The sequence below is a fragment of the Rathayibacter sp. AY1C7 genome, assembly GCF_002931865.1.
Taxonomy (GTDB): Bacteria; Actinomycetota; Actinomycetes; order Actinomycetales; family Microbacteriaceae; genus Rathayibacter.
The window spans coordinates 1-54,379 of record NZ_PSWB01000002.1 but is presented as its reverse complement, the minus strand read 5'-3'; the positions used below and the strand labels follow the sequence as shown (position 1 = coordinate 54,379).

The window sequence follows — 54,379 nt, the reverse complement described above, 5'->3', positions numbered from 1 at the left end:
GGATCTTCTCGCACGGGAACGCCGAGTCGTTCGCGGCGGATCCGCAGATCCTGCAGGTGGTGGGGCAGGTATCGGCCGCCGCCTATGCGGGAGCGGCGATCGTGGAGCGCGCGGCGGTCGCGCTGCAGCGGGCGCACGACGCGGCCCTCGACGGCGACCCGCTCGAGGACGAGCGGCAGAACGACCTCGCCGAGCTCGAGACGGCGCAGGCCCAGATCGTCCTGACGCAACTGGCCACCCGGGCGACCTCCGACCTCTTCGACGCGCTGGGCGCCTCCGGGGTGAGCACCCGCAAGAACCTTGACCGGCACTGGCGCAATGCGCGCACGGCCGCGAGCCACAATCCGTGGGTGTTCAAGGCGCGGATCGTCGGCGACCACGCGGTCAACGGCACCGTGCCGCCGCGGGTCTGGGCGATCGGCGCTGGGCCGAAGCGGTAGTCGCCTCGGCGCCGGCCGGGGGCGGTGGACAGCCGGCGAGGGCGGAGGAGAGGATCGAGGGGGCGGCGATGCGGCCGCCGCGGACGAGGGGGCTCGCGATGATCCGGACGACGACCGCGAGGGGCGCCGGTGCGCTGCTCGCCTGCGGGGCGGGGCTGCTCGCGCTGAGCGGCTGCACGGGAAGCGCCGACGAGGGGACGGCCCCGACGACCGCTTCACCGCTGATCTCGAGCGCTCCGACGCCGAGCAGTGCCGTGCCGACCGCGAGCGCCGGCAGCGCGACTCCGCTGCCCACCGCGACCCCGGCCACCGCCCTGCTCCCCTGCGAGGACCTGCTCACCGCCGAGGAGGAGGCGTCGCTCGCCGAGGACGGTCTCGCCCTCTCGCCCGAGACGACGGTCTACGACGTCGACTACCCCGTCGTGCAGGAGATCGCCGAGGACGGGGTGCTCTGCCGGTGGAGCGGCCAGGGCGACGTGTCGGTCGTGGTCGGGCAGCTGGCGGTCCCGGACGCGGAGTGGCCGGATCGGAGCGCCGCGCTCCTCGCGGACGGGTTCACCGCCGACGACACCGCGGCTCCGGGCTTCCTCGACGGGCCCGACGGACCGGACGAGAGCTACCCCGGCCGCGGCGTCCTCCACCGCGACGGCGTCCTCTACTACGTGAGCTACTCCGGGATCGTCGGCTCGATCGTGCCGCTCTCCGGCTGAGGCGGCGGATCGACGACCCAGGGCGGGCGCCCGTGGTCGGCGCTGCTCCCCGTCGTCAGCTGCTCGCCGTGGTGGTCGAACGACAGCGGGACTCCCGCCTCGGCGCACTCACGGCCGATCAGGTCCATGGCGTTCCAGAAGTACTCGCTCGCTCGTCGATCCCCGGAGATCGCGGAGAGCAGATTGCTCGTGGCGAGACGAGCAGCGTCGGACGCGATCGAGTTCGAGGAGCTCTCGTCGAAGCCCTCGAGGGCTTCGCGAAACGGTGGACGCAGAACGGGATCGAGTTCCGGCGCGTAGTCGTTCCACGTGCGCTCGAGCGGGACGCAGGGAGCGGCCTCCTGATCGCCTCCCGGCTCGGTGCAGCCCACAAGGAGCAGCACGGATACGAGTACCGCCGATGAGGCGGTCGTGCGGTCCACCATCGATCATCGCTCGATGTGCATCGTCCCCGTCGTGACCCAGACCGCGCAGGCCTTCTTGCGATGTTCCGGGGCACTGGTCTCGACGATGTGATCGCAGGTCGAGACGCCGGTGTACCACGTCACGCACCCCCCTTGAAACTCGTACTCGCAGTTCTTGTTCGGCTGAATCGGAGCGGCCGAGGCCACCTACGCCCCGAGAACCGACGTCAGCGCCAGCGCGACGACAGCGAGACCGGACCCGAACCACAGAGAACTCTTCATGACGTCTCCTCATTCGCCTGCAGATCCGCCGGGTCCTGGGACCGTATCCATCGCGGAGAGGGTGTCGGACGGTCGGCGCGAACTCGACACATCGAGGCGCGGGCCGGGCGCTCGAGAAGGGGTAGCGTCGACAGGTGCGATTCCCGTGGCGTTCCCGAGACAGCGAGCGACTGCCGCGGGACGTGCTCGTGCTGGGGGTCGTCGCCTTCTTCGTGATGCTGGGGTTCGGCGTCGTCGTGCCGGTGCTGCCGACCTACGTGCGCAGCTTCGGCGTCGACTACACGGCGGTCGGCGCGGTCGTCTCGGCGTTCGCGCTGATGCGGCTGGTCGCGAATCCGTTCGTGGGGCCGCTCGTCGACCGGTTCGGCGAGCGGGTCGTGCTCGCCGTCGGCATCGGCATCGTCGCGCTCTCCTCGGCGCTGGTCGGCTTCGCCTCCGACTACCCGCACCTCCTCCTGCTGCGCGGAGTCGGCGGCATCGGCTCCGCGATGTTCTCCGTCGCGGCGATGACGCTCCTCCTGCGCACCGCGAGCCCGGAGCGGCGCGGCCGCTCGATCGGCTTCTACCAGGGCGGTTTCCTGCTCGGCGGCATGGCGGGCCCCGCGGTGGGCGGCGTGCTCACGGCGATCTCGCTCACCGCCCCCTTCTTCTTCTACGCCGGCACGCTCGCGATCGCGGGGCTCGTCGGGCTGATCCTGCTGCAGCGGCCGGAGCGCGACGCGGCACCGTCCGCCGCGGCGAGGACGAAGCCGCTGCGCGAGGTGGCTCGCGACCGCCGGTACCAGAGCGCGGTGCTGGCGAACTTCGCCCTCGGCTGGTCGGCGATGGGCGTCCGCGCGACGCTCGTCCCCGTGCTCGTCGTCGAGGGGCTCGGCGGGCAGCCCGCCTGGACCGGCATCGCCTTCGCGATCGCCGCGGTGGTGCAGACGATCGCGCTAGCGCCCGCCGGCCGCTTCGTCGACACGGTCGGCCGGCGCCCGGCGCTGATCGGCGGATTCTCCGTCGCGGCGGTGGCGATGCTGGCGATGCCGTTCGTCTCGGAGCTGTGGCTGCTCGTCGTGCTGCTCTGCGTCTACGGAGCGGCGGCTGCCTTCATGGGAACGGCCCCGGGTGCGCTGGTCGGTGACGCCGCGGGCGAGCGCGGCGGCAAGCCGGTCTCGGTGTTCCAGGCCGCGTCCGACCTGGGCGGCGTGATCGGGCCGCTGCTCGCGGGCGCTCTCGCCGACGCCGCATCGCCGACCGCGGCCTTCGCCTCCGCCTTCGTGCTGCTGGCGGCGAGCGCGCTGCTCGGCCTGCGGATGCCGCGCTCGCGGATCGCCTAGCTGTTCCGCCCGCGGGCGTCGACGGGCCAGACGGAGCCGCCGCCGTCGCGGAGGAGGACGCGGTACTCGTCGGCCAGGTTCACCGCGACGCAGACGTGGTTCGGCGCGATCCGCACGCGTGTCCCCACCGGGAGGTCGACTCCGGTGATCGTCGCATGGTGCTCCGAGAGCACCGGGATGCGCGCCTCCGGGTGCTCCGGGAGGCGGCCGAAGCCGCTCGAGGCCGCGCCGCGGTCGGAGGAGAGCACCTTGCTGCCCGCGTCGGCGATCAGGTGGTCGCCGCGGCGGGACACGATCGTGGCGAGGACGGTGACGGCGATGTCCTCGGGCGTCATCGTGCCGATCTCCCACTGCTGGGCGTCGCCGAGGGCCGAGACCCCGGGGCGAAGCTCCGTGAGCACCGAGGAGTCGGCGAACGCGGCCGAGGGGGTCGAGCCTCCGCTGACCACGCGGGCCTCGACTCCGGACGCCGCGAGCGACGCGACCGACTCGGCGAGCGCGCGCGCCTCGTCGCGGGCGGCCGCCGCTCCGTTGCCGGCCGCGTAGCTGTGGCCGGGGAAGGTGAAGACGCCGGCGACGTCGAGCCCGGCCGAGACGGCGGCCGCGGCGATCGCGCCGGCTTCGGCGGGGAGCACGCCGCTGCGGTGGTGGCCGGAGTCGATCTCGACGACGACCTCGAGCCCCTCGCGCTCGGGCAGGGCCGCGGCCAGGCGCTCGGCCGACTCCGCCGAGTCGACGCCGACCCGCACGCGGGCGCTCGCGAGGACGTGGCGGAGCCGCCCGGCGCGCTCGGCGTCGAGCCAGAGCGGGTAGGCGATGAAGAGGTCGCGGATCCCTCCCGCGGCGAAGACCTCGGCCTCCGAGACGGTCGCGACGGTGAGGCCGACGGCCCCCGCGGCGAGCTGGCGCCGGGCGATCTCGAGCGACTTGTGCGTCTTCGCGTGGGGGCGGAGCGCCAGGCCCCGCTCGCGGGCAGCCGCGGCGACGGCGGCGATGTCGCGGTCGAGCACCGCCTCGTCGAGCACCAGCGCCGGAGTGGCGAGAGCGTCGAGCACGGCGGAGCGGGCGGAGGAGTCGGCGGCGGCGGTATCGACGGTCACGCGCCGAGCCTAGGCCGCACCACCGGCCCGCGTCCGGCCGTCACGGCGGCCTCGCGCCGGTCCGCCGCCGGTCATCGCGCCCCGAGGAAGGCCCCGCGGAGGGATCCCGTCGAGCACGACACCTCGTCGACCTCGGAGGCGGCCGCGCCGCTCCGACACCGTCTTCCGGATCGCCCACCTCTCCGCCGGGACGCTCGCGACGACGCTCCTGGGCTTCGGCGTCGTCGGGCAGAGCCCTCTCGTCCACTGACCGTTCATCCTCCGCGGGATGCGGGGAGGACCCCGGCGCTGCCAGGCTGAGCGGATGACTCCGCAGTCCTCCCGCCTCCGGCCCTTCGGCCCGTCCGGCGTTACCGTCACCCGGCTGACCCTCGGCACCTCCTGGCGCCCCGAGCGCGTCGCCGACCTCGACCGGGTGCCGGCCCTCGAGCGCGTCCTCGACTCCGACGCCGCCACCCGCGCCGTCTCCGTCGTCGACACGTCCAACGAGTACGCCGGCGGCCACAGCGAGCGCCTGATCGGCGAGGCCCTGCAGGCCCGCGGCGGCGTCCCCGAGGGGATCACCGTGGTCACCAAGCTCGACCGCGACCCGAGCACCGGCAGCTACTCGGCCGAGCGGATGCGCCGCAGCCTCGACGAGAGCCGCGAGCGCCTCGGTATGGACGTCCTCCCCCTGCTCTACCTGCACGACCCGGAGCGCATCTCGTACGACGAGGCCTTCGCCGAGGACGGCCCGGTCCGCGCGCTCGTCGCGATGAAGGAGGCGGGCGTCGCCCTCTCGATCGGGATCTCGGGCGGACCCGCGCCGATGCTGCGCCACTACGTCGACACCGGCCTGTTCGACGCCGTGATCACCCACAACCGCTTCACGCTCGTCGACCGCTCCTCCGAGGAGCTGATCGACGCGTCCGTCGACCGCGGCGTGATCGTGGTCAACGCGGCGGTCTACGGCGGAGGCGCCCTCGTGCGCTGGCCTGAGCCGGTCGCCTCCTACGCCTACCGGCCGGCGCCGCGCGAGATCGTCGACGCCGTCGCGGCGATGGGAGCGGCCTGCGAGCGGGCGGGCGTGCCGCTCGCCGCCGCCGCGCTGCAGTTCTCGACGCGCGACCCCCGCGTGACGACGACGGTCGTCGGCGCCACGTCCGCCGAGCACTACGACTCCTTCGTGGCCGACGACGCGCTCGAGATCCCCGACGCGCTGTTCGAGGAGCTGGAGTCGCTCGCTCCGCCGAGCACCGTCTGGCAGGACGCGCCCGGGTCGACCTGGCCGCGCTGATCCGGGCATAGCCGGGCTCTCCTCCCGGTTGGAGCACGTGACCCCCTCCGCGAGATGCCGCTGGCGTGCGCCCTCACCGGCGTATCGCGTACCGAAGCGGCGTTCCGCGGAGAAGCACGACAGGAGAGACATGACCGACACCGCCTTGTTCCAGCCGCTGACGCTCCGCTCGAGGACCGCCCGCAACCGCCTCTGGGCGGCACCGATGTGCCAGTACTCGGTGGAGGCGCAGGACGGCGTGCCCACCTCGTGGCACCTCGTGCACCTCGGCGGGCTCGCGCGCGGCGGATCGGGCGTCGTCATCGCGGAGGCCACCGCCGTCGTCCCCGAGGGGCGGATCAGCCCCTGGGACACCGGGCTGTGGAACGACGAGCAGCGCGACGCCTGGGCTCCGATCGTCGAGTTCGTGCACGGGCAGGGCGCGCTCGCCGGCGTGCAGCTCGCCCACGCGGGCCGGAAGGCGTCGACCTACCGCGAGTGGAGCGGACGCGGATCCGTGCCGCTGGAGGACGGCGGCTGGCCGACCGTCGCTCCCTCGGCCGTCGCGTTCGAGGGCTACGCGGAGCCGCGCGAGCTGGCCGCGGAGGAGCTGCCCGGCCTCGTCGAGGCGTTCCGCGCCTCCGCCCGCCGCGCCGCGGACGCCGGCTTCGACGTGATCGAGCTGCACGCCGCGCACGGGTACCTGCTCCACCAGTTCCTGTCGCCGCTCTCGAACACGCGCGAGGACTCCTACGGCGGCTCGCTCGAGAACCGGGCGCGCCTGCTGCTCGAGGTCGTCCGCGCGGTCCGCGCCGAGATCGGGGAGCTCGTGCTGCTGGTCCGCTTCTCCGCGACCGACTGGGCCGAGGGCGGCTGGACGCTGGAGGAGACGATCACCGTCTCGGAGTGGGCGCGCGCTGAGGGCGTGGACCTCTTCGACGTGTCGACCGGCGGACTCGTGCACGCCAGCATCCCGGTGGCGCCGCTCTACCAGGTGCCGTTCGCGCGCGACCTGCGGAAGGCGACCGGTGCACTGGTCGGCGCCGTGGGACTCATCACCACGGCGGAGCAGGCGGAGGGCGTGGTCGCGAACGGCGACGCCGACGTCGTGCTGCTCGCCCGCGAGCTGCTGCGCGACCCGAACGCTCCGGTGCGGATGGCGCACGAGCTCGGCGCGGACCTGCCGGTGCCCCCGCAGTACACCCGGGCCTGGCGCTGAGCCTTCAACCGCGAGATGCCACCTGTGCGCACGCCTCGTGGCGTGTCATGTGCACAAGTGGCATCTCGCGGAGGAGAGCGGTCGGGCTCCCCGGAGGAGAACGTCAGCTCTCGGAGGGCTCCTCGGGAGCGTCCTCCTCGGGGTTGAAGTGCGAGTCTCCGGAGACCCCCACCGCCAGCCCGTCCTCGGAGTGCGGGATGGTCTCGTCGTCGCCGAGACCGTTCGCCTTCTTCTCGCCCTCGGACGAGGTGGCTGCGTCGGTCACGGCTCAGGCCTCGACGTCGCCGCGCCAAGCACCGTCGGGGGTGCCCTGCTTCTCGATGTACTCCTTGAAGTTGTTCAGGTCCTTCTTCACGGCGTGGCTGCCGGCGCCGACGAGCGAGCCGAGCGTCTCGAGGAAGCCCTTGGGCTCCCAGTCGAGCTGCACGGTGACGCGGGTCTCGGTGTCGGAGAGCTTGTGGAAGGTGACGACGCCGGCGTGGTCGGTCTCGCCGCCGGTGCTGTTCCACGCGACGCGCTCGTCGGGGTGCTGCTCGGTGATGTTCGCCTCGAACTCGCGCTCGACGGGGCCGACCTTCACCTTCCAGACGGTGAGGGTGTCGGTGACCTGCTGGATCGACTCGACCTCGTCGAGGAAGCGCGGGAACTCCTCGAACTGGGTCCACTGGTTGTAGGCGACGGACACGGGGACGTTGACGTCGACGGTCTCGATGATCTGCGGCACGGTGGTGCTCCTTGCTGTCTCACTCGGTGTGCGGCGTTCCGCTGCTGCGGTCGTCACGCTCGACGTTAGGCGGGAGCCGCCTGGGAGCGCACCGGGTTGCGGACTGACCCGAACGTGGTAAGCGGAGGCGGTGCTGCGGTGCGCGCGCCGGGACGGCTCCGTCGGGTGCCGAGACGCCGCCGTGCGCGCCGGGACGTCCGCGGGAGGGCGGCGTCCGGACGGCACGGCGGCGTCTCGGGAGCGGCAGGCCGGAGCAGGCCGTGGTCAGCGGTCCTGCGGGTCCCCGCCGAGCTGGCCGATGGCGGGGAGGGGGCCGCCGTCGTCGGCGCCGGTGCGGCGCCAGCGGGCGATGGCGTTGCCCAGGTGGTAGATCACGAGGGCGGCGCCGGCGCCGAGGACGATGCCGCCGAGCTCGAAGCCGCCGGAGGAGAACGAGAAGCCGGCGATCGCGATCACGAGGGAGACCGCGGCGGTGTACTGGTTGACCGGGCGCGAGAAGTCGACGCGGTTGTCGATCCAGATCTTGATGCCGATCACGCCGATCAGGCCGTAGAGCGCGGTGGTGGCGCCGCCCAGGACTCCGGCCGGGATCGAGTTGAAGACGGCGCCGACCTTGGGCGAGAGGCTGAGCAGGATCGCGGTGACGCCGGCGACCCAGTAGGCGGCCGTCGAGTACACGTGGGTGGCCGCCATCACTCCGATGTTCTCGCCGTAGGTCGTGGTGCCGGAGCCGCCGAAGGCGCCGGAGAGGGTGGTCGCCACACCGTCCGCGATCAGGGCCCGGCCGGTGCTGGCGTTGGCGGAGGCGTCGGTCATCGTCGCGACGCCGCGGACGTGGCCGACGTTCTCGGCGATGAGGACGAGCACGACCGGCAGGAACATCGCGATGCCCGACCACGTGGATCCGGAGGCGAAGTCGGGGAAGGTGAACGGCGGCAGCCCGAACCAGTCGGCCGCACCGACCGCGGAGTAGTCGATCTCGTTCCGCAGCAGGGCGACGACGTAGCCGATGACCACGCCGAGGAAGATCGAGACGCGGCCGAGGAAGCCGCGGAGGAACACGCTCGACAGGATGATCGCGGCGAGCGTGATCGTCCCGGTGATCGGTGCCTGCTTGAAGCTGAGGTACGCGGTCGGAGCCAGGTTGAACCCGATCAGGGCCACGATCGCGCCGGCGACGACCGGCGGCATCAGCCTGTCGATCCAGCCGAGGCCGACGACCTGCACGAGGACGCCGACGGCGGCCAGGAGGAGGCCCACGGCGACGACTCCGGCGAGCGCCGACCCCGTCCCTCCGACGGCGGTCGCGGCCGTGACGGGCGCGATGAACGCGAAGCTCGAGCCGAGGTAGCTGGGGAGCCGGTTGCGCGTGATCAGGAGGAACAGCAGCGTCCCGACTCCGGAGAAGAGCAGGGTCGTGGCGACCGGGAACCCGGTGAGCACGGGCACGAGGAACGTCGCTCCGAACATGGCGACGACGTGCTGGATGCCGATGGCGATCGTGGCAGGCCAGGCGAGCCGCTCGCCGGGGGCGACGACGGCGCCGGGCTCGACGGTCCGGCCGTCTCCGTGCAGGGTCCAGATGGGCATGGGGCTCCTCGGCGGGGAAGGGAGGCGGGGGTCGACGTTCACAGTAGCGAGGGGTCTGGCCGTGCCGCGGCACCCGACCTACGATCGGGCCATGGACGGAGCGCGGCGTCTCGGCGAGGAGGAGTTCTCCGCGCACCTCGCCGAGCGGGTCGCGCGGATCCGCGGGTCGTTCGGCGACCTCCCGCTCTGGGCGGTCTCGGGCTGGAGCGGTCCGCGGCTGCTGGCGGAGTGGACGCTGACGGGCGGCCCCCGGGGGCTCTCGTTCCTCGCCGACGAGGCGGTCCCGGGCGGGCCGGGGCCCTCCGTCGAGATCCGCACGACCCTCGGCGATCCGCGGCACGACGTCGCGCTGCTCTGCTGCCGGGAGGAGGCGCCCGTCTCGTTCGTGCAGCCGGAGGCGCTGCCCGCCCCCACGCGGATCGCGGAGATCCCGGTCGACGGGGCTCCGGAGCCCTTCGAGGTCTGGGAGGGAGCCGGGGCCGTGCGCGCGGCCGCCTGGGTGCGCGGGCACGTCCTCACGCTGGAGTGCCGCGGAGTCGATCTGGACGCTCTCGCGCTGGACGAGGTGGACGACATCGAGCCGTTCGTGGCCGGCTGGCTGGAGTTCGTCGGCGCCTCGCGGCGTTGAGCGCCGACCCGCGCTCCCGCGCTGCTGGGAGAGCGCGGAGTCCCGCCCGGCGCGCCGGTGAAAGATGTGCGCCGATCCCGGACAGGAGGGAGCATGAGGCACATGCCAGCTCCCCTCGCGGGTCCCGACCGGTTCGCCGCGGTCGCCGCCGCGGTCGCCGATTCCGTCCGCCGCTACCTCTGGCGGCGCACCGACTCCGCCACCGCCGACGACGTGCTCGCCGCGACGCTCTCGGTGCTCTGGCGCCGCAGCGCCGACGTGCCCGAGGACGACCCGGTGCCGTGGGCGATCGGCGTCGCCCGGCTCCAGCTGCATAACGCCCGGCGGATGCAGCGCCGCCAGGTCATGCTCGCCCAGCGGATCGCGGTCGTCGATCCGCCCCAGGTGCAGATCGACGAGGGCGAGGCGTCGGGCGCGGAGGAGACCGTGCGCCTCGTGCTCGCCCGGATGCGCGAGCAGGACGCCGAGCTGCTGCGCCTCTGGGCGTGGGAGGAGCTCGACGTCCGCGGGATCGCCGCGGTCCTCGGAGTCACGGCGAACGCCGTCTCGATCCGCCTCCATCGCGCGCGGCGCCGCTTCGCCGAGCTCTACGACTCCACCGACCCGCACGCGCCCGAAGGGGGACTCCGATGACCGGAACCGACGACGAGGACGTCCGCCGCCTCCTCCGCACGGTCGACCCCGCGCGGAGCCTCCCCGCGCTCGACCGCGACGAGCTCGCCGAGCAGATCGCCGCCGCCACCGGCGAGGGTACGCGGACGGTGCACTCCCGCCGCCGCTCCCCCTGGCTGATCGTGGGAGTCGGCGCGCTGAGCGCCGGGGCCGCCGCCTCCCTCCTGCTGCCCTTCGCGCTCGGCGTGGGCGGGGGCAGCACCTCGACGCTGATCCTGCCGAGCACGGGCGGGCCGATGGCCGCGTGCTCGCCGGTGACGGTCGCCGCGCTGGCCCCTGCTCAGCTCGCGTTCCGGGCCGAGGTCCGCTCGATCGACGGGAGCACCGTCACCCTGCACGTGCTCGAGCGCTACGCGGGCGAGGTCGGCGACGGCGTCACAGTCACCCAGGGCAGGGAGACGGCGGTGGACGGGGCCCCCATCGTCTTCGAGACCGGGGTCGACTACCTGGTCGCGGCCGACGGCGACACGATCTTGACCTGCGGCCTCAGCGGCGAGAGCTCCCCCGAGCTCGCGGCGCTGTACCAGGAGGCGTTCTCGCGGCAGTAGGCGGAGGCGGGTAGCGGCCCGGGCGGGCGGTGGCAAGGGCCTCCCCGATCGGGGGGAGCGGCGCGCAGGCTGAGGCACGGGCTTCTCGGCCCTCCCCCTCCGGTCGCCCGGCGGCGCCCGCGGGCCCTCGGCGACACCGCCCCGCCCGCCCCGCAGGAGGCCCGCATGCCGGTGTTCCGGCTCCTCGAACCGCTCCACGCCGCCGGTGTCGCGCTCGCCGACCTCGCGAGCGATCGGCTCCGCCTCCACGGCGACGGCTCCGACGTCCGCATCACCGCGGTGACCGTCGCGCACACCGAAGCGGGCCCCGGCGCCCTCTTCGCCGCGCTCCCCGGGAGGAGGAGCCACGGGGCCCGGTTCGCGGCCGACGCGGCGGCGGCAGGAGCGGTCGCCGTGCTCACCGACGCGGGCGGGCTCGACGAGGCGCGCGCCTCCGGACTGCCCGTCCTCCTCAGCGACGACCCCCGCACCGCCCTCGGCCCGGTCGCCGCGCAGGTGTACGGCACGAGGAGCGGACCGGTGCTCCTCGGCGTGACCGGCACCAACGGCAAGACCAGCACCGTGCACCTCCTCGACGCGGTGCTCCGGCAGCTGGGCGTCGTCTCGGGGCTGAGCTCCACCGCCGAGCGCCGCAGCGCCGACCACGTGGTCGCCAGCCGCCTCACCACGCCCGAGGCCTCCGAGCTGCACGCGCTCCTGGCCCGGATGGCGGAGGACGGCGTCGAGGCGGCGGCCATCGAGGTCAGCGCCCAGGCGCTCGTGCGCTCCCGGATGGAGGGGATCGTGCTCGACGTCGCCGGGTTCACCAACCTCAGCCACGACCACCTCGACGACTTCGGCGACCTGGACGAGTACCTCCGCGCCAAGCAGCGCCTGTTCACGCCCGAGCGGAGCCGCCGCGGCGTCGTGGTCGTCGACACCGAGGCGGGGCGCCGGGTCGCCCGCGAGGCCTCCGTCCCGGTCGTGACGCTCTCCGCCGGAGACGGAGCCGACTGGCGGATCGACGTGCTCGAGACCGCGGTCGACCGCACCCGCTTCCGGCTCACCGCTCGCGACGGCTGGTCGACGACCACCTCCGTCCCGCTCCTCGGACGCCACATGGCCTCGAACGCGGCGCTCGCGCTGGTGATGCTGATCGAGGCGGGCCACGCGCGCGACCGGGTGGCCGCGGCGGTCGACTCCGGGATCGACGTCACCGTGCCCGGGCGGACGCTGCTCGTGTCCGGCGCCGACGGGCCGCGGGTCTTCCTCGACTTCTCGCACACCCCCGACTCGGTCGCGCGCACCGTCGACGCCCTCCGCGAGGTGACGCCCGGCCGCGTGCTCGTCCTCCTCGGCGCCGACGGCGACCGCGACCCGAGCAAGCGCGCGCCGATGGGCCGGGCCGCTGCCGAGCGCGCCGACCTGGTGATCGTCACCGACCACCACCCGCGCTTCGAGGACCCCGCGCGGATCCGCCGCGCCCTGGTCGACGGCGCCCGCCGCGTCGAGCGCTGCGAGGTGCTCGAGATCGCGGAGCCGGCCGACGCCGTCCGCGCCGCGCTGCACCGGGCCGGCCCGTCCGACTCCGTCCTCTGGGTCGGCCCCGGCGACACCGACTACCGCGTGGTCGGCGCCGACGACCTCCCCTACTCCCCCCGCGCCGACACGGCCCGCGCGCTGGCCGAGGCCGGCTGGAGCGTCGACCTGCTTGACTGACCGGGTGTTCTCGACCCTCCCGGTGCGCCGCGTGCAGGCCCGACCCGAGTACCCCGCCGACCTCGCGCGCTGGCCCGCGACGCTCGCGCCCGTGCGGCAGGTGCTGGCCGAGGGCTGGGATCTCGGCCAGGTGACGGTGATCACCGGCGAGAACGGCTCGGGCAAGTCGACGCTGCTCGAGGCGGTCGCCCTCGCCTACGGGCTGAACGCGGAGGGCGGATCCACGGGTGCGATGCACTCCTCCCGCGCCTCGGAGTCGGACCTGGCCGAGCACCTCCAGCTGGTCCGCGGGGCCGGGGCGTCCAAGCGCGGCTTCTTCCTCCGCGCCGAGACGATGCACGGCTTCTTCAGCTACCTGGAGGAGGTGGGGATCGACGGCGGGTACCACGAGCGGAGCCACGGCGAGTCGTTCCTCGACATCGTGGCGAACCGCTCCCGGATCAGCGGGCTGTGGCTCCTCGACGAGCCGGAGTCGGCCCTCTCGGTGTCGGGCTGCCTCGCCCTGATCGGGCAGCTGCGCGATCTGGTCGCCGGCGGCTCGCAGGTCGTCCTGTCCACGCACTCGCCGATCCTCGCGGCCCTCCCCGGAGCCGACCTCTACGAGCTCGACGAGACGGGCCTGCGCCCCTGCCGCTACGACGACCTCGACCTGGTGCGGACCTGGCGCGGCTTCCTCGACCAGCCGGCCCGCTTCCTGCGGCGGCTGGAGTAGGTCGGAGGGCGCTCGGCCGCGCCGGAACGGGCCGTTCGTGTTCACCACGAAGGGAAGTACGTCGGCAGGCAGTCCCGTTCTCGCGGATCCCGAGCCGCCAGGGCGAAAGTCTCCGCCGGCACGAGCACTGTCAGGCCGCGGAGGCCGCCGCCGGCCGGGCGACCCGGGGCGCCCAGCCCACCGCGATCGCGGCGCCGGCGAGCGCGAGCTGTCCGAGCGGCGGCAGGATCGCCGAGACCAGGGAGCCGTCGCCGCCGGAGGTGACGAAGGTGTCGGCGACCGACATCCCGAAGCCGAACCCGGCGAAGAAGCGGAAGACGACGGCGCCGGCGACCAGGGCGAGCATGAGCACCGCGATCCGCCGCGGAGTCAGCGGCGACCTCCGGCCGAGCAGGGCGCCGATCGTCACGACGATCGCGGCGGCCGTCCAGAACGCGGCCCACCCGGTGACCCAGATCGCGTGGGAGCCGAACTCGAAGCCGTCGCGCTCGGACATGGTCGCGTAGATCTCCGCCAGGGCCACGCCGGGGACCTTCGCCTGCGGATTCCAGACCAGCAGATCCACCGCGCCCACCACCGTGACGCCCGCCACGAGCGCGAGGCCCGCGAGGGCGACGGGGAGGCGCTGAGCGCGGGTCGCCGTCCGCGGTGCGAGGGCGATGGTCCGCGAGCCGCCGAGGACGATCGCCCCGCAGACGAGTCCGGCGAGGGAGACGGGCAGGCCGACGAGGGCGAGGGGTCCGGGGAGGAGGAGGCCGGCCGCGGTGAGCACCGGGCCGACGACGGCCGCGACCAGGGAGATCCGCGCGAGCACCGTGCGGGCCGACGCCGCGGCGCCGAGGAGGTGGACCGCGCCGAGGACCGCGACCGCGACGGCGGCGACGAGCACCGCGGTCTGCACGGCGCCGACGGCGGCCAGGGCGGTGTCGGAGGCGGCACCCGGCTCGGGGACGATCCCGCCGCCGGTCAGCGCGATGCCGCTGAGCATCAGCGCGGCCGCGGCGAAGAGCGCGAGTCCGCGGCGGGCGAGGCGGCGCGGGAGCGTGCCCCGCGCTTCGCCGGTGTGCGCGGGCAGGTCGCGGTCGACGCTCGCCAGCAGGGCGAGCGCTCCGAGGACGACGCCGCGCCGGGGCAGTCCCAGCTCGGCGGCGCCGGCCAGGTCGGCCCGCCACTCCTCGAGGTAGCGCTCCCGGGCGAGCGGGGGCAGGAGCAGCGACAGGAGCCGCAGGAGCGCGCTCATGCGGTCGCCTCCGCCGCTCGCGGCGCCGTCCGCGCGGTCGACCGCATCCGCTCGACGGCGGCCCGGGCTGCCGGGGCGCCCTCCGCGGTCAGCTCGTAGAGCCGGCGACGCGGGCCGCTCCGCTCGCTCGCGGCCTCCCACTCCGAGACCACCCAGCCCGCTCCCTCGAGCCGCTCCAGGATCGGATAGACGCTGCCCGCCGGTCGCCCGGTGGCCTTGATCACGACCATGCCCCAGGTCGGGCCGTCGGCATCGAGGAGGGTCCGGAGGACGTCCGCCGTGGCGGACGTGAGGCGAGGGAGTGGCTGCACACGGATGACGCTACCTATGTAGAGATAGCGGGGTCAACACAGGCGGGACGGCATCTCTAAGCAATACCGCTCTCTGGATTCTCAGCTGCCTGTCAGCCTCTGACATACTCCGCAGATGACCGAGTTCAACCCCGCCGTATTCCCCGGCTCCGCCCCCTCCGCTCCGAAGAAGACCGGCAACGGGCTGGGCCTCGCCTCCCTCATCATCGGAATCCTCGCGCTCATCGGCGCCCTTATCCCGATCGTCAACTACGCCTCGGGCTTCCTCGCCTTCATCGGACTCGTCCTCGGCATCATCGGCCTCTTCCTCAAGGGCCGCTCTCGCGGCACGGCCATCGCCGGCACCGTCCTCAACGTGATCGCGCTTGTCCTCTCGATCATTCTCGCCATCGTCTACACGGCCGGATTCGCGAGCGGCGTCTCGAACGCGATCGCCACCGCGCAGGCCGAGAGCTCCGAGGCCGCTGCCGTGCCGCGGACGCTCGTCTATGAGGTCACCGGCTCGGCTACCGCGGCCTCCATCACTTGGTCGACCTACGACGGAGGAACCTCCGGCTCCGAGCAGGCCACCGGTCAGGCGCTCCCCTTCACGAAGGAGCTGCAAGTCCAGACCGGAGGCGACTTCACCTTCCAGAGCTTCACGCTGACCGCCTCGAACGGCATCGATGACGAAGGCGAGATCAGCTGCCGAATTACCCTCGACGGCGAGGTCATCGCCGAGCAGACCAGCACCGGGGCCTTCGCGTCGGCGCTCTGCTCGGCGACCCCGGAGTAGCCGCCGTGCGTCAAGCCCTTTTCCCTGCAGCTCTCAGTGCGGCAATGCTCCTCCTGACTGCCTGCACGGCTTCCGCGCCCGCAGCAGCTCCGGCCGAGTCGACGACCCCTGCACCTGCGGCGCCCGCGACACCTGCGTTCGTCGAGCTCGACACCGCACAAGCGGCGTCCCGTTATCTCGATCTCGTCTGCCCCAACAACATCGCGATCAAGAATCTGAGCGACGCCTTCTCATCCGGCGAGGACGAGCTTCTGAACGGTGGCGACCCGGACCCTTCCGGCGTGCACGCCGCTGCGTCTGCTCGGCTCGATCTGACAAGACGGACACTCACGCTCCTGGACGACTCGTACTACCACTGGCCGAGCGATGTCTCCGAGCAGATCGCGACGATCCGCGGCTCCTACATCGCCGAGATGTCCACTCTCAACACGATGGCCAACTCGGCCGATTTCAGTGACGCCTACTACTCGACGTTCCCTGAGGCCACGACTGAACAGCAGAGCGCCGGACAAGAGGTCCGCTACGCGCTGGGCATCGATCCGGACACGGTCGCCAGCTGTGTCGGGCACGAGAACGGGATCGACGCTCTGACGTCCGAGAAGGAGCAGCGGGATGCCGGAGCGTAGCGCCTGATCGAGAGGCAGCGATCGGTGGGCGCGTGTTCCCGGAGACGGTCGAAAAGGGGACCGAGGGCTCCGACGCCGACCAGGCGACGTGTTCGCAAGCGGGAGCCCTCGTACTGACCGTCCGCCGCCGGCCCTCGCGCCGCTAGCCGGACCCCGCACGCAGAACGTCGGCCGAGAGCAGCCGCCCTCCACCCTCGGGGGACGGCGGGCACTCTCGGCCGACGTTCTGCGCGCGAGCGCGGGGACTACTTGCGGAACATCCGCGCCGTGGTCTCGAAGAGGCCCTTCACGGGGCGCTGCTGCTCGCCCTGCTGGGCGCCGAGGACGATGATGACGGCGGTCAGCACGGGGATGGCCCACTGGGTAACCTTCTGCACGCGGAGGGCCGTGGTCAGCTCCTGCGAGTTGTGCTCCGACGCCTCGGTCACGCCGGGGGCGCCCTCGTCGGCGTGCTTGGCCTGCGTCGCTCCGGCGACCGCGGCGATCACCGAGGCGGCACCGGCGAGCCCGGTCACGACGGTCTTGACGACGGTGTTCGTGCGGCTCTCCTGCTGGTTGGCCAGGCGGGTCTTGTTGGCGAGGACGAGACCGATGCCGCCGACGCCGTGGGCGGCGATCGCGGCGAGCTGCACAGGGGTCCAGCGGGCCCAGCCGTTCGAGGAGAGGCGGAGGCGCTCCGCCGGGTCGGACGAGGTGGACGCGGCGCCGTTCAGGCCGACGGCGCCCATGAGCGAGCCGCCGAACCAGGCGGCGGCTCCGAGGTCGTGGAGACTGCGGACGAGGGTGTTGCGGGAGGGCATGTGGGCCTCTTCTCTGCCGGCGGCGGACGCCGGCGGTGGTCGGCTGGTGCGGACTCCTCCGACGCTACGCGCGCCCTGGAACCGCGCACGGGGCTTGACCTCTCCCCCTCCGACACGCTCCGCTGGAGGTCACCGACCGACCCGGACCGACCGACCCGAGGAGCCCCGCGATGCCCACCGACGACGAGAAGCGGACGACCCGCGACGAGTTCCACGACGCCGTGAACATGACCGCGAAGGAGCTCGAGGAGTGGCTCGGCACCGACGAGTCGAAGGAGGTCGGCCAGAAGCCGGAGGGCGGCGGCGAGTCCGTCGGCCACGAGAGCGGGCGCCGCATCGTCGACCTGCTCGGCACGAAGCAGGCCGACCTGAGCGACGACGACTACGCCCACATGACGAAGGTCGTCGGCTACGTGCACCGGCACGCGAAGCAGCGTCCCTCGGGCGATGTCACCGAGACGAAGTGGCGCTACTCCCTGATGAACTGGGGCAACGACCCGCTGAAGGGCTGACCCGGTCCGAGAGCTGCGCTCAGCACATCCCGAAGAGGTTGCAGAGGGCGCCGCGGTCCTGGATCGACTCCATGCCGCCCGGCTTCTGCACCTTCGGCAGCTCGTAGGAGGCGGCGACCGTCTGCACGCCGGCGGACGAGGCGGCCTGCACGGGAGCGGCGGCAGGAGCAGCGGCGGGAGCGAGGACGGCTCCGAGGGCGAGTGCGGCGGCGGCGAGGATCGGGGCCATGGTCGTTCTCCTGTGATCGAGGGGTGCGATCGGCTCGACCGCTCCACCAGCATGGCGACGCCCCGTCGCACCGCTCCTGTACGAAAGACCAGTCCGCCCTTGTACGGAAGGCCGACGGGGCTCGGAGAAGGCTTCGGTACCCTGGTCCCGTGGTGGGGACGACGCGGTGGACGAACGACGTGCGGACGCTGCCCGGCGGCTGGATCACCCGGTCCCTCCTCCTCGGCTCCTTCACGCTCCTCGTCGTCATCGACCTGATGGGCGGCAGCGTCGACCTCACGTCGGTCCGCGGCTGGATCGAGCTGGCGCTCCCCTACCTGCCGCTCCTGGCGCTGCTCGCCGGCGCGATCCCCGCGGCGGTCTCGCTCTACCTCGTCTACGCCGTCGTCCTGATGCTCGGCGCCCCGCCGCTGCTGCTCGCGGCGCTGATCTTCCCGACCATCGTGGTGGTCGGCTTCGTCACCTTCCTCCTCCCCTGGCGCGCGGGGCTCGTCTTCGTGCTCGGCACCCTCGTCCTCCTGCCCGCGGTGCTGCTCGTCGACCGCGCCATGGGCACGGCCGTCTACGTCCTGGGCGCGTTCGTCCTCTTCGGCGGCACCGCCGGGCTGGGCCTGAACGCCTTCCGGGGCCGCAGCGAGCGGAGCGAGCGCCGGGCCGACCGCATCCAGGAGGAGCAGGCGCGGATCCGCAACGAGGAGCGGACCCGGCTCGCGCACGAGCTGCACGACATCGTCGCGCACGAGGTCACCATCATCGCCATGCAGGCCCGCCGCGCGACCTCGGTCGAGGACCCGGCCAAGACCGAGCGCATCCTCGAGAGCATCGGCGACGCGGCGCAGCAGGCGCTGCAGGATCTGCGGAGCCTCGTGACGCTCCTCCAGGACGAGGACGAGGCAGGCGCTCCCGCCCGCGGCGACTCCGACCTGCTCGGGACCCCGGAGGTCTCGGGCGCCACGACCACCGCTGTCGGCTTCGTCCACGACGTGCGGAACGTCGCCGACGCGATCGAGCGCGCGGGCTTCCGGGTCCGCCTCGACGTGGCGGGCTCCGTGGCGCAGGTGCCCGCGAGCCTCCGCCAGGTGCTGCGGCGCACGGTCCGGGAGCTGGGCACGAACGTGCTCAAGCACGGCGACACCGCCGGTGAGGTCCAGCTCCGGCTCGAGGTGTCGGGGGGCGAGGTGCAGCTGAGCTCCTCCAACGCGATCGCCTCCGCGGCTCCGATCGTCTCCTCGCACCTCGGGATCGAGGCGATGTCGGCCCGCTGCGCCGTCTTCGGCGGGCGGCTGGACGCGGGAGCCCGCGGCGGCCGCTGGACCACGACCATGACCATCCCCCTCGAGGGCCGGGCGTCCGGTGCGCTCGTCGCGGGGGCGACCGACGAAGGACGAGAGCGATGACCCGCGTGCTGCTGGTGGACGACGAATCGATGACCCGCGAGATCCTCCGCGACTACCTCTCGCAGGACCCGGCGATCGAGGTGGTGGGCGAGGCCTCCGACGGGAGGATCGCGGTGCAGCAGGCGGCGACGCTCCAGCCCGACCTGATCCTGATGGACATGCAGATGCCGGTCATGAACGGCGTCGCCGCGACCGAGCGGATCCACGCCGAGCACCCGGGCATCGCGATCCTCGGGCTCAGCACGTTCACCACGGACCGCTACGTCGTCGACCTGCTCCGCGCGGGCGCCTCCGGCTACCTGGTCAAGGACACGAAGCCGCGGGAGATCATCGCGGCGGTGCACGCGGTGCTCGCGGGCGAGTCCGTGCTCTCCGCCGAGGTCACGCGCCACGTGGTGAAGGGGCTCGAGGAGTCGGTGCCGGCGGAGACGGTGCCGGACCCCGATCTGCTCGAGGCGCTCACCGAGAAGGAGCTCGAGGTGATCCGCCTGCTCGCCCGCGGGATGAGCAACCGCGAGATGGCGCAGGAGCTGTTCGTCACCGAGTCGACCGTGAAGGCGCGGTTCGTGAAGGTGATGGAGAAGCTGGGCGTGCGCGACCGGGTGCAGATCCTGGTCTCGGCGATCGAGCACGGGCTCGTCGACCTGGGGACGCGTCCCGGCCGGAGCTGATCGAGCCCGCCGGATTCAGCCCCAGCCGACCACGTCGGCGACGGGCCGCACGAGCCCCGCGACCGCCCGCTCGAGCGCACTCTCGTCGACCGCGGCGAGCGCCGGCTCCGGATCGAGCACCAGGGCGCCGCCCCAGCCCATCACCTCGTACTCCACCAGGGTGCGCGCGAGCGTCTCGGGCGACCGCCAGGCGCGGAGGAGGTTCGCCCGCGCGAACGCGTGCGCGGCGCGTGCTCCCTCCCCGTGCGCGGCGCGGCCGTCGAGGACGGTGCGCAGCACGGTCTCGAGGGTCGGGATGCCCTGGCCGGCCGGGGAGACGACCTGCCAGGTGAGGGAGGGGCGGCTCGAGCGCAGGCCCCGCGCGACCTGGGCGACCGCATCGCCGCCGGCGGAGCGCAGTGCGGCGGGGACGAGCGGTTCGGCCCCCGCGGTGAGGCGGCACAGCGCCAGGAATGTCGCGGCGTGGCCGACCTCGCCGGACGGGTCCGCGCCGGTGACGATCGTGCTCTCGTAGCCCTGCTCGCGGGACTGGTGCAGAGCGCTCGGCAGCGGAGCCGCGGCGGGCACGGAGACGGGCCGGGACGTCTCGCAGACGGCGCGTTCGGGCCCGACCACGGCGAGCACCGGATCCCCGGCTCCCTGGGCGCGCTCGAGCGTCAGGGCGGTCCAGGCCGCGGCGCCCTCCGGAGGGAGCACCGCGGTGAGGCTCTGCGCCCCGGCCGTCGCCGTCCACGCGAGCGAGACCGCTCCGGGGGGAACGGCCGATCGGAGGCGGGCAGCGCGGTCGGGCCCGTCGTCTCCGGCCGGGTCGCGCCAGCCGAGGGCGACGACGGCGAAGCGGGAGCGCTCGTCGACGACGGCGAGCGGGGGTGCGGCGGTCATGGGCTCCTCCTTCCGGGACGGGTGGAGGCGGCGGGAACGCCCAGTGCGGCGAAGGGCTGCTCGGCGAGGCGGGTCGCGGCGTCCGCGAGCAGCGGGCGCGGCGGCCGCGCGGCGAGGGAGTCGACGAGCTCGCCCGCGAAGCCGGGCGCACCGCGCAGCAGGGCATCCCGGGCGACGGTGCGGGCCAGACGCTCGTCGTCGTGCACCAGCCGCTCCGCACGCAGCACCGCGCGGTGCCGGGCGTGCTCGAGGGCGGAGTCGTCGCTCACCGCGAGGGCGCGGAGGCGGTGCCACGGATCGACGGGCACGGCGGTGTCGTCGACCAGCACGAAGAGGTCGTCGGCGACGGTGTCGCCCGGGCCGAAGAGTCCGGCGCTCGCGTCGAGTCCGGCCTGCGCAGCGAGCGCCTCGGCGGCGATCAGGTCGCCGAGCAGCTCGTCGGAGACGCGGGTCGACGGCGCGGCGGCGGTCGCGGCGAGCCGGCGGGCGGCGGGCTCGGCGCGGTACTCGGGGCGGGCCGTCCCAGGTGGGACGGCGACCGGTCCTGCCGCGCGATCGGGCGTCTCCGCGAGGGCCGCGACCAGGCGGTCCAGGAGCCGGGCGGGGTCGTCGGCCGTGACGCCGACCAGCACGGAGCCGGCCGGGCGGTAGTGGCGCCTGTGCAGCGCGCGCAGGACGGGCTCGGTCGCGCGGCCCTCGAGGTCGAGGTCGCCGCTGCCGTCGTGCGCGTTCGGGGCGTCGGCCCAGTAGCGGGCGGTCAGGTGCGGCCACGGCAGCACGCCGCCCGGAGCGGGGGCGAGGCGCGCGGCCCGCTCAGAGGCGACCGCGCGGATCTGCTCCGCGATCTGCTCCGGCCGGAAGGCGGGGCGGAAGACCTGCTCGACGAGCCGCTCCGCGATCACGGCGGCCGACCCGGGAGAACCCGTCTCGAAGAACTCGGAGTAGTCGAGGTGCGTGTGACCGCCGAGGACGCCGCCGCTCTCGGCGACGCGGGTCTGCCGGACGAGACCGGCGACCCCCTCACTGTCCTGGTAGACGAGGTGCTCGATCAGGTGCAGCATCCCCTCCTCGCCGTCGCGCTCGTGGCGCATGCCGGCGGGCACGGCGAGGGCGACCGAGTCGTTGCGGACCTCCGGCCGGTGCACGACGAGCGCGCGGGCGCCGGAGGGCAGGGCGGCGGACAGGGTCGGGACGTCGCGGGCGCTCATTCCGCCCGCTCCCCCAGCTGTGCGGCGGACAGGCGCAGCAGCAGCCGCGCCTGATCGCTGCTGGCGCCCCCGGAGCGGTGCCAGTCGACGGCGTGCTGGGCCAGCCGGAACGCGGTGCCGACGCGCAGCAGCTCGGCGTCGTGGTCCTCCTCGAGCGAGAGTCCGCGGCGGAGCACGTCGAGGGCCGGGCGGAGCGCGGGGTGGAAGGCGTGCAGCTCTGCGAGCTCCCCGAGCACCCAGGCGGCGTCCCAGACCGGGTCGGCGAGCCCGACGTCCTCGCCCGTGAGCAGAGCGACGCGGGTCCCGTCGACGACGAGGTGGGCGAGGCCGGGGTGGCCGTGGACCACGACCGCGGCCGGCGAGGCGACGACCGCCTCCGCCCAGTCGGCGAGCTCGAGGAGACCGCCGGCGCCGAGCTCCTCGGCGGCGGGCGCCCAGCCACCGGCGAGCCAGCCGCGGGCGCGCTGCAGCGGACGCGGAGGGAGCGGCTCCCCGGCGGGCCGGGCGCCGTGGAGCGCGTCCAGCGCGCCCTTCCACTCGCGGCCGACGGAGACGAGCGCCTCCTCCGACAGCTCGTGGAGGAGCGCGGGCAGCAGGGCGCGGGCGGTGGTGCGGTAGCGGCGGATCGACGGGTCGGCGCCTCCCGGCACGATCCGGGGATCGGGCGCTGCGAGGCGGACGGGCACCGGCGAGAACGGCAGCGGCGCCTGCTCTCCGAGGCGGCGGGTCCAGACGGTGGTCCCGTCGGGTCCTTCCGAGAGCTCGGTGACGAGCAGCCCGGTGACGAGGGCCCGCGGAGGGGCGGTGGTGCTCACGCCGACCTCGCCTCCTCCGCCGCCGCCGGTGCCCTGCGCAGCGACTCCAGGTGGCGCAGCACCGCGGGGAACGCGGGCGGCACCCAGGCGAGCGCCGTGTCGCTGGACTCGCTCGGCCCGGGCACGGGGTCGATGACGGTGAAGTTGGCCGGCTCGCGCAGCAGCGCGAGGGTGGACTCGACGACCGGGTTGCCGAGCGCCCGCGGCGGCAGCGACGGAGCGATGCACACCGGCGCCTCCGTCGTGAGGGCCGCGAGCAGCGACGGGGAGTCGGTGATGCCGTGCGCGAGGCGCGAGGCGTAGTCGAGGGTGGCCGGGTAGATCAGGATGAGGTCGGCCCACTCGGCGAGGTCGACGTGGGCGACGACGATCTCGTCGTCCCAGCGGTCGTCCTGGATCCGGCCGCGCAGTCGCGACTCCAGGTTGTGCCGGGTGGTGAAGCGGTAGGCCGAGTCGCGGACGAGCACGCGGAACTCGGTCGCCGGAGCGGCGGCGCGCGCCCACTGGATCCAGTAGGGCATGACCTGGGTCATGGCGGAGCCGGTCAGGACGAGGGCCACCCGGGAGTAGCCGAAGCGGCCGAGCGAGAGGTCGGAGAGTGCGGCGCTCTGCGCACCGGGCGGGGTGGTCATGGCGGTCTCCTCAGAGGGCGGCGGGCGGGAACGGGCGGACGGCGCGAGCGGACGGCACGCGCCCGGGAGGGGCCGGGGCGACGCGGTCGAGGACCGGTCGCCCCGTGCCCGTCAGCACCCTGCGGTGAGGGTGACGCCGATGATGACGCCGGCGCAGAACGGGGTGGTGGCGGGCGCCTCGGAGGCGGCGTCGGTGCCGATCTCGTCGGCGGCGGTGAAGGTGTCGTGGGCGGTGGCGAGCTCGGCGAGGTCGGCGGACTGGACGGTCTGGGCGGTGATGGTCGACATGGTGTTCTCCTTGGATGAGTGGTGGCGGCGGATCCGCCGGGTCGTGCGGGGAGTGGTGCGGGTGGTCCGGCCGGAGGGCCGGGGAGCGGGTGCTGCGGGAGCACCCGGGCGGGAGGAGGGCCGGGTCAGCAGCCCGCGCCGAGGGTGGCGCCGACGATGATGCCGACGCACAGGGGCGTGGTGGCGGGCGCCTCGGTCGCGGCGTCCGAGCCGAGCTCGTCGACGGTGGCGAAGGTGTCGTGCGCTCCCGCGAGGGCGGTGAGGTCGGCGGACTGGGCGTCGGTGGAGATGGTGGTCATGATGTGTCCCTTTCGTGGAGTACCTCGGGCTGAGGTGGTGGTCCCCTCGGGATCGAGGGGAGGTTCGTGGGGCCCTAGCGGGCGGTGAGTCCCGGGCGGTCCGGGTCGATGCGCGCGGCGCGGGCGGCGTCGGCCCAGGCGTCGGCGGCGGGGATCGTCTCGGCCGAGGAGCGCAGGAGCGCTTCGGCGAGGACGCGGGAGCGGTGCTGGCCGAAGCTCAGTCCGCGGTAGGAGGAGCGCTCGTCGGCCGGGTCCTCGGCGTAGGCGAGGCCGTCGGCGAGCCTCTCGGCGAAGGCCGAGACGGCGGTGCGGGGCGAGGGCCGGGCATCGAGCAGCGGAGTGATCCTCCGGGCGACGTCGTCGGCGGAGTCGGCGGGCAGGTAGACGACGAGGGCGTCGGAGCGGGGGAAGGCCCGCGGGTCCGAGAGCGCCTTGGCCTGGTGGCGGGCTCCGGAGGCGGCGAGCGCCTCCAGGAGCGGGCCCCACAGGGCGAGCGCGTCCTCCGCCGAGTCGGCGACGAGCGAGAGGCGCACGACCCGGTCGGCGGGATCGAGTCCCATCGGGCCGAGGGCGAGGAGGTAGCCGGGAGTGGTGCGGGTGCGCCAGCTCGGCAGCCGGACGCCGGCGACGGCCCCGTCGGCGGAGCGGACGAGATCGACCTCGGGCACGAGGACCCGGACGCGGCCCAGCTCGACGACCCGGCGCTCCTCCCCCTGCACAGTGGCGGAGCCGAGCACCCCGGAGGGAGCGGGCTGCAGGACCGTGCGGTGCGGGATCGCGTCGATCAGCCGGGGGGCGAGGTCCTGGCCGTCGCCTCCGGCGGTCTCGCCGAGCAGCGGGTTCCGGAGGTGCAGGTGGGTGTAGAGGGTGGCGGCGAGTCGGGCCCGCAGCTCGATCGGCCCGGTGGCCTCGATCACGGTCCCGTCGACCTCGGCCCGCAGCCGGGCGGCGTCGACGCTGATCACGGCCTCGTCGAGGACGGAGCGGGTGGTGAGGGCGGTCATCGCGGGCTCCTGTCGAATCCGAGGGCGGTGGAGTAGGCGGAGGGGGCGAGCAGGACGCGGCGGCCGATGCCGGCGGCGGCCCGCTCGATCCCGGGGAGGCGGGAGACCATCGAGGCCCGGGCGAGGGTGCGGTCGACGAGGTGCCAGCCCAGGTGGGCGGTGGCGCGGACGGCGAGGGCGTCGTCCGCGCCGGCGGTCTCGGCGGCGTAGGCGAGCCACATCCGCCGGATCCTCGGGACCAGTGCCGCCATCCGCTCCGCGATGCGGGCGTCCGCGGCCGCGGTGTCGAAGGCGAGGGGAGGAGCGGAGGCGCCCTCCCGGGTGGTCACGGTGTCGAGCACCGCGCGGTGGATCCACTCCCCCGCCAGCGTGCCGAGGTCGCGGGCCGGATCCCCGATCCCGAACTCCTCCCAGTCGAGCAGCTGGAGGCGCCCGTCGCGGAGGTGGAACTGGTCGAGGCGGAGGTCGCCGTGGATCGGAGCCGTGCGGTTGCCGCTCTCCCACTCGCGGAGATCCTCCGTGGCCGAGACGAGCTGCTCGTCGTGCTGCAGGTCGCCCCAGAAGGCGAGCTCGGCGAGGGTGAGGTCGACGTAGCGGGTGTGCGGGATGCCGACGCGCAGCATCTCGACGGGAGGGCTGGGGTGCGAGGTCGCGGTGAGGCCCGCCACCGGGCCGGCGTGCAGCCGGGCCAGGAGCCGGCCGGCCTGTTCGGGGAAGTCCGCGGGGACGCGCTCCTCCACGAGCAGGAGGGCCAGGCTGGTGCCGGGGCAGTGCTCGAACACCAGCAGGGAGTCGTCCTCGTCGGCCGCCAGCAGGCGGGGTCCGGCCGGGGCGTGCTCGGGGCTCCGGGCGGCGAAGCCGGCGAAGTCCCTGGAGCGGCGGAAGGCCGCGGGGCCCGCCGTCCGGGGCGAGACGTGCTTGACGAAGACGCGGGCGCCGTCGTCGAGGGTCATCGTCCACGACGCGTTCCGGCCGGCGAAGGCGGGGCGGTCGATCGCGGCGACGCGGTGGCGTCCGCCGCCGAGCAGCCGCTCGGTCGAGGCCGCCGCCCGGAGGGCCGCCGGATCCGCGGGGCGGTGCCCGGGGGTCGCGGGGCGGAGCCCGGGAGTCGCGAGGAGAGTCACGATCGTGTCCTTCGGTCGGTCGAGCGGATCAGAAGAGGTAGGTGACGACGAGGTAGGCGCCGCCCGCTCCCCCGACGAGGAGGGCGGTGTTGACGAGCAGCTTCTTGAGGGGCGAGGGGCGGGTCGAGGCGGTGCGCGAGGTGGTCATGGTGGTGTCCTTCCGAGGGGTGGTGGTGGTGGATATCGGGAGCCGGGCCTAGGAGGCGTCGGCGGCCTTGAGGGAGGCGCGGAGCGAGACGCGGGAGCCGGTGCGGAGCGCGTTGTTGCGGTAGACGCGGACGACCAGGCGGAACAGCAGCGGCACCGTGATCGCGGCGACGACGGCGGCGATCACCATCTCGGGGGTGCCGACCGAGTCGAGGCCGAAGCGCATCGGCATCAGGTAGGAGGAGAAGAGGGGGACGAAGGAGAGCGCGTGCACCCAGGCCTCGTCGAGGTTCGCCGGCACCACGTAGAGCGCGATGATCAGCAGCGCCATCTGCACGACGGAGAGCGGCATGGCGGCGGTGCCCAGGTCCTCCTGCCTCGACACGGTCGAGGCGAGCAGGGTGCTGAGGAGCGCGAAGAGCACGTAGCCCTGCAGGAACCAGACGAGGAACCAGACCAGGCTCGGGCCGAGCTCGATCTCGAGGACCGACCACCCGCCGACCACGCTGAACCCGCCGACGACGGCGCCGCCGATCACGAGCAGCTGGGCCAGGGTCACCAGGCCGACGCCGATCATCTTCCCGGCGAGCAGCGGGGCGACGCCGATCTTCGTCAGCAGGATCTCGACGATCCGGGACGACTTCTCCTCGACCACCCCCGAGGCCAGACTCGACGAGGAGTAGACCATCGCGGCGAGCAGGGCGCTGATCATCGCGGTCGCGAACAGGATCCGGGTGTCGAGGATCACGGTCCCCGCCTCCCTCGTCGCGTCGACCAGGAACCAGCCGCCGATCCCGGCGCCGAGGCCGGCGATCGCGGCCAGCGCGAGGGTCGCGGTGAGGATCGTGCGGTTCCCGGTGCGGGTCAGGATCTCGCGGCGGACGATCGTCGCGGCTCCCCGGGCCGGCGTCGGAGGAGCGGAGCTCTCGGCGGTCCGCGCGTGGGCGGCGCGGGGGTGCGTGGTGGTCATCGTCCTGCTCCTTGGATCTCGAGGCGGCGCTCGGCCGCAGGGGTGGAGGCGGCGGTGAGCCGCTCGGACAGCAGCTCGGTCAGCGAGCGCTGCGCGGTGCGGATGCTCCGGAGGCCGCCGTGGCGGGTGAGGGTCGCGAGCACCTGCTCGGGGACGTCCCGGCCGCTGCCCTCGATCGAGACGAGCAGCGACTCCGGCTCACCGGGGACCGGCTCGGCCGACAGTCCCGGTGTGACGCCGAGCTCGGCGACGAGCCGGTCGTCCAGGGGGCGGGAGAACTGCAGCTGCCAGCGGCTGCGGCCGTCGTCCTGCAGCTCGGCCACCGCTCCGCTCGCGGTCACACGGCCGGAGTCGAGCACGCAGACGGTGTCGCAGAGGCGCTCGACCAGGTCGAGCTGGTGGGAGGAGAAGAGCACGCCGACGCCGCGGGCGGACTGCTGCCGGATCAGGCCGGCCATCGTCTCCACGGCGACCGGGTCGAGCCCCGAGAAGGGCTCGTCCAGCACCAGGAGCGACGGATCGCCCACCAGGGACACGGCCAGCTGCACGCGCTGCTGGTTGCCGAGCGAGAGGTCCTGCACCAGCGTGTCGGCCCGCTCGGCCAGGCCCAGCGCGTCGATCACCTCCTCGGCGGTCTCACGGGCTCCCCGGGCGTCGTGCCCCTCGAGCAGAGCGAAGTGGATCACCTGCTCGCGGACCCGCATCTGCGGGTAGAGGCCGCGCTCCTCCGGCATGTAGCCGATCGAGCGGCGGTCCTCGGCGGTGATCGGCGCGCCGTCCCAGGTGATGGTCCCCGTGTCGGGGGTGAGCAGGCCCAGGATCAGCCGCATCGTCGTGGTCTTGCCGGCGCCGTTGCCGCCGATGAAGCCGACGATCTCGCCGCGGCCCACGGACAGGTCCACGTCGTGCAGGACCCGGTGGCCGCCGAATGCACGGCTCACGCCGCTGAGCTGAAGCCCTCGCATGTCATCTCCTCGAAGTCGTTTCTCTTGACTCCTCAGACGCTACGGACGCTCTCGCGACGGGCTCCTGTACTTCGGTACAGCGCCGAGGTGGCCGAAAGTGCAGGTCCCGCATCACCGGACGTGCAGGTCCCGAGGCGGCCGCGCGTGCAGGTCCGGGGGCGGCCCGGGTGCGGGCCGCCTGCGTCCCGAGCACGACGGACGCCCCCGTGCTCGTCCGGTCGGCGACCGGAGCGCACAGGGGCGTCCGTGGAGGAGGAGGGGCGGGGTCAGGCCGTCGCGCAGCTCCCGTCGACCTCGCCGATGACGCCGTCCGTCACCGACACGACCGCGCAGTTCGGGTAGCCCCGCTGCGGCCGGTGCGCGGGGTCGAGCGCACGGAGGATGCTCCCGAGCACCGCTCCGTGCGTCACGACCAGCACGTCCCCGTGCTCCGCCGCCGGCGCGAACCGCGCGATCGCGGCCTCCACGCGGGCGCGCACGGTGGCACCGCTGTCGGCCCGGCCGGAGGGGTCGTGGCGGTGGATCGCGTCGAGCACCGAGTCGAGACCGGCGTCGGTCATCCGCGGCCAGTCGGCGGAGGAGGGCACGTAGGAGTAGCCGTGATCGGCGAACACCGGCTCCCAGAGCGAGGCGTTCGGCTGCCCCTCGAAGGCGCCGAAGTGCCACTCGCGGAGCTCGACCATCGGCTCGGCCTCGAGCGACGGGTGCCCGGCGAGCGCCGCCGCCGCCGTGGTGCGGGTGCGGGTGAGGTCGCTCGTGAACGCCGCGACGAGCGGCACCTCGCGCATCCGCTCGCCGAGGGCCGCCGCCTGGCGCTCGCCGCGCTCGGTCAGGGGCGAGTCGCACCAGCCCTGCAGCTGGCCGGCGACGTTGAAGAGGGTCTCGGCGTGGCGGACGAGGTGGATCGTGCCGCTCACGGGCGCTCGCTCGCGGGCGTCGTCGGGCGGGCGGGGGTGGCGCGGTGCATGCGGTTCTCCGGGGTCAGCGCGCTACTCCGGAGCGGCGCGCGCGATGTGGAGGGCCAGGAAGGCGACCTCCTCGTTGGGCAGGGCGGCCTGGTACTCGGCCGCCACGAAGGAGCGGACCCGCTCGGCGGAGGCGATCGCGCGCGGGTAGCGGGCGCTGAGGCTGGTGAAGAGGAAGTCGTCCTCGCTCTCGAGCAGGCCGCCCGAGAAGAAGCGCTCGGCGAAGTACTGCAGGTGCGCCACGAAGCGGGCGGAGCGGAGGTCGTCGCGGTCGAGCGCGGCTCCGCTGGAGTGCTGGATGATCGCGGTCACCGAGCGGATGAGCTGCACGATCCGGAGCGAGTCGATCCCGACCTTGCCGAGCTCCGCGTTGGCGAGGTGGAACGCGACGTTCGCGGCCTCGTCGGCGGGCAGCTCCACGTCCAGGCGCTCGCGCATCCGCTCGACCGCCCGCTCCCCCACCGCGTACTGCACGGGGTAGACCGTCCGCATCTCCCAGGCCAGCCGGTTGGCGACCGAGAGCCCGCGCCGCTGCCGCTCCACCGCGAAGTGCAGGTGGTCGGTGAGCGCGAGGTACACGTGGGGGTCGAGCTTCAGCCCCTGCTCCTCCGCGTCGGCGACGACCGCGCGGGTGAGCTCGACGAACTCCGGCGGGATCTGCGCCAGGAGCTCGACGAGGTTGCGCTGATCCGAGTCGTCCAGCGCCACGAACACCTGGTCGACGCTCGAGGACTCGATCGCCTCGCCGGCCTTCGCTCCGAAGCCGATCCCCCTGCCCAGGAGCACGCGCTCGACGCCGCGCTCGTCGACGACGAGGACGACGCTCGAGTTGAGCACCTTCTTGATGGTCTGCATGCGTGTCTCCGTCGACGGCCGCGTCAGGGCTGGGGTGGGGGTGGCGGGGCCTCTGCCCGGAGAGCCGGACGGCGCCTCCGGGCAGAGGAGGATCATCCCAGATCCGCGCCGTTGGAGGCGATGACCTTCTGGTACCAGAAGAACGAGTCCTTCCGGTAGCGCTCGGTGCTGCCGTGGCCGAGGTCGTCCATGTCGACGTAGACGAACCCGTAGCGCTTCGAGATCTGCGAGCTGGAGGCGCTGATCAGGTCGATCGGCGCCCAGCTCACGTAGCCGAGCAGCTCCACGCCCTCGTCCACCGCCTGGATCATCTGCTCGAAGTGCGCGCGGAAGTAGTCGATCCGGTACGGGTCGTGGACCCGGCCGTCCTCGGTCAGCTCGTCGCGCATCCCGAGCCCGTTCTCGACGATGAACAGCGGCTTGCCGTAGCGGTCGTAGAGGTCGATCAGCGAGATCCGCAGGCCGACGGGGTCGATCTGCCAGCCCCACTCGCTCGACTCGAGGAACGGGTTCTTGACGCCGAGGACCGTGTTGCCGGGTGTGCGCTCGGCGTCGGGGCGGACCGACTCCGTCATCGACATGTAGTAGCTGAACGAGATGAAGTCGACCGGGTGCTCGCGCAGCAGCTCGACGTCGCCCGACTCGAACGGGATCTCGACCCCGCGGCTCTCGAGTGCCCGCAGCGCCAGGCGCGGGTAGGCGCCGCCCGCCTGGACGTCGGTGCAGAGGTAGAGCATCCGCTCCTTGGCCTGCGTCGCCGCGACGTCGTCGGGGTGGCAGGTGTTGGGGTAGGTGGTCAGCATCGTGAGCATGCAGCCCATCCGCGACTCGGGCCACAGCTCCTTCAGCGTCCTCGTGACCGAGGCGGAGGCGACGAACTGGTGGTGCAGGGCCGTGTAGCAGGCCTGCTCCACGCTGCCCTCGACGGTCTCCTCGATGATCCCGCCCGAGGTGAACGGGTGGCGGATGATGCCGTCGATCTCGTTGAAGGTCAGCCACATGTCGACGAGGTGGCCGAAGCGCTCGAAGCAGGTGCGGGCGAAGCGCTCGAACAGCCCGATCGTGCGGCGGTCGACCCAGCCGTTGTGCTTCAGCGCGAGCGCGAGCGGCGGGTCGTAGTGCGAGAGCGTGACCAGCGGCTCGATCCCGAGGCGCCGCATCTCGGTGAAGAGGGCGAGGTAGTAGGCGATGCCCTCCTCGAGCGGCTCCGCCTCCTCCCCCGTCGGGTAGAGGCGGGTCCAGGCGATCGAGACGCGGAGGGTGGTGAAGCCCATCTCGGCGAACAGCGCGAGGTCGCCGGGGTAGCGATGGTAGAAGTCGATGCCGCGGCGCTTGGGGTAGTACTCGGTGTCGTCGTCGGACATCGCCGCCGTGATGCTCTCCACCGTGTTGCGGTGGTGGATCGCGTACTCCTTCGGGTCCGCCTTCGGCTTGTAGGAGGCGACGTCGCTGACCGCCGGGCCGCGCCCGCCCTCGCGCCACGCGCCCTCGACCTGGTTGGCGGCGAGGGCGCCGCCCCATCGGAATCCGTCAGGAAGCGCCATCGGCGAGCTCCTTCTCTCTCTGCGTCACGGTCATGATCCGGTCGCCGGAGGTGATCCGCTCGGCGGCCTCGACGAGCACGGTGTACTCGGCGGAGTTGGTCACGAGCACCGGGGTCGTGGTGTCGTAGCCGGCCGCGGTGATCGCGGCCAGGTCGGCGATGAGGAGCAGCTGCCCGGCCTCGACCCGGTCGCCGACCGCGACGTGCGCCTCGAACGGCGCGCCGTCCAGCTGCACCGTGTCGATGCCGACGTGGATGAGCACCTCGACGCCGTCCGCGCGGCGGAGCCCCACGGCGTGGCGGGAGGAGAGCAGCGCGATGACCTCGCCCGCGAACGGCGCCCGGACGGCTCCGTCGGAGGGGCGGATCGCCAGCCCCTCGCCGAGCACGCCGGCCGAGAACACGGGGTCCGGCACCTCCGAGAGGGGGATGACGGAGCCGGTGAGCGGCGCCTGCAGCGCGAGCGGGCTCCCGGCGGCCGCCACGTCGCCGAGCGCCTGGACGCTGGCGGACGCGTCGTCGCGCCAGATCACGAAGGAGACGACGAACGAGACGGCGACCGAGATCAGCAGGCCGATCACGGCGTTGAGCAGGTTCCAGGGGTTCAGCCCGTCGATGAACATCGAGATGCTGGCGACGCCGGGGCTGACCAGCGCGAACGCGGCGACCTGCGTGGCGCCGATGTAGGCGCCTCCGACGACGCTGCCCGTGATGACGGAGACGAGGGCGCGCTTGTTCTGCAGCGTGACGCCGTAGAGCGCCGGCTCGGTGATCCCGAAGAGGGCCGAGAGGCCGCCCGAGAAGGCGGTGGCGCGGAGGGTCGCGCTCTTGGTGCGCAGGGCGATCGCGAGGCTGGAGCCGGCCTCCGCCGCGTTGTGGGCGAGCGAGGAGGCGAGGTAGAAGGTGTCCTTGCCCGCGCTGGCCATCGTCGCGATGGTCGGCGGGATGAACGCCTTGTGCATGCCGACCGAGATGATCAGCGGGAGCACGCCGGCCAGCAGCGCGACGGCCACCCAGCCGAGCGCCCCGTAGAGGCCGATCATCGCGCCGGTGAGCATGGAGCCGAGCCAGTAGCCGAGGGGGCCGAGCAGGAAGATCGTGGCCGGAGCGACGATCACGAGGCACATCAGCGGCACGTAGAACGTGCGGATCGGGCCCCACGAGTGCTTTGTGAAGAAGCGCTCGACGAGCGAGAGCAGCAGCACGGCCAGGATCGCCGGGAACACCTGCGCGTTGTAGGCGATGACCGGCACCGGGATGCCGAAGAGCGCGACGCCGCCCTCCTGGTTGAGCAGCGTCGTGAACGCCGGGAAGACCAGGACGCCGACGAGCCCGAGCGCGAGCGGCCGGTTCACGTCGAGCTTCTTCGCGCTCGTGTAGGCGACGAGCAACGGCAGGAAGCCGAACACCGCGTCCGGGATGGCGGACAGCAGCTTGAAGCTGTCGGAGGCCGGGTCGAGCCAGCCCAGCGCCGAGGCGAGGACGAGGAACGACTTGAAGATGCCGGCGCCCGCGATGGCCGGGATGATCGGCGTGAACACGCTGACCACGAAGTCCATGATCGTCGCGCCGAGGCGCTTGAGGGACCGCGGCTGCTTCGCCCGCGCCGTCGACGTGGTGGTGCCGCCGCGCAGCTTCTCGACCGCCGCGTACATCTCGCTGACGCCGCTGCCGACGATGACCTGCGTCTGCGGGCCGGTGACGACGCCGATCACGCCGGGCACCGCCTTCAGCGCCTCGACGTCGGCCTTCGCGTCGTCCGCCAGCGCGAACCGCAGACGGGTCGAGCAGTGCTGCAGCTTCGCCACGTTGGCGGCGCCGCCGACGTGCTCGAGGATCGCCTTCGCGCTCTCCTGGGTACTCATCGGTACTCCTCCGGGTGTGTGGGGACGCGCGCTTCCCTGCGCTGTGCTGCCCGGCCGTCCGTCGCCGTCCCCGCCCCCTCCGGCACCGTCATCGGTGCTCCGGCGGAGCGTCAGGAGGCGTCCGGGCACAAAAAAAGGATCCGACGACGCTCATTACGCGTTTCGTCGGATCCTGCCTGCACGACCAGTCACATGTCCGAGAGCGAACGTAACACGGGGGTGGGTGGGGCGTCAAAGAGGGGGGCGTGCGCACGGCCATCGCGTACGGGCGGTTGTTGCACCGGTGTTGGCATGATGGACACGTGGACACTCTCGACGTCGTTGCGGCGGTCATCAGCGATCGCGGCCGTATTCTTGCCTGCCGTCGGCGGGCGGACAAGGCGGCTGGCGGGCTCTGGGAATTTCCCGGCGGCAAGAGAGAACCTGGCGAAACGGCTGAAGTCGCCCTCGCGAGGGAGATCCGCGAGGAGCTGAGCGTGGAGATCGAGGTCGGCCCCAAGCTGACGTCAGACGAAACGGAGGTCGGCGCTCTCACCATTCGGTTGCGCTGCTTCCGAGCCGTGGTTCGTGGCCCACGCCCCACGGAGAGCACCGACCACGACCAACTCCTCTGGCTCCTTCCGAGCGAACTCCCCGGACTGGAGTGGGCCCACCCCGATCTGCCGGCCGTTCGGCTTCTTTCCTCTACGGATCGATGAGGTCGAAGCCCTCGTCAGACCTGAACGCTGTGATGATCGAGAGGCTGCGGATGAGATCCAGCATGTCCTCTTCCGGGCGACCGGGAAGCAGGATGACGGGGACTGCCGCGTAGCCCTCGCGCTGCGCAAGATGGGCATAGTCGAGCACCTGCCCGATGGCCATGCGGACGAAGGACCGGGCGGTCGACTTCTTGGCTTCGACAATCCAGCCGCTCGATCGGACGTAGAGGTCCGGCTCGACCCGTGAGCTGCCGACCGGGAGCGTCAGACGACTGGGCGGCGTGCCGTTCTCGGTCAGCCAGAGCCCAAAGTCGGACTGCAGCTCGAACTCGATTCGGGAGACGACCCGGTCATCGAGAGGGCTGACATCCGCACCCGCGATGACGATGTCGGAGTGCTCGGGAGGCGTCCAGTCGCCGAGCGAGGCGGCGGACTCCTGTGTGCCACCGTAGGTCGGCAGCCGAGTGATGTCCGCCGCAAGCGGCAGGAGAGTGAAGATGATGCCGCGTCGCTGCGTCCCTTCGGTGTCCGGGATGATCTCCCACCGGTAGGTCGGAGTCCCTGTCGTGAAGGCACCGATGTAGGTCACGCTCGTTCCCTGCACCGTGAACAGCCGAAGCACCCGCCCATCCTGCGCCGCGTCCCGGAGAGCCTTGTTGCCGCGAAGAAAAACCTGGTCACCGACCTGCCCTTCTCCCGTGTAGGAGTAGGACCCGTCCTCGCGAAGTCCCTCGAACCGGTCGTAGCCGTATCGAGCTCCCTTCGCCGGATCGGTGAAGATGAAGATTTCACGGAGCGCTCGCGGCGTCACGATCCCCTGCTGCTGCTGCCCTCCGTAGGCGCGGTGAATATCACGCCGGAGGACCTGGTCGCCCACTTCCAAGGTGAACCGACGCTCGGTGGTGTCTCTTCGAAGCAGACGGGAGCGGACAGCCTCCGCCTGCTCTTCGGTCAGATCCCACCGAGATTCCTCAGCGGGAAGAGTTCCGTAGGAGGAGCGGAGGAGGCTTCGGATTCGACGCTGAGAAACGCCCAGTTCAAGTGAGAGTGTGGCGGGAGTAACGGGAGGCATCTCGCGAGACTAGGAATGCTCGGAGCGCGTTCTGTCGAGGTGCACTCGTGTTAGCGACAGAGTTACTCATTTTGCGTCAATGCTGAACTTTGTGCCGCATAGGTCCCAGAAAAGAGGTCGCGGAAGAGACCACTACTCACTATCGCCATAGTTGAAAGACGCTAAGGCGGTCGCGTCTGCCGCTGTTGCGGCGTCGGGACGACCCTCCATCAGAGGAAAGAGATTCTCCCCCTCACTCCCCGCACCCCGCCAGCACCGCCTCCGCCGCCTCCCGGTCCTGCGCCCCGACCCCCAGCCCGTACTCGCTGAGCACGGCCACGAACTGCTCCACGTACCCGCAGCGCAGCTCCGCGGCCGGTGGCAGCCACTCCCCCGGGCCGGCGTCGCTCTTCGCGCGGTTCGTCTGCTCGGAGGCGGCGACGAGGTTCGCGGGGTCGTTCGCGAAGGCGAGGCGCTGGTCGTCCGTCCACGACCAGGCGCCGTGGTGCCACGCCCAGCCCAGGGCGACGACGTGGTCGATCTGCACGAGGCGGGACGTGTCGGTTCCGGAGACGAAGGCGACCGAGGTGCCGTCGTAGGGGTCGATCAGGGTGCCGGTGAGGACCTTGCAGTCGCGGGTGCCGGGCTTGAACACCGGGGCGAGCAGGTCGCGGCCGAGGACGTCGTTGCGGGTGTCGCAGCCGTTGCGGTCGACGTCCGACCACGACTGCCCGAAGAGGTCGCGGTCGTAAGGGACGGCGGCGGGGCCTTCGACCGAGGGGAGAGCGGCCAGCGTCGCGAGGGACGGAGTGGACGGCTCCGTTTCCGGAGCGGACGGCTCGACGACCGCCGGCGGGCTGCTCGGCGCGGGAGCAGCGGGACTGCTCGACGCCGAAGAAGCACCGGCCGGGGAGGACACCGCCTCCGGTCCGCCTCCTCCCGCCGTGTCCGACAGTGCGACGGCTGCGACGGCGAGCGCCGCAGCCCCCAGCAGAGCGAGGATCGCACCGGCCCGTCGACGAGGGCGCCGGCGCACGGGGGACGTAGGCCAGTGGCGCATGATCGACCCCTCCTGCCACGAGACCCGCGATGCGGTCGACGCGACGCGCCTCCTCAGTATGCGGAGTGACCCGCTCCGGGCTCGACGGTCGGGCGGAGCGTCGGGAACGGGGCGGCCGCGCGGAGCGACGGCGTCGACGGCCGGGATCGAGCCTCCCGGAGGCCACCTCGTCGCGCCCGCATCGGCGACCCGCGCCTGCTTGACTGCTCCCATGGAGATCTTCATCGGAGTGGTCGGCCTGCTCGGCGGGCTGGTCATCGCCGGGCTCGCGGTTGTCGCGGTGGTCATCGGACGGCGGCGGGCGGTGCCGGCATCGCTCGTCGACGTCGAGGTGCGGCTGACGCACGCCGGGGACGACTGGTGGCGGGTGGGCGCCCGGGTGCGCAACTCCGGCCGGTCGCTCGTGCCGGTGACGAGCTACAGCGACGGGCGGCCGATCTCGGTCGATCTCGGCGGAGCCGTGTCGGCGGAGTGGTACGGGTCGGCTCCCCGGTCGGACGCGTGGCGGATCGATCCGGCGGTCGGGCTCCTCCTCGGACCCGTCGCGCTGGAGCGCGGGGCCGACCTGGGGGCGACGATCGTCGTGCGCGGGCGGCCGCAGGTGCGGATCGACGCGCCGCTGCGCTACGTGCCGGTGCGCGAGAACGTGATCGAGTCGCAGACGCCGGACGCCGCTCCGGTCTGGGGCGTGTCCGAGGCCGCGGCCGCTCCGGCAGCAGCGCCGGCGTCGGCTCCCCCTGCGCCGATCCGTCCGCGTCAGCAGCGTCCGATGGACGCCGACCCGTCACGTCCCGAGCGTGAGAGCGTTCTCCGCGGCGGCTTCGGAGTGTGGGCGGCCATGATCGCGGGGGGCGCCGGAGCCGTCGGCGTCGCGATCGGGATCGCCCTCGAGCTGGCCGGTGTCGAGGCGTCGGGGCTGGGCGGCGCGGGCATCATCCTGATCGCGGCCGGCTTCCTCGGCCTCGTCGGCACCCTCGTGATCCGGCTGCTGCGCCGCTGGCTCGAGCCGCCGGCCCTCTGGCGGACGCCCGCGCAGCGCCTCCGCCGCCCCGGGACGATCACCGTCCTCATCCTGAGCTACGCGGGGCTGGCGCTGTTCTGCACCGAGTTCGCGGCGCAGTCGGTGACCGGCGACACGACCTGGGTGGCCGGGATCGCCGTGCTGATGCTGATCGCCGCGCTGATCGGCATGGGACTCGTCGGGTTCCTCCGCCTGGTGGTCCTGCTCGGCGTACGCCGGGCCTCCCGGGAGACCCCGTGACCCGTGAGGTCGTCGTCGTCGGAGCCGGCCTGGTCGGAGCGGCGACAGCCCGCGCCCTCACCGAGCGCGGCGATCGCGTGGTGCTCGTCGAGCAGTTCGAGCGGGGCCACGACCGCGGCTCGTCCCACGGCGAGACGCGCATCTTCCGCCGCGGCTACCTCGAGGACGACTACCGCGCCCTCACCGGACGGTCCGGGCGCGCCTGGGCACGGCTCGAGGCCGAGACCGGCCGCCGTTTGCTGCACCCGGTCGGCGCGATCGACCACGGCGACTCCGCCGTCCTGGCCGCCGTCGAGGCTGTCCTCCTGCGCGACGGGATCCCCGTGGTGCGGATCGAAGCGGACGAGGCGGAGCGGCGCTGGCCGGGACTCCGCTTCGAGACCGACGTCCTGCTGCACCCCGAGGGCGGACGCCTCGACGCGGCGGCCGCGATCGACGCGATGCTCGACTCCGCCCTCGGACGCGGCGCCGTCCTCCGGACGCGGACGCGAGTGCTGGGCATCGAGGAGCGCGCCGACGACGTGCGCGTGCTGACCACCGACGGCGCCCTCGACGCGGACGCGGTCGTCGTGGCCGGCGGATCCTGGACGCCGCCGCTCGTGGACGGCCTCGTCCGCGCGGCCGGCCGACGCCTCCCTCCGCTGCGCGTCACGCAGGAGCAGCCCGCGCACTTCGCGACGGACCTGCCCCTCGACTCCTGGCCGAGCTTCGCCCACCACCGCGCCGGCCTGCCCGTCGTCTACGGGCTCGCGACGCCCGGAGTCGGGGTGAAGGTGGGCGAGCACAGCACCGGTGTCGTCGTCGATCCGGACGAGCGCACCTTCGAGCCCGAGCCCCGAGCGCTCGCCCGCCTCGTCGGCTACGTCGCGGAGTGGGTCCCGGGCGTGGACGCGGCGAGCGCCGCTCCGATCAGCTGCCTCTACGACAGCACGCCCGACGAGGACTTCGTGCTCGACCGCGTGGGACGCGTGACTCTGGCGACCGGGTTCTCGGGGCACGGCTTCACGTTCGGCCCGGTCCTGGGCGAGCTGCTCGCGGACCTCGTCGCCGGCGGAGCGGCGCGGGAGCGGTTCCAGCTGCTGCCGGCGTGAGGGGCGGGTGCGTCCGGAGGAGCGGCTTCCGACCGGGGAGGAGCGAGTGGATTCCGACGCAGCAGCGGATGCTCAGCGGCCTGCGGGGCCCGTCCCGCGCTGCTCGCGGCCGTCCGGGTCGAGGAGCACGGCGTCGTCCCAGCCGCTCGCCGCGTCCGTCGTACGGGCCTTCGCCGGCGGGCGCCGCGCGACCGCGACGACGATCAGCGCTCCCAGCATCACCAGGGCGGCGGTCTGGAGCGGCGGCGCGACCATCGCGAGCGCCTGCCGCACGTAGAGCTCCGGCGGGACCGTGATCGAATCGCCCTGGTACTGGTTCGGCAGCAGGAGGACCACGACCGGGAGCGCGAGCACTGCGGCCCAGAGGACGACGGTGACCGCGATGGCGGCGGCCCAGAGCAGGCGGACCCGCTTCATCGGCGGGGAGCCTTCAGCAGCGGCACCACGACCGCCAGGCCGAGGGCGATCAGGCCGACGGTGAGGAACGGTCCGATCGCGTTGTCGCTGAGCACGCGGAGGTACTGCTCGGGCCCGAAGGCGCTCTGCGACGGCGAGTAGTCGTACCAGCTGTGGGAGCTGTTCCAGAGGGCGAGGAGTCCGACGAGGACGCTCACGGCGCCGACGACCCCCAGGGCTCCGGCGATGCGGCGAGTGGAGACAGCGGGGCGGGGGTCGGCGTCGGTCGCGTCGCGGCGGTCACCGGAGTCGGGTGCCGCGTCGCCGGGAGCGGGGTCGGGTTCGGCGGGAAGCGGGACGGTCGGCTCGGTCGGGAGTGGGACTGTCGGCTCTGCGGGTCGGGGCGCGGTCGGCTCCGCGGGTGTCGGGACGGCCCGCACCGCCGATCTCTCGCGCTCCGGAGCCGTCCGTCGGCCGGAGGCTCGGGAGCCCGTCGGGCCGCCGACCGATCGCACGTCCTCCTGATCGGGAGCGGACCCGCCACCTCGCCGGACAGCCGATCGCCCGGTGCCCGCAGCCCCGCCCGACAGGAACGGGGAGCGGAGGCGCTCCTCGCCGCTGCCGCGCCGCTCGGCGCCGCGTCCGTCGTAGCCGCGCTGGAAGCCCGCGTGGTAGCGCGGGTCGGTGCCGCCCTCGTCCGTCCCGCCGCTCTCGCGTGGGGAGCCGTCCGCTCCGGTGCTCCGCGCCATGCCGTCCCCCGCTTCGTGCAGTCGGGCCATCATGTCGCACCTCGCCCGCTGCGGGGAGGTGTCGGGCGGAGCTCGGGGTGCGGTCGGCGGAGGCGGGGGTTCAGCGCCCGGCCGCGGTGGTGCGCGACGGGAGGCTGACGATCCCCGCTCCGACCAGCAGCAGGCCGATCGTCACCGCCGTCAGCGCCGGCCAGCCACCGGATCCGACGGCCAGGCCGAGGAGCCAGCCGCCGGCGGCCGAGCCCGCGTAGAAGGCGATCGTGTAGACCGCGCCGGCGTGCCCGCGGAGTGCCGGAGCCGCGCGCGCTCCCGTCCAGGCGGCGCCGGTCGCGTGCAGGGCGAAGAAGCCGGCCGTGAAGACGAGGAGTCCGGCGATCACCACGGCGACGTTCTCGGCGAGCATCACCAGCAGTCCGACGATCATCAGGGCGACGCCGATCCGCATGACGAGGCGGGGACCGATCCGCGGCCCCCATCTCCCCGCGAGCCGGGAGGAGACGGTTCCCGCGAGGTAGGCGGCGAAGAGGAGGGAGACGAGCGCGGGCGCCAGCGCGAACGGCGGCGCCTCGAGCCGGAACGCCAGGTAGTTGTAGACCGCGACGAACACGCCGACCGCGAGGAACGTCTGCAGCGCGATCGCGACGAGCATCGGATCGCGGAGCACCTGCGCCGTCTTCCCTCGCCAGCCGCCGGGAGCAGCCTCGCGCGCGCCGCCGCCCCGGGGCGCGAGCACGGCGAAGACGATCGCCGCCGCCGCGCAGACGGCCGTCACGACGAGCAGTGCGCCGCGCCATCCGAGCGCCGCCGCGAGCGGTCCGGCGAGCAGTCGTCCGGCGGCACCGCCGATCGTGGTCCCGGAGACGTAGGCGGTCGCGGCGGCCGTCGCTCCGGCGCCTCCGACCCGGTCGTGGATCGCCGCGACGGCGAGCGCCGGGACGGCACCCAGTGCCGCTCCCCCGAGGAAGCGCAGGACGAGCAGGAGCTCGAAGGTCGGGGCGACGCAGGCGAGCAGCGCCAGGACCACGGACGTGAGGACAGCGATCCGCATGGATTCGAGCCGTCCGATGCGCTCGGCCACCGAGGCCCACGGCAGCACCGAGAGCGCCAGTCCGAGGGTCGCGGCCGAGACGGTGAGCGCGGCGTCGGACGGGGCGAGGGCCCATTCCCGCGCGAGCTGCGGGAGGACGCTCTGCACGGCGTAGAGCTCGGCGAAGGTCGCGACCCCGGCGGCGAGGAGGGCGATGGTCAGCCGCCGCTGCGAGAAGGGCGCCGCTGCGCGCATCGGTCGGGTGCGTGCGGCGGTGCTCATGATTCCGACGGTAGACCGCCTGCGGGTGCATCACTAATGCCCTTTCTCGTCCTGTTCATGCGTTCTGGTCATGTCTGGATCTAGGGTGGTGGAGTGTCCGACGACTGGCCCGCGACCCTCCGCCTCCTGCCCCTGCTCGTCGCGGTCGCCCAGACCGGGAGCGTCACGGCGGCGGCAGCCGAGCTCGGGATCCCGCAGCCGACCGCGAGCCGGTCGCTCGCCCGGCTGTCCGCTCTGGTCGGCACTCCCCTGGTCCGCCGGGAGGGCCGCGGGGTGGTGCTGACGGAGGCGGGGACCCGTCTCGCCGAGGCCGCTCAGGACGGCATGTCGGTGATCCGCGCCGGCCTCGCGGAGGTGCGGCAGGCGGGCGACGTGGAGCACGGCCGGATCGACCTCGCCTTCCAGACGCTCCTCGGGGAGAGCTTCGTGCCGGATGTGATCCGCCGGTTCCGCCGCCGCTGGCCGCAGGTCGGCTTCGGGCTCCGGCACGGCTCCCGAGCGCTCTGCCTGCGGGCCGTGGCGGAGGGCGAGTCCGAGCTGGCGATCGTCGGGGATCCGCCCGATCTCCCCGGCACCACCACGACGACCCTCTACTCGGAGCCTCTCCTCGCGGTCGTGGACCCTCGTCATCCGCTGGCCTCGCGGCGCTCGGTCACGGTCGAGGACCTCCGCGGCCTCGACCTGATCATGCTGGCGCCCGGCTACGGCCTCCACGAGTCGGCCCGGCGCCTGCTCGCCGTGGACGGCCGCGACCCGGTGCCGGCGTTCGAGGTCGGCGACTACCGCGCCGCCCGAGGACTCGCGGCAGCCGGCCTCGGACTCACGATCCTGCCGCCGAGCCCGTCCTCGGTCGACGACGACGTCCGCGAGATCCCGATCGACGATCCGGGCGCGAGCCGTGAGATCGGTGTGCTCGCCCGCGACACCGGGAACCCGGTCGTCCCCGAGTTCCTGCGGGCCCTGCACGCCGCGGCGGCCGCCCGGCGCCGGTGACCGCTGCTCGGCTCTGCTGTCAAGCACAGGAAGCGGTGGCCCTTCGTGCAGCAAGCTTCGAGAGGATCCCCGCACCGCCAGCGACACCCCCCTCCCCCCGCTCCTGCACCACGTCACCGAGGACGGCCCCGGTCATGATCCTTCTCCGCACCCACGCCAACCGCTGGACCGCGCGCGCCCGCCGCAGCGGCGTCGTCCTCGGCATCATCACCCTGGTCTCCGATCTCCCCCGCCCGGCCTACCGGACGGTCCGCCTCGATCCGACGAGCGGCGAGCGCGTCCTGCTCCGCGACACCGCCGAGCTCGAGGAGGCCTTCGCCGTGCTCCTCGCCGGGCTCGAGCGCTCGCGCATCGCGGCCTCGGCATCCCCAGCCGAGTCGGCTCCCCCGTGCGCCCCGGTCGACGCGCCCGTCGCAGTCGAGGACGACCTCGAGGAAGCCGCCTGACCCGACGGCGTCCTTGCGAGGAGACCCTCACCGCGCATCAGGTGCCGAGCTCTCCGCCCGCCTCCTTCACACTCGACGTGTCGCATCGACGTGCCTTGACACCTCGACCGGCGGATCCGTCCTCGGCAGGTCCCGCGGACCGATGACCCGTCGGAGCCGGGCCGACCTGCGCGACCGCAGGAGAGCCCGGCGCCAGCGCGGATCGGTGCGGGCCCGGAGGTGGGGGTCGAGCGGGCGGAAGCCTCCAGCGGTCCGCTCCTCGATCAGCACGATCGTCGCGGTCGCGAGGTGCAGTCTCCGGACCGGCTCCCTCTCGGGATGCGGATGTCCGGAGCGCGTGCGGAGCTGCTGCTCCAGCTGCTCCGGGTCGGCGGACCACCAGGTGCTGACGCCGACGCGTCCATCGGGGAGAGGGAAGCGCTCGGTGATGCGGTACGGGAGGCCGTGCTCGGTCATGCAGTAGTGCCTTTCGAGGAGAGGGTCCGGGAGCCCGGGCCGCGCTGCAGCGGCCCGGGCTCCGGTTCACGAGGTGCGGGTCGAGCGACGGCGCAGCGCCGTCAGGGCGCCGCCGGCCAGGAGCAGAGCGCCCGCTCCGGCCGCGAGGGGCCCGGCCGCCGCTCCCGTCGAGGCGAGCACCGTCGGCACGAGTCCGACCGGAGGCACCGCCACCTGGGCGCAGCTGGCTCCGCCGTCGTCCGCGCACGGGTGCAGGACGGTCGTCGGATCGAAGCCCTCCGGGACCTCGGTCAGGCGCGCCCGGTTGGGGATGGTCCACGCGTCCACGCCGTCGGCGACCCGTCCGGTCACGGTGAACGTCGTCGACGCTCCCGCTGCCAGAGACAGGTTCTCGACAGTCAGGTCGGACGACGCCGGGCCGCCGTCCCGGGAGATCGTGACGTCGCTCAGGTGCGCGAGCTCGGGGATGTCGGTGAGGGTCACCCCGTCCGCCGGGCGAGCCCCCTCGTTGGCGACCACGATCCGGAACCCGGCACGCCCGCCGTGGTCGACCTGATTCCCGATCGCCGTCTTCTCGATGGAGAGCCTGCCCTCGACGGGCGGCACCGGGATCTCGGCGCAGGACGACGTCGCATCGTCAACGCAGGCGTTCTCGACCGTCGGCGGGTCGAAGCCCTCGGGCTGGTGGGTGATCGAGACGCGGTTGGGCAGGGTCGCGGCGTCGTACCCGTCGGCGACCCGGCCGCTGACGTGCAGCGACACCTGGCCGCCGGCGGGGATGTCGAGACCCGTGACGGGCTCCGTGGCCGGCTGCGTTCCTCCGGCGCCGTTCTCGATGGTCGCCTCGAGCAGGTGGTCGAGCGTCGGGACGTCGGTCACGGTCACGTCCGTCGCGTCGACCGTTCCGGTGTTCGCCACGACGATGTCGAAGCCCGCCGTGCCGCCGTGCTCGGCGCTCGCCTGGGACGCGGTCTTCCGGATCAGGAGCGACCCCTCGCCGATGTCGTGCGGGACGGTGGCGCAGGGATTCGCGTCGGTCCCCGTGCCGGACGAGGCGGGAGCGAAGGGCGCATCGGCGAGGCAGGCCGTGTTCGTCAGCGCACGGTCCCCCTCGCCGGTCACGATCACGTCGAAGGTCAGCTCGGCCGTCGCCCCGACCGGCAGGCTGCCGGCCGCCCAGGAGATGCGGCCCGTCTCCGCGTCGATCGTGGCCGTGCCCTGCGAGGTGCGGAGGGAGACGGCGTCGAGCTCGGCGTCGTCGAGCACGCCCTTGTCGAGGTAGTCGATGACGGCGGCGTCGGAGTAGTCCCCGGTCCCGTCCGAGGTCAGCGTCACCCGGTAGGGCACGCGGGCGCCGCGGAGCAGCGGAGTGGCGGAGTCGACCGACGAGGTCTTCGCGATGCTCACGTGCGGCGCGAGCGGATCGAGGCGTGCGACCGCGACCGCACCGTCCGAGCCGTAGGCCCAGTCGTCGATCGCCCGCAGGTCGCCGTAGGAGCCGTGCACCGAGTCGTTGGCGTTGGGGACGCGGCCCCGCCCGGAGTCGTCGCCCTCCCAGCGGTGCACCCCGCCGGACGAGTCGGTGCCGCCGTCGCCGGACGTCACCGCGGAGGTGCCGGAGTACCGCTCCGAGTTCGATCCGGCGAGGAGCGAGTCGTCCCAGTGCACCGTCGACGGGTCGTCGCCGCCGCCGGTCGACCGCACGACGGACACGCCGCCGGCGGACGTCTCGGCGTCGACCCGCGTGAAGTGGAACTCGTTCGTGCGACCGATGGAGGCGCGGAAGGTGACGTCGGGGTCGGTCACGTCGACGGTTCCGCCCTTCGCGTCCCGTCCGTCCCAGTCGACCGAGAAGGGACCGGTCGTCCCCGCGATCCGGGTGAGGTGCACGTCGCGCTCGCTGTCGTAGGAGCCGTCCCCGTCCGCATCGACGTCCACGACGACGGTGCCCGGCTGCGTCCCCAGGACGCCCGTCAGCGTGCCCGCGTCGGAGCCCGCGGACGACCGCCGGAAGGCGAGGCCCTCGATCGTCGGCGCGCGGTAAGCCGGAGCGATCGACTCCGGCAGGTCGGACGACGGCGGGTCCAGGAAGAGCTTGTAGGTCTGCAGGCCGTCGATCCCGGAGCGTCCGGACGCCTGCACGTACTGAGCCCCGATCCCGCCCGCCTCGCTCGACTGCGGCATGGGGACCGAGAGGTAGGACGGATCGGACGACCCGACCTTCACATTGCCCTTGTTCGTGGCCTGGACCGTCGAGGCGACTCCGTCGTAGCCGCGCAGCCCCAGCTCGTAGCGGGCGCCCGTCTCCGTGACGGCGTGAAGCGTGAAGGAGGAGCGCCGCTCCTCGGGCGAGGAGTAGGACTCCTTCGCCCCGGACTGGATCGCATAGGACTCGGACCACACCCGGCCCGCGACCGCCGCGCCCCGCGCGTCCTGGACGCCGATGCTCCAGACGAGGTTCACCGGCGCCGTCACGTCGTCGTCGGACACCCGGATCTGGAAGACCCCGGTCTCGTCCGCCACGAACGAGCCCCCGGCGGACACCGAGGGCGCCGCTCCGGGCGCGAAGTCCTGCTCGTCGAGGACGGCTCCGCCCGGAGCCGTCACCCGGGCGGTACCGCCGCCGGTCTCGCCCTCGCCGGTCCCCGAGCCCGCCTGGAGCGGGTGGAGGTCCACCCGGAGCGTCTCGCCCTTCTGGACCCAGGCCGAGACGGTCGTCACGCCGGCGTTCGTCGCGCCTCCCTGCAGGAGGGTGTTCTCGATCGTCGTGTGAGGACCGTCGGCGGCGAGGGCGGGCGGCGGCGCGAGGCCTCCGCCCAGCAGCCCGCTCACGAGCACGCAGCCCGCCGTCGTGCCGACCAGCGCTCGTGCCGTCCGCGCTCGGGGTCGTCCGCGCTCGTCCCGCCCCGACTGTTCCGTTCGACTCATCCGATGTCCTCTCCTCTGCCGACCGAGCGCACTGCGTCGGCGGCGACCGTTCAGCCCCACGGAAGGAGAGTATTGCTCGGTTCGACGTCCTCGCAGTAGGGGCAGCTGCATCCGTGGAGAACGGCGCGAGATGGGCGCTGTGGAGGAGGAAACGGCGCGCGGGAAGGGGCGAGCGGCGCGGTCCGGTCACGTGATCGCAGAGCGTGCGAGGCGTGATCGCGGGTGCCGATGAGCTCGCGGGCCAAGGACGTCCCGCACTGTCGACGACGTGGAGAGGACACGCCCTTGAAGGCGGAGGACCGGCCGTACCGTCGCCGTGCGCTCTCCGTGAGACCGACGGCGACACCCACCGGAACCCGCGACCGTTAAAACGAGAACGGCCCGCCGAAGCGGGCCGTTCTGCTCTGTCTCAACCAGAGTGCGCCCGGAGGGATTCGAACCCCCAACCTTCTGATCCGTAGTCAGATGCTCTATCCGTTGAGCTACGGGCGCAATCCATCGCGTGGGCCAGAGGCTCACGCAACGAGGTACGACTATACATGTCGGGAGCCCCCTCCGCGAATCGGCGGCGGCGGCAGCGAGGGCTCCCTCCCTGGACGCTCCTGTGGCGCCCGGGCGCCCATTCCTCCCTGGCAATTCGGAACGCGTCGCAGAGCCTCCGACGGGCGGACGCCGCTGCTCCCCCTCACGGCGTACCGTGGGCTCATGGAGGCCGCCGCGATCGAGCTCGTGGGCTTCGTCGTCTCTCCGCTGCACCGCTACGAGGGCCGCCCCGCCGATGGCCCGGTGCCGTCCGAGGGCAACGAGCAGCCCGAGCGGATCGAGATCCGCGCAGGCCTCGGCATCGTCGGCGACCGCTTCTTCGCCCAGCGCGCGCACCGCCCCGCGGCGATCACGCTCTTCGCGGTCGAGACCCTCGAGCACATCGCCGCCGAGCTCGGCGCAGGGCCCTTCGACCCCGCCGACGCCCGCCGCAACATCCTCGTCCGCGGCGCCGACGTCGATGCGCTCGCCAGCCGCACGTTCGCGATCGAGCAGGGCGGGGAGCGGATCGAGTTCCAGGGCGGACGACCGGCCAACCCCTGCGCCTGGATGGACGTCGTGCTCGCCCCCGGGGCGTTCCGGGCGATGCGGAGGCGCGGCGGCGTCCGCACCGCCCCCCTGACGAACGGCGTCCTCCACACCGGGCCGGCCCGCCTGATCCTCCACAGGTCGGACGACATGCTGATCTGAGCCCGGCGGCGAGCGCCTAGGCTCGCAGCGACCGACTCCCCCGATCGAAGGAGGCCCCGTGCTCCGCCCGAGCGACCTCCTCCCCACTCTCGCCACGACCCTGCGGCGCGGAGTCCGCGACGTCTTCGCGACCACGCGCTCCCGGGGGCGGGATCCGCACCGCCGCACCCGCAGCACCGACGTCTCGGTCCAGCGGGTGCACCACCGAGACGTCTGGGCGCGGGTGAGCACAGTGGGGCGCGACGGCGAGCGCACGTTCGTCCTCGTGCCGGGGATCGGAGTCGCGGCCACCTACTTCGAGCGCCTCGCGCCCGCGCTCAACGAGTTCGGTCCGGTGCACGCTCTCGACCTGCCGGGCTTCGGCGGCGTACCGCACCCGATCGACGCGCGGCGCATGGACATCGGCGACTACGCCGAGCTGGTCGGCGCCGTCATCGACGAGCTCGGCCTCGACGATCCCGTCGTCCTCGGCCACTCGATGGGGACGCAGGTGGTGGCCGAGCTCGCCGCGCGCCGTCCGGAGCTGACCACCATCGTCCTGCTCGGACCCGTGATGAACCGGCACGAGCGCCGCCTCCCGACCGCCGCGCTCCGCTTCGCCCAGTCGAGCGTCCGCGAGCCCCTCAAGGTCGCGATCCTCGCCGCGGGCGCCTACCTCCTCTGCGGACCGCGCTGGTTCTCCCGCGTGCTGCCCGAGATGATGCACTACCGGATCGAGGAGACCGTCCCCCGGATCCGCGCGTCCGCCCTCGTCATCCGCGGCGAGTTCGACCGGCTCGTTCCGCGCGAGTGGGCGGAGGAGATCGCCCGGTCGATGCCGCACGCGCGGGCCTGGGAGATCCCCGACGCCTCCCACTCCGTGATGCATGCGCACGCGGAGGAGGTCGCCCGCCTCTGCGTCGAGCACGCGCGGGCGCCGCAGCCCGACCGGGACGAGGCCGCCCTCCGCCGCTACCCCGACTCGGAGGTCGACCACTCCGAGGAGGACGCGCCCACCGAGGACCCGATCGGCGCTCTCCGGGGACGCATCACCGAGCTGGCCGGGATCCTCGTGGACGACGACTCCCTCATCGCCGAGGGCAAGACCCTCCACGCCGAGGCGAGCGATCCGGAGGCACTGCACCAGGTCGCTCCGGACGCGGGCGACGGCGAGCTCGTCGAGGGCGGCGGATCGAGGGAGGACGGCGAGCAGGACGGCTGACCACCACAGGCCACCACGACCCGCACGTCGCGCGGCGTGAGACGCCGAGCGCAGCAAGAGCAGCCCTCCCGCCGACGCCACTCCGCGCCCGCCCGTCAGGACTCCGCGCCGACGATCTCCTCGCGGATGCGCCGCAGGTCCTCGGCGAGCGCCCCCAGCAGGATCCAGTGCTGCGGATGCGGAGTCGCGATCACGAGCGGCGCGGTGAGAGCGGGCAGCTCGTCGGTGATCGCCTCCGGCTCGGGAACGTCGACCGAGGACTGCACGAGGAGCCGCAGATCGTGGGCGGCCCGGTGCAGCTGGACGGCGATGTCGGCGATCGTCGGCTCCCCGACGAGCTCGTCGTCGTAGAGGTCGTGCACGGTCCGCGTCATGCCGCGGACCCGGGTCACGATGCGCCCCAGCCGCGGGACGACGGAGTCGAGGGCCAGCAGCCGGTCGCGGTGGGCGGAGCGGCGCGGGTTGAGGCGGAGGGACTCCTCGCCGGTCGCGATCGCCTCCTCCGCCTTGCTCTGCATGGTCTGCAGCAGCCGGGCGTTGATGAGCAGCTCGTCGAGCCGACGTCGCGGGACGGGGGCCTGGAGGGCGTCGCCGAGGTCGTCGAGGGCGGCGGCGAGCTGAGCGGTGAGGTCTCCGATCGCCCGCTCGGCCGGTGCCAGCACGACCGGAGGGACGATGAGCACGTTGATGACGACTCCGACGGCCGCGCCGAGGAGGGTCTCGAGGATGCGGTCGAGCGCGTAGTTCGGCGTGACCGCGCCCACCGAGAGCACGAGCATCGCGCTGATCGGGATCTGCACCGCGGAGGCGGGGGTCAGGCGCACGGCCCACCCGACGGCGATCGCGGCCACGATCGCGAGGAGCACGATGATGCTCTCGCCGCCGAGCACCGTGCCGATCACTGATCCGACGATCACGCCGATGATGACGCCGACCGAGCGCTCGAGGGCCTTGGAGAACGACTGGTTGATGCTCGGCGCGACGACGAGGAGCGCGGCGATCGCGCCGAAGACGGGCAGCGTCCCCGGGAAGACGACGCCGGCGAGGAGCCAGGTGACGACCGTGGCCGCCGCCGTCTTGACCAGCTGCAGCACCGGCGGCCGCGTCGGCACGGTGAAGCTCGAGGTCAGGCGCATGGGACCACGGTAGCGAGCGCCCGCCGCCTCGCAGTCACCACGCGGGTCACCGGCTCGCGGCGGCCTCGACGCTCGCGAGCACCGCGCGGAGCGAGCGCGACGCCTCCGCCCGCAGATCGGCGGGCACCCCCGAGAGCAGCGCCCGCTCGGCGTCGAGCACCTCGGGGAAGGCCCGGTCGACCAGCTCCTCCCCCTCGCGAGTCAGCGTGATGAGCGAGCCGCGCCCGTCCGCCGGGTTCGCGGCGCGCCGCACCAGGCCCCGCCGCTCCAGCGAGTGCACACGCTTGGTGATCGCGGGAGCGGAGGCGAGGGCGATCGTCCGGAGGGTCGTCGGCGACCGCGGAGCGCCGGCGCGACGCAGCGTGGAGAGCACGTCGAACTCGCCGCGGGTCAGCCCGTGGGCGGCGAGCAGCTCCTCCGTCGCCCGGACGATCAGCGCGGAGGCGCGGATCAGCCGCCCGACGACGTCGACGGCGGAGGTGTCGAGTTCGGGCCGCAGCACCGCCCAGCCCGCCCTGATCTCGTCGACCGCGTCGCCCGGCTGGCTTTCAGACTGATTCACACGTAAAGTATATCTGCTTCACCCGTGAAACACTTCTCCGGCCGCCGCCGCTCGGACCCCGATCAGAGGACCCGATGGCCGCCACCCCCGTTCTGCCCCACCCCCGCGAGCTCCTCGCCTTCGGCCCGCACGCCGGCGCTCATCGCGTCGCCCTGCGCGCCGGCGTCTCGATCGCCGTCCCGCTGCTCGTCCTCTGGGCGCTCGGCCGCACCGATCTCGCCCTCTACGCGACCTTCGGCGCCTTCACGGCCCTCTACGGTCGCCAGCACACGCACCGGCCGCGCCTGCTGATGCAGCTGTCGGCCGCCGCGTTCCTCGTCACCACCGTGACCCTCGGCACCGTCGTCTCCCTCTCTCCTCACCGCGACTGGCTGATCATCCCCGTCGTGGTCGCCGTGACCGTCGCGGCGGCCTACCTCAGCGACGCCCTGCACTGGCACCCGCCCGGCCCGCTGTTCCCGGTCTTCGCCGTCACGGCGTGCGCGTCCGTCCCGTCCGAGCCCTCGCGGATCCCGCTCGCCGTCGCTCTCGCCGCGGGCTCCGCCGCCTTCTCGCTCGTCGTCGGCCTGAGCGGTCTCGCGCTCCCCCGCGCACGCCGCCTCGCCCCGACGCCGTGGCGCACCTCGTTCCGCGCGGCGGCGGCCCGTCCGGCGACGCGCGCCGCCCTGCTCCGCTTCGGGGCCGTCGTCCTGGTGGCAGGCACCATCCCGACCGCGACGGGCCTGGGCCACCCCTACTGGGCGATGGTCTCCGCCGTCGCAGCCGTCTCGGGAGCGGACGCGGGCGCCCGGCTCGTGCGCGCGGGCCACCGGATGCTCGGCACGATCGTCGGAGTGCTGATCGCGGCCGCGCTCCTGGCCCTGCCGCTCTCGCCGCTCGCCGTGATCGTGGTGGTGGTGCTCCTCCAGATGACCGCCGAGCTCGTCGTCGGCCGCAACTACGGTCTGACCCTCGCCTTCGTCACTCCGCTCGCGATCCTCATGGTCGAGCTCGCGCACCCCGTCGACGAGCTCGTGCTGCTGCGCGACCGGGCGCTCGAGACCGCGCTGGGCGTGCTCGTCGGAGTCGTGGCGACGCTCCTGACCCACGCCGCCTCGCAGCGCTCGCGCTCGCGCTCCTAGGCTCAGGAGGATGGACCGCACGATCCCCGCTGTGCTCGCCGAGATCACGGCGGCCGTCGCCGAGGTGCGCGACGTCGCACGGTCGCAGCAGGACGGCGCGCGGGCCCGCGTCGCGGACCGGCTCGACGAGCTGTTCGCCGGAGCGACGACCCGCCGAGAGGTCCGGGCGGCGGCCGCCGACGCGCTCGGGCTCTGGGGCGGGGCGGGCTCCTTCTCGGACGTCGGCTCGGCCGAGGCCGACCACGCGGTCAGGCGCCTGTACCGGGCCCTGCGCGCCGGCGGCTCCTGGCTGCTCCGCGCCGGCTTACCCGCACGTCGCGACCGCCGCACGACGCCGAGAACGACGAAGGCCCCCTGCTTCCGTGGAAGCGGGGGGCCCTTCTCGTTGGCGGTACCGGTGGGATTTGAACCCACGGTGGACGCAAGCCCACACATGTTTTCGAGACATGCTCCTTCGGCCGCTCGGACACGGTACCGGAGTCGAGTGTACGCGACGGCCGGAAGTCGCGCCAATCGAGCGGACGGGCCGCCGTCAGGCGGGGAGGAGGAAGCCGAGCACGCGGTCCCACTCCGGGATCGCGAGCAGGTGGCCGCGGCCGGGCACGACCTCGAGGCGGGAGTCGGGCAGCCGGGCGGCGTACCACTCGGCATGGCGGCGGCCGGCGACCGCGTCCTCGGCGCCGTAGAGGAGGAGCGCGGGCGGCTCGGCGGACTCGACGGCGAAGCCCCACTCCTGCACGCCGTAGCCGATGAGGTCGGCGGCCATGCCGAGGGCGCCCTGGGCGGCGGCACGCTCGAGCATGCGCGAGAGCCGCTCGCGGACTCCGGGGGCCTCGAGCACCGCGGTGTCGGCGTCGCCGGAGCCGAGCATCCCGAGCAGGGCGTCCGGGGCTGGGGTCGGGCCGAAGGCGCCCTCGAGCGTGCGGGTGAGCGCGCGGACGGCCTCGTCGAGCGGGAGGTCGGCCAAGCGGGCGAGCTCGGCGCGGTTCTCGTCGCCGACCCACGGCACGGCGCTGTCGGGAGCGGGCGTGCCGATCACGGCGACGCGCTCCACGAGGCCGGGGTAGTTCGCGGCGAGCGCGAGGGCCACGCGGCCTCCCGCCGACCAGCCGGCGACGCTGACGGAGGCGATGCCGACGGTCGCGAGGTACTCGGCGATGTCGGCGGCGGCCTGCTCGGGGCTGGCGCCGACGCCCGCTCCGGCGGGGTCGAGGTCGGTCAGGAGGGAGGAAGCGCCGTAGCCTGGGCGGTCGAACGAGAGCAGGCGCACCCCGTGGCGCGCGGTCGCCTCCGGGTCGGGGTCGAAGTCCGAGGAGCCGGGAGCGGGATGCGCCAGGACGACGACCCGCTCTGAGCCCTCGGGGCCGGACCAGCTGACTCCGAGCGGGCGGCCGGACTTGAGGACGTGCACTGTCGAGGGCATGTCCCCCAGTCTCCCGCAGACGTCCGACGCCGACGGAGCGGCGCTCGGGGCTGAGTCGTTCTCCGAGGCGCGATCCTCCGCCTCCGCTCCTCCGCGACGACGCTCCTCCACAGGCGGCCTCCACGAGACCTCTCCCCCGGCCTGGCGCGCCCCGCTCGCGGCGTCGGTGGTCGACGGTACTGTCGAAGACACGTTCGAACGAGCGGCGGTGTCGGGGGTCCCCCGTAGCGTCGCGCTCGTCCCCTTCCTCCGCCCCGAAAGGACCTCATGGCCTCCTCGAAGACGCGCACCGCCCCGTACCGCTGCTCGGAGTGCGGGTGGACGACCGCGAAGTGGGTAGGCCGCTGCGGCGAGTGCCAGCAGTGGGGCTCCGTGATCGAGAGCACCGAGCGCACCGGCCTCGTCCGCGCGGTCGCCGCTGTGGCTCCGGCCGCCGGCCGCATCGCGCGGCCCATCACCGAGATCGAGACCACGTCGGCGGCGCACCGCCCCACCGGCGTGGGCGAGCTCGACCGCGTGCTCGGCGGCGGGATCGTCTCCGGCGCGGTCGTGCTGCTCTCGGGAGAGCCCGGCGTGGGCAAGTCGACCCTCCTGCTCGAGGTCGCGAGCCGCGCCGCGGCCGAGGGCCAGCGGGTCCTCTACGTCAGCGCGGAGGAGTCGGCCGCGCAGGTGCGCATGCGAGCCGAGCGCACCGGCGCGATGCACGACAGCCTCTTCCTCGCGGCCGAGACCGACCTCGCCACCGTGCTCGGCCAGATCGACGAGGTCCGGCCGGACCTGCTCATCGTCGACTCGGTGCAGACGGTCGCGAGCGACACCGTCGACGGCCTGCCCGGCGGTCCCAGCCAGGTCCGCGAGGTCGCCGCGACCCTCATCCGCGTCTGCAAGGAGCGGGCGCTCCCCCTCGTGCTCGTCGGACACGTCACGAAGGACGGCTCCATCGCGGGGCCGCGCCTGCTCGAGCACCTGGTCGACGTGGTCTGCCACTTCGAGGGCGACCGGCAGACGGCACTGCGCTTCGTCCGCTCGCTCAAGAACCGCTTCGGCCCGACGGACGAGGTCGGCTGCTTCGAGATGACCGCCGAGGGCATCGCCGAGATCCCCGACCCGAGCGGTCTGTTCCTCAGCCGCACCCGCTTCCCCACCCCGGGCATCTGCGTCACGGTCGCGATGGAGGGACGCCGCGCGCTCCCCGTCGAGATCCAGGCGCTCGTGATCGCGAACGACGGCGAGCACCCCCGCCGCGTCACGAACGGAGTCGACGCGTCCCGGGTCGCGATGATCCTCGCGGTCCTCGAGCGGCAGGCGGGCATCCCCCTGCGGCGCTGCGACGTCTACGTGTCGACCGTCGGCGGCGTGAAGCTCATGGAGCCGGCGGCGGACCTGGCGATCGCAGTCGCCATCGCCTCCGCCCACGCCTACACGCCGCTGCGGCCCGGGATCGCCGCGTTCGGCGAGATCAGCCTCTCGGGAGACATCCGGCCCGCCTCCGGAGCGAAGCAGCGCGCCTCCGAAGCGACACGACTCGGGCACTCCTCGCACCTCGACTCCAGCGCCTTCACCCTCTCGAGCGCGATCACCCACGCGCTCGTCCCCGTTCCCGAGCGCATCCGTCCAGAGCGGGTGCCCACGCACTGACGGCCGCGTCCCCGGCACGCTGCACACGCACCCGACCACCGCTCGGAGCCGCCGGCGCCCCCGTCCATCGCATGGTCGAGGATCGCCACCGGAGGCGAACACGGGCTCGATGGACACTGCCCGACAGCTCCGCCCGACCACGTGCGCGTCCGATCCGCCGCGGCCGCCCGTCGCACACTGCCCCTAGACGCCGCCCCCGC

General features: G+C 73.4%; 56 protein-coding genes and 2 tRNA genes (1 of these 58 cut by a window edge). 24 read left to right on the top strand and 34 right to left on the bottom strand.

What is annotated here, in order from left to right; genetic code table 11:
• Both C5C69_RS01235 and C5C69_RS01230 read left to right on the top strand, forming a co-directional pair.
• Positions 1–440, top strand: the 3' end of a protein-coding gene (locus C5C69_RS01235; protein ID WP_104233459.1) for an acyl-CoA dehydrogenase family protein. It extends 796 nt beyond the left edge of the window; the window shows 440 of its 1,236 coding nt (coding positions 797–1,236); its start codon lies off the left edge, out of view; it ends in the stop codon at positions 438–440.
• Positions 441–538: 98 nt separating this feature from the next.
• Positions 539–1,150 (top strand): hypothetical protein, encoded by a 612-nt coding sequence (locus C5C69_RS01230; RefSeq protein ID WP_104257124.1) that lies wholly within the window; start codon positions 539–541, stop codon positions 1,148–1,150.
• Here C5C69_RS01230 and C5C69_RS01225 read toward each other — a convergent pair.
• The gene (locus C5C69_RS01225) at positions 1,108–1,572 is read right to left on the bottom strand and encodes a hypothetical protein (RefSeq protein ID WP_104257123.1); all 465 of its coding nucleotides are present in this window, start codon (positions 1,570–1,572) and stop codon (positions 1,108–1,110) included. The two genes, C5C69_RS01230 and C5C69_RS01225, sit on opposite strands and share 43 nt — an antisense overlap.
• Positions 1,573–1,970: 398 nt before the next feature.
• Here C5C69_RS01225 and C5C69_RS01220 point away from each other — a divergent pair, with 398 nt between their 5' ends.
• Complete coding sequence (locus C5C69_RS01220; protein ID WP_258067478.1) at positions 1,971–3,158, top strand: MFS transporter; 1,188 nt, start codon at positions 1,971–1,973, stop codon at positions 3,156–3,158.
• Here C5C69_RS01220 and C5C69_RS01215 read toward each other — a convergent pair.
• Positions 3,155–4,258, bottom strand: a complete 1,104-nt coding sequence (locus tag C5C69_RS01215) for an alanine racemase (protein ID WP_258067476.1) — start codon at positions 4,256–4,258, stop codon at positions 3,155–3,157. The genes C5C69_RS01220 and C5C69_RS01215 overlap by 4 nt on opposite strands.
• Before the next feature lie 304 nt (positions 4,259–4,562).
• On the opposite strand from C5C69_RS01215, the gene C5C69_RS01210 reads away from it, so the two are divergent.
• On the top strand, positions 4,563–5,534 hold the full coding sequence (locus tag C5C69_RS01210; RefSeq protein ID WP_181126995.1) for an aldo/keto reductase: 972 nt from the start codon (positions 4,563–4,565) through the stop codon (positions 5,532–5,534).
• Positions 5,535–5,664: 130 nt separating this feature from the next.
• A complete protein-coding gene (locus tag C5C69_RS01205; protein WP_104246991.1) occupies positions 5,665–6,732 on the top strand; it encodes an NADH:flavin oxidoreductase/NADH oxidase in 1,068 nt (355 codons plus the stop codon).
• A 103-nt stretch (positions 6,733–6,835) separates the two neighbouring features.
• On the opposite strand, the gene C5C69_RS16810 is transcribed toward C5C69_RS01205, so the two are convergent.
• From C5C69_RS16810 to C5C69_RS01195, 3 genes are all read right to left on the bottom strand, one after another.
• Positions 6,836–6,997, bottom strand: a complete 162-nt coding sequence (locus C5C69_RS16810) for a hypothetical protein (protein WP_167299017.1) — start codon at positions 6,995–6,997, stop codon at positions 6,836–6,838.
• A gap of 3 nt (positions 6,998–7,000) precedes the next feature.
• Positions 7,001–7,456: an SRPBCC family protein gene (locus tag C5C69_RS01200; RefSeq protein WP_104224157.1), complete on the bottom strand. Its 456-nt coding sequence runs from the start codon at positions 7,454–7,456 to the stop codon at positions 7,001–7,003.
• 264 nt (positions 7,457–7,720) lie between these two features.
• Positions 7,721–9,046, bottom strand: coding sequence for a uracil-xanthine permease family protein (locus C5C69_RS01195; protein ID WP_104257121.1), 1,326 nt, complete (start codon positions 9,044–9,046; stop codon positions 7,721–7,723).
• Between the two features lie 91 nt (positions 9,047–9,137).
• On the opposite strand from C5C69_RS01195, the gene C5C69_RS01190 reads away from it, so the two are divergent.
• From C5C69_RS01190 to C5C69_RS01170, 5 genes are all read left to right on the top strand, one after another.
• Positions 9,138–9,674 carry a hypothetical protein gene (locus C5C69_RS01190; protein ID WP_104225957.1) on the top strand — a complete coding sequence of 179 codons (537 nt, stop codon included), beginning with the start codon at positions 9,138–9,140 and terminating at the stop codon, positions 9,672–9,674.
• 102 nt (positions 9,675–9,776) lie between these two features.
• Complete coding sequence (locus tag C5C69_RS01185) at positions 9,777–10,307, top strand: RNA polymerase sigma factor (RefSeq protein ID WP_181126994.1); 531 nt, start codon at positions 9,777–9,779, stop codon at positions 10,305–10,307.
• Complete coding sequence (locus C5C69_RS01180; RefSeq protein WP_104257119.1) at positions 10,304–10,894, top strand: hypothetical protein; 591 nt, start codon at positions 10,304–10,306, stop codon at positions 10,892–10,894. The genes C5C69_RS01185 and C5C69_RS01180 overlap by 4 nt, the downstream gene beginning before the upstream one ends.
• A 165-nt stretch (positions 10,895–11,059) precedes the next feature.
• The gene (locus C5C69_RS01175) at positions 11,060–12,592 is read left to right on the top strand and encodes a Mur ligase family protein (protein ID WP_104257118.1); all 1,533 of its coding nucleotides are present in this window, start codon (positions 11,060–11,062) and stop codon (positions 12,590–12,592) included.
• Between the two features lie 4 nt (positions 12,593–12,596).
• The gene (locus tag C5C69_RS01170; protein WP_258067475.1) at positions 12,597–13,304 is read left to right on the top strand and encodes an AAA family ATPase; all 708 of its coding nucleotides are present in this window, start codon (positions 12,597–12,599) and stop codon (positions 13,302–13,304) included.
• A 130-nt stretch (positions 13,305–13,434) separates the two neighbouring features.
• On the opposite strand, the gene C5C69_RS16805 is transcribed toward C5C69_RS01170, so the two are convergent.
• Positions 13,435–14,544, bottom strand: coding sequence for a hypothetical protein (locus C5C69_RS16805; protein WP_181126993.1), 1,110 nt, complete (start codon positions 14,542–14,544; stop codon positions 13,435–13,437).
• Positions 14,541–14,855: a PadR family transcriptional regulator gene (locus C5C69_RS01160; RefSeq protein ID WP_104249735.1), complete on the bottom strand. Its 315-nt coding sequence runs from the start codon at positions 14,853–14,855 to the stop codon at positions 14,541–14,543. The genes C5C69_RS16805 and C5C69_RS01160 overlap by 4 nt, the downstream gene beginning before the upstream one ends.
• A 115-nt stretch (positions 14,856–14,970) precedes the next feature.
• Here C5C69_RS01160 and C5C69_RS01155 point away from each other — a divergent pair, with 115 nt between their 5' ends.
• Together C5C69_RS01155 and C5C69_RS01150 are read left to right on the top strand one after the other, a co-directional pair.
• The gene (locus tag C5C69_RS01155) at positions 14,971–15,630 is read left to right on the top strand and encodes an MmpS family transport accessory protein (RefSeq protein ID WP_104233472.1); all 660 of its coding nucleotides are present in this window, start codon (positions 14,971–14,973) and stop codon (positions 15,628–15,630) included.
• A 44-nt stretch (positions 15,631–15,674) separates the two neighbouring features.
• Entirely contained in the window at positions 15,675–16,256 is a 582-nt protein-coding gene (locus tag C5C69_RS01150; RefSeq protein WP_104257117.1) for a hypothetical protein, read from the top strand.
• Positions 16,257–16,501: 245 nt separating this feature from the next.
• On the opposite strand, the gene C5C69_RS01145 is transcribed toward C5C69_RS01150, so the two are convergent.
• A complete protein-coding gene (locus tag C5C69_RS01145; protein ID WP_104225963.1) occupies positions 16,502–17,056 on the bottom strand; it encodes a hypothetical protein in 555 nt (184 codons plus the stop codon).
• A 170-nt stretch (positions 17,057–17,226) separates the two neighbouring features.
• Here C5C69_RS01145 and C5C69_RS01140 point away from each other — a divergent pair, with 170 nt between their 5' ends.
• Positions 17,227–17,568 (top strand): DUF3140 domain-containing protein, encoded by a 342-nt coding sequence (locus C5C69_RS01140; RefSeq protein ID WP_104246984.1) that lies wholly within the window; start codon positions 17,227–17,229, stop codon positions 17,566–17,568.
• 19 nt (positions 17,569–17,587) lie between these two features.
• Here the strand turns inward: C5C69_RS01140 and C5C69_RS01135 are convergent, their stop codons facing one another.
• Positions 17,588–17,797, bottom strand: coding sequence for a hypothetical protein (locus C5C69_RS01135; RefSeq protein WP_104225965.1), 210 nt, complete (start codon positions 17,795–17,797; stop codon positions 17,588–17,590).
• 149 nt (positions 17,798–17,946) lie between these two features.
• On the opposite strand from C5C69_RS01135, the gene C5C69_RS01130 reads away from it, so the two are divergent.
• Positions 17,947–19,194, top strand: coding sequence for a sensor histidine kinase (locus C5C69_RS01130; protein WP_258059356.1), 1,248 nt, complete (start codon positions 17,947–17,949; stop codon positions 19,192–19,194).
• Positions 19,191–19,865, top strand: coding sequence for a response regulator transcription factor (locus C5C69_RS01125; protein ID WP_104225096.1), 675 nt, complete (start codon positions 19,191–19,193; stop codon positions 19,863–19,865). The genes C5C69_RS01130 and C5C69_RS01125 overlap by 4 nt, the downstream gene beginning before the upstream one ends.
• Before the next feature lie 15 nt (positions 19,866–19,880).
• Here C5C69_RS01125 and C5C69_RS01120 read toward each other — a convergent pair whose 3' ends face one another.
• From C5C69_RS01120 to C5C69_RS01065, 14 genes are all read right to left on the bottom strand, one after another.
• The gene (locus C5C69_RS01120) at positions 19,881–20,747 is read right to left on the bottom strand and encodes a hypothetical protein (protein ID WP_104225097.1); all 867 of its coding nucleotides are present in this window, start codon (positions 20,745–20,747) and stop codon (positions 19,881–19,883) included.
• Positions 20,744–21,955, bottom strand: a complete 1,212-nt coding sequence (locus C5C69_RS01115; RefSeq protein WP_104257116.1) for a pitrilysin family protein — start codon at positions 21,953–21,955, stop codon at positions 20,744–20,746. Before C5C69_RS01115 ends, C5C69_RS01120 begins: the two co-directional genes overlap by 4 nt.
• Complete coding sequence (locus tag C5C69_RS01110; RefSeq protein ID WP_104257115.1) at positions 21,952–22,770, bottom strand: hypothetical protein; 819 nt, start codon at positions 22,768–22,770, stop codon at positions 21,952–21,954. The genes C5C69_RS01115 and C5C69_RS01110 overlap by 4 nt, the downstream gene beginning before the upstream one ends.
• Positions 22,767–23,402: a flavoprotein gene (locus C5C69_RS01105; protein ID WP_104257114.1), complete on the bottom strand. Its 636-nt coding sequence runs from the start codon at positions 23,400–23,402 to the stop codon at positions 22,767–22,769. The genes C5C69_RS01110 and C5C69_RS01105 overlap by 4 nt, the downstream gene beginning before the upstream one ends.
• A 111-nt stretch (positions 23,403–23,513) precedes the next feature.
• Positions 23,514–23,690 carry a hypothetical protein gene (locus C5C69_RS16800; protein ID WP_181027123.1) on the bottom strand — a complete coding sequence of 59 codons (177 nt, stop codon included), beginning with the start codon at positions 23,688–23,690 and terminating at the stop codon, positions 23,514–23,516.
• Positions 23,691–23,815: 125 nt separating this feature from the next.
• Positions 23,816–23,989: a hypothetical protein gene (locus C5C69_RS16795; RefSeq protein WP_181027122.1), complete on the bottom strand. Its 174-nt coding sequence runs from the start codon at positions 23,987–23,989 to the stop codon at positions 23,816–23,818.
• Between the two features lie 74 nt (positions 23,990–24,063).
• Complete coding sequence (locus tag C5C69_RS01100; protein WP_104237819.1) at positions 24,064–24,993, bottom strand: T3SS effector HopA1 family protein; 930 nt, start codon at positions 24,991–24,993, stop codon at positions 24,064–24,066.
• Entirely contained in the window at positions 24,990–26,117 is a 1,128-nt protein-coding gene (lxmK, locus tag C5C69_RS01095; RefSeq protein WP_258059357.1) for a class V lanthionine synthetase subunit LxmK, read from the bottom strand. Before lxmK ends, C5C69_RS01100 begins: the two co-directional genes overlap by 4 nt.
• Before the next feature lie 196 nt (positions 26,118–26,313).
• A complete protein-coding gene (locus C5C69_RS01090) occupies positions 26,314–27,234 on the bottom strand; it encodes an ABC transporter permease (RefSeq protein WP_104257113.1) in 921 nt (306 codons plus the stop codon).
• Entirely contained in the window at positions 27,231–28,175 is a 945-nt protein-coding gene (locus C5C69_RS01085; protein WP_258063731.1) for an ABC transporter ATP-binding protein, read from the bottom strand. Before C5C69_RS01085 ends, C5C69_RS01090 begins: the two co-directional genes overlap by 4 nt.
• A 290-nt stretch (positions 28,176–28,465) precedes the next feature.
• On the bottom strand, positions 28,466–29,116 hold the full coding sequence (locus tag C5C69_RS01080; RefSeq protein ID WP_104246978.1) for a histidine phosphatase family protein: 651 nt from the start codon (positions 29,114–29,116) through the stop codon (positions 28,466–28,468).
• Positions 29,117–29,188: 72 nt separating this feature from the next.
• Positions 29,189–30,019, bottom strand: a complete 831-nt coding sequence (locus C5C69_RS01075) for a PRD domain-containing protein (RefSeq protein ID WP_104257111.1) — start codon at positions 30,017–30,019, stop codon at positions 29,189–29,191.
• Between the two features lie 92 nt (positions 30,020–30,111).
• Positions 30,112–31,563, bottom strand: a complete 1,452-nt coding sequence (locus tag C5C69_RS01070; RefSeq protein ID WP_104257110.1) for a glycoside hydrolase family 1 protein — start codon at positions 31,561–31,563, stop codon at positions 30,112–30,114.
• Entirely contained in the window at positions 31,550–33,427 is a 1,878-nt protein-coding gene (locus C5C69_RS01065) for a beta-glucoside-specific PTS transporter subunit IIABC (RefSeq protein ID WP_104257109.1), read from the bottom strand. Before C5C69_RS01065 ends, C5C69_RS01070 begins: the two co-directional genes overlap by 14 nt.
• Before the next feature lie 302 nt (positions 33,428–33,729).
• Here C5C69_RS01065 and C5C69_RS01060 point away from each other — a divergent pair, with 302 nt between their 5' ends.
• Entirely contained in the window at positions 33,730–34,125 is a 396-nt protein-coding gene (locus tag C5C69_RS01060) for a (deoxy)nucleoside triphosphate pyrophosphohydrolase (RefSeq protein WP_104257108.1), read from the top strand.
• Here C5C69_RS01060 and C5C69_RS01055 read toward each other — a convergent pair.
• Both C5C69_RS01055 and C5C69_RS01050 read right to left on the bottom strand, forming a co-directional pair.
• Positions 34,112–35,002, bottom strand: a complete 891-nt coding sequence (locus tag C5C69_RS01055) for a hypothetical protein (protein WP_258063190.1) — start codon at positions 35,000–35,002, stop codon at positions 34,112–34,114. The two genes, C5C69_RS01060 and C5C69_RS01055, sit on opposite strands and share 14 nt — an antisense overlap.
• A 427-nt stretch (positions 35,003–35,429) precedes the next feature.
• Entirely contained in the window at positions 35,430–36,236 is an 807-nt protein-coding gene (locus tag C5C69_RS01050; RefSeq protein WP_104257106.1) for an HNH endonuclease family protein, read from the bottom strand.
• A gap of 211 nt (positions 36,237–36,447) precedes the next feature.
• Between C5C69_RS01050 and C5C69_RS01045 the strand changes: the two genes are divergently transcribed.
• Both C5C69_RS01045 and C5C69_RS01040 read left to right on the top strand, forming a co-directional pair.
• Positions 36,448–37,497 carry a hypothetical protein gene (locus C5C69_RS01045; RefSeq protein ID WP_104257105.1) on the top strand — a complete coding sequence of 350 codons (1,050 nt, stop codon included), beginning with the start codon at positions 36,448–36,450 and terminating at the stop codon, positions 37,495–37,497.
• Positions 37,494–38,588 carry an FAD-dependent oxidoreductase gene (locus C5C69_RS01040; RefSeq protein ID WP_104257104.1) on the top strand — a complete coding sequence of 365 codons (1,095 nt, stop codon included), beginning with the start codon at positions 37,494–37,496 and terminating at the stop codon, positions 38,586–38,588. The genes C5C69_RS01045 and C5C69_RS01040 overlap by 4 nt, the downstream gene beginning before the upstream one ends.
• Before the next feature lie 72 nt (positions 38,589–38,660).
• On the opposite strand, the gene C5C69_RS01035 is transcribed toward C5C69_RS01040, so the two are convergent.
• The 3 genes from C5C69_RS01035 to C5C69_RS01025 all read right to left on the bottom strand — a co-directional run bounded on the left by C5C69_RS01035 (position 38,661) and on the right by C5C69_RS01025 (position 41,042).
• Positions 38,661–39,005, bottom strand: coding sequence for a hypothetical protein (locus C5C69_RS01035; RefSeq protein WP_104233489.1), 345 nt, complete (start codon positions 39,003–39,005; stop codon positions 38,661–38,663).
• On the bottom strand, positions 39,002–39,763 hold the full coding sequence (locus C5C69_RS01030; RefSeq protein ID WP_181067809.1) for a hypothetical protein: 762 nt from the start codon (positions 39,761–39,763) through the stop codon (positions 39,002–39,004). Before C5C69_RS01030 ends, C5C69_RS01035 begins: the two co-directional genes overlap by 4 nt.
• 70 nt (positions 39,764–39,833) lie before the next feature.
• Positions 39,834–41,042, bottom strand: a complete 1,209-nt coding sequence (locus C5C69_RS01025; RefSeq protein ID WP_104233491.1) for an MFS transporter — start codon at positions 41,040–41,042, stop codon at positions 39,834–39,836.
• Between the two features lie 93 nt (positions 41,043–41,135).
• Between C5C69_RS01025 and C5C69_RS01020 the strand changes: the two genes are divergently transcribed.
• Positions 41,136–42,035, top strand: a complete 900-nt coding sequence (locus C5C69_RS01020; RefSeq protein WP_104233492.1) for a LysR family transcriptional regulator — start codon at positions 41,136–41,138, stop codon at positions 42,033–42,035.
• Positions 42,036–42,169: 134 nt separating this feature from the next.
• Entirely contained in the window at positions 42,170–42,481 is a 312-nt protein-coding gene (locus C5C69_RS01015) for a hypothetical protein (protein WP_104233493.1), read from the top strand.
• A gap of 522 nt (positions 42,482–43,003) precedes the next feature.
• Here the strand turns inward: C5C69_RS01015 and C5C69_RS01005 are convergent.
• Both C5C69_RS01005 and C5C69_RS01000 read right to left on the bottom strand, forming a co-directional pair.
• Positions 43,004–45,865, bottom strand: coding sequence for a DUF11 domain-containing protein (locus C5C69_RS01005; protein WP_146080908.1), 2,862 nt, complete (start codon positions 45,863–45,865; stop codon positions 43,004–43,006).
• A 419-nt stretch (positions 45,866–46,284) separates the two neighbouring features.
• Positions 46,285–46,357 (bottom strand) — tRNA-Arg (locus C5C69_RS01000).
• Between the two features lie 213 nt (positions 46,358–46,570).
• On the opposite strand from C5C69_RS01000, the gene C5C69_RS00995 reads away from it, so the two are divergent.
• Complete coding sequence (locus C5C69_RS00995) at positions 46,571–47,098, top strand: MOSC domain-containing protein (RefSeq protein ID WP_104257103.1); 528 nt, start codon at positions 46,571–46,573, stop codon at positions 47,096–47,098.
• Between the two features lie 58 nt (positions 47,099–47,156).
• Complete coding sequence (locus tag C5C69_RS00990) at positions 47,157–48,299, top strand: alpha/beta fold hydrolase (protein WP_104339728.1); 1,143 nt, start codon at positions 47,157–47,159, stop codon at positions 48,297–48,299.
• A gap of 95 nt (positions 48,300–48,394) precedes the next feature.
• On the opposite strand, the gene C5C69_RS00985 is transcribed toward C5C69_RS00990, so the two are convergent.
• The gene (locus tag C5C69_RS00985; RefSeq protein ID WP_104225996.1) at positions 48,395–49,435 is read right to left on the bottom strand and encodes an aromatic acid exporter family protein; all 1,041 of its coding nucleotides are present in this window, start codon (positions 49,433–49,435) and stop codon (positions 48,395–48,397) included.
• 46 nt (positions 49,436–49,481) lie between these two features.
• Entirely contained in the window at positions 49,482–49,997 is a 516-nt protein-coding gene (locus tag C5C69_RS00980) for a MarR family winged helix-turn-helix transcriptional regulator (protein ID WP_104233498.1), read from the bottom strand.
• Positions 49,998–50,071: 74 nt separating this feature from the next.
• On the opposite strand from C5C69_RS00980, the gene C5C69_RS00975 reads away from it, so the two are divergent.
• Entirely contained in the window at positions 50,072–51,118 is a 1,047-nt protein-coding gene (locus tag C5C69_RS00975) for an FUSC family protein (RefSeq protein WP_104233499.1), read from the top strand.
• Positions 51,119–51,504: 386 nt separating this feature from the next.
• On the opposite strand, the gene C5C69_RS00970 is transcribed toward C5C69_RS00975, so the two are convergent.
• Both C5C69_RS00970 and C5C69_RS00965 read right to left on the bottom strand, forming a co-directional pair.
• A tRNA-Ser gene (locus tag C5C69_RS00970) sits at positions 51,505–51,594 on the bottom strand.
• Positions 51,595–51,650: 56 nt separating this feature from the next.
• On the bottom strand, positions 51,651–52,541 hold the full coding sequence (locus tag C5C69_RS00965; protein ID WP_104233500.1) for an alpha/beta fold hydrolase: 891 nt from the start codon (positions 52,539–52,541) through the stop codon (positions 51,651–51,653).
• Between the two features lie 267 nt (positions 52,542–52,808).
• Here C5C69_RS00965 and radA point away from each other — a divergent pair, with 267 nt between their 5' ends.
• Positions 52,809–54,179 (top strand): DNA repair protein RadA, encoded by a 1,371-nt coding sequence (gene radA, locus C5C69_RS00960; RefSeq protein WP_104224086.1) that lies wholly within the window; start codon positions 52,809–52,811, stop codon positions 54,177–54,179.
• Positions 54,180–54,379 lie beyond the last annotated feature (200 nt).

What these genes read in the sequence shown, in the direction of transcription:
- C5C69_RS01185 (WP_181126994.1), top strand. Translation starts at nt 9,777, where the DNA reads ATGCCAGCTCCCCTCGCGGGTCCCGACCGGTTCGCCGCGGTCGCCGCC.
- C5C69_RS01175 (WP_104257118.1), top strand. Translation starts at nt 11,060, where the DNA reads ATGCCGGTGTTCCGGCTCCTCGAACCGCTCCACGCCGCCGGTGTCGCG.
- C5C69_RS01180 (WP_104257119.1), top strand. Translation starts at nt 10,304, where the DNA reads ATGACCGGAACCGACGACGAGGACGTCCGCCGCCTCCTCCGCACGGTC.
- C5C69_RS01025 (WP_104233491.1), bottom strand. Translation starts at nt 41,042, where the DNA reads ATGAGCACCGCCGCACGCACCCGACCGATGCGCGCAGCGGCGCCCTTC.
- radA (WP_104224086.1), top strand. Translation starts at nt 52,809, where the DNA reads ATGGCCTCCTCGAAGACGCGCACCGCCCCGTACCGCTGCTCGGAGTGC.
- C5C69_RS01030 (WP_181067809.1), bottom strand. Translation starts at nt 39,763, where the DNA reads ATGGCCCGACTGCACGAAGCGGGGGACGGCATGGCGCGGAGCACCGGA.
- C5C69_RS01005 (WP_146080908.1), bottom strand. Translation starts at nt 45,865, where the DNA reads ATGAGTCGAACGGAACAGTCGGGGCGGGACGAGCGCGGACGACCCCGA.
- C5C69_RS00995 (WP_104257103.1), top strand. Translation starts at nt 46,571, where the DNA reads ATGGAGGCCGCCGCGATCGAGCTCGTGGGCTTCGTCGTCTCTCCGCTG.
- C5C69_RS01140 (WP_104246984.1), top strand. Translation starts at nt 17,227, where the DNA reads ATGCCCACCGACGACGAGAAGCGGACGACCCGCGACGAGTTCCACGAC.
- C5C69_RS01210 (WP_181126995.1), top strand. Translation starts at nt 4,563, where the DNA reads ATGACTCCGCAGTCCTCCCGCCTCCGGCCCTTCGGCCCGTCCGGCGTT.
- C5C69_RS01145 (WP_104225963.1), bottom strand. Translation starts at nt 17,056, where the DNA reads ATGCCCTCCCGCAACACCCTCGTCCGCAGTCTCCACGACCTCGGAGCC.
- C5C69_RS00965 (WP_104233500.1), bottom strand. Translation starts at nt 52,541, where the DNA reads ATGCCCTCGACAGTGCACGTCCTCAAGTCCGGCCGCCCGCTCGGAGTC.
- C5C69_RS01155 (WP_104233472.1), top strand. Translation starts at nt 14,971, where the DNA reads ATGACCGAGTTCAACCCCGCCGTATTCCCCGGCTCCGCCCCCTCCGCT.
- C5C69_RS01205 (WP_104246991.1), top strand. Translation starts at nt 5,665, where the DNA reads ATGACCGACACCGCCTTGTTCCAGCCGCTGACGCTCCGCTCGAGGACC.
- C5C69_RS01050 (WP_104257106.1), bottom strand. Translation starts at nt 36,236, where the DNA reads ATGCGCCACTGGCCTACGTCCCCCGTGCGCCGGCGCCCTCGTCGACGG.
- C5C69_RS01070 (WP_104257110.1), bottom strand. Translation starts at nt 31,563, where the DNA reads ATGGCGCTTCCTGACGGATTCCGATGGGGCGGCGCCCTCGCCGCCAAC.
- C5C69_RS16800 (WP_181027123.1), bottom strand. Translation starts at nt 23,690, where the DNA reads ATGTCGACCATCACCGCCCAGACCGTCCAGTCCGCCGACCTCGCCGAG.
- C5C69_RS01150 (WP_104257117.1), top strand. Translation starts at nt 15,675, where the DNA reads ATGCTCCTCCTGACTGCCTGCACGGCTTCCGCGCCCGCAGCAGCTCCG.
- C5C69_RS01075 (WP_104257111.1), bottom strand. Translation starts at nt 30,019, where the DNA reads ATGCAGACCATCAAGAAGGTGCTCAACTCGAGCGTCGTCCTCGTCGTC.
- C5C69_RS01045 (WP_104257105.1), top strand. Translation starts at nt 36,448, where the DNA reads ATGGAGATCTTCATCGGAGTGGTCGGCCTGCTCGGCGGGCTGGTCATC.
- C5C69_RS01195 (WP_104257121.1), bottom strand. Translation starts at nt 9,046, where the DNA reads ATGCCCATCTGGACCCTGCACGGAGACGGCCGGACCGTCGAGCCCGGC.
- C5C69_RS01105 (WP_104257114.1), bottom strand. Translation starts at nt 23,402, where the DNA reads ATGACCACCCCGCCCGGTGCGCAGAGCGCCGCACTCTCCGACCTCTCG.
- C5C69_RS01100 (WP_104237819.1), bottom strand. Translation starts at nt 24,993, where the DNA reads ATGACCGCCCTCACCACCCGCTCCGTCCTCGACGAGGCCGTGATCAGC.
- C5C69_RS01065 (WP_104257109.1), bottom strand. Translation starts at nt 33,427, where the DNA reads ATGAGTACCCAGGAGAGCGCGAAGGCGATCCTCGAGCACGTCGGCGGC.
- C5C69_RS01230 (WP_104257124.1), top strand. Translation starts at nt 539, where the DNA reads ATGATCCGGACGACGACCGCGAGGGGCGCCGGTGCGCTGCTCGCCTGC.
- C5C69_RS01090 (WP_104257113.1), bottom strand. Translation starts at nt 27,234, where the DNA reads ATGACCACCACGCACCCCCGCGCCGCCCACGCGCGGACCGCCGAGAGC.
- C5C69_RS01125 (WP_104225096.1), top strand. Translation starts at nt 19,191, where the DNA reads ATGACCCGCGTGCTGCTGGTGGACGACGAATCGATGACCCGCGAGATC.
- C5C69_RS16795 (WP_181027122.1), bottom strand. Translation starts at nt 23,989, where the DNA reads ATGACCACCATCTCCACCGACGCCCAGTCCGCCGACCTCACCGCCCTC.
- C5C69_RS01115 (WP_104257116.1), bottom strand. Translation starts at nt 21,955, where the DNA reads ATGAGCGCCCGCGACGTCCCGACCCTGTCCGCCGCCCTGCCCTCCGGC.
- C5C69_RS01035 (WP_104233489.1), bottom strand. Translation starts at nt 39,005, where the DNA reads ATGAAGCGGGTCCGCCTGCTCTGGGCCGCCGCCATCGCGGTCACCGTC.
- C5C69_RS01120 (WP_104225097.1), bottom strand. Translation starts at nt 20,747, where the DNA reads ATGACCGCCGCACCCCCGCTCGCCGTCGTCGACGAGCGCTCCCGCTTC.
- C5C69_RS16805 (WP_181126993.1), bottom strand. Translation starts at nt 14,544, where the DNA reads ATGAGCGCGCTCCTGCGGCTCCTGTCGCTGCTCCTGCCCCCGCTCGCC.
- C5C69_RS00975 (WP_104233499.1), top strand. Translation starts at nt 50,072, where the DNA reads ATGGCCGCCACCCCCGTTCTGCCCCACCCCCGCGAGCTCCTCGCCTTC.
- C5C69_RS01015 (WP_104233493.1), top strand. Translation starts at nt 42,170, where the DNA reads ATGATCCTTCTCCGCACCCACGCCAACCGCTGGACCGCGCGCGCCCGC.
- C5C69_RS00985 (WP_104225996.1), bottom strand. Translation starts at nt 49,435, where the DNA reads ATGCGCCTGACCTCGAGCTTCACCGTGCCGACGCGGCCGCCGGTGCTG.
- C5C69_RS01135 (WP_104225965.1), bottom strand. Translation starts at nt 17,797, where the DNA reads ATGGCCCCGATCCTCGCCGCCGCCGCACTCGCCCTCGGAGCCGTCCTC.
- C5C69_RS01190 (WP_104225957.1), top strand. Translation starts at nt 9,138, where the DNA reads ATGGACGGAGCGCGGCGTCTCGGCGAGGAGGAGTTCTCCGCGCACCTC.